The sequence below is a fragment of the Allobosea sp. MMO-172 genome, assembly GCF_037147855.1.
Lineage (GTDB): Bacteria > Pseudomonadota > Alphaproteobacteria > Rhizobiales > Beijerinckiaceae > Allobosea.
In genome coordinates, this window is the sequence record NZ_JBBCUM010000025.1 from 1 (window position 1) to 42,538 (window position 42,538).

At 65.8% G+C, this 42,538-nt stretch carries 37 protein-coding genes and 4 pseudogenes; 21 read left to right on the forward strand and 20 right to left on the reverse strand.

The window, feature by feature from the left end:
- Together WFK61_RS24585 and WFK61_RS24590 are read right to left on the reverse strand one after the other, a co-directional pair.
- Window positions 1-114: pseudogene (locus WFK61_RS24585) on the reverse strand (spermidine/putrescine ABC transporter ATP-binding protein); the annotation flags it as partial.
- Window positions 115-733: 619 nt separating this feature from the next.
- The gene (locus WFK61_RS24590; RefSeq protein WP_336814685.1) at window positions 734-2,374 is read right to left on the reverse strand and encodes an IclR family transcriptional regulator domain-containing protein; all 1,641 of its coding nucleotides are present in this window, start codon (window positions 2,372-2,374) and stop codon (window positions 734-736) included.
- Between the two features lie 152 nt (window positions 2,375-2,526).
- Between WFK61_RS24590 and WFK61_RS24595 the strand changes: the two genes are divergently transcribed.
- The 6 genes from WFK61_RS24595 to WFK61_RS24620 all read left to right on the forward strand — a co-directional run bounded on the left by WFK61_RS24595 (window position 2,527) and on the right by WFK61_RS24620 (window position 8,165).
- Window positions 2,527-3,315, forward strand: a complete 789-nt coding sequence (locus WFK61_RS24595; protein ID WP_336814686.1) for a ribonuclease activity regulator RraA — start codon at window positions 2,527-2,529, stop codon at window positions 3,313-3,315.
- Entirely contained in the window at window positions 3,308-3,760 is a 453-nt protein-coding gene (locus WFK61_RS24600) for a nuclear transport factor 2 family protein (RefSeq protein ID WP_336814687.1), read from the forward strand. The genes WFK61_RS24595 and WFK61_RS24600 overlap by 8 nt, the downstream gene beginning before the upstream one ends.
- Window positions 3,761-3,961: 201 nt before the next feature.
- Complete coding sequence (locus WFK61_RS24605) at window positions 3,962-4,846, forward strand: aldose epimerase family protein (protein ID WP_336814688.1); 885 nt, start codon at window positions 3,962-3,964, stop codon at window positions 4,844-4,846.
- A complete protein-coding gene (locus tag WFK61_RS24610) occupies window positions 4,843-5,658 on the forward strand; it encodes an NAD-dependent epimerase/dehydratase family protein (RefSeq protein WP_336814689.1) in 816 nt (271 codons plus the stop codon). The genes WFK61_RS24605 and WFK61_RS24610 overlap by 4 nt, the downstream gene beginning before the upstream one ends.
- Before the next feature lie 98 nt (window positions 5,659-5,756).
- Window positions 5,757-6,935 (forward strand): ABC transporter substrate-binding protein, encoded by a 1,179-nt coding sequence (locus tag WFK61_RS24615; RefSeq protein WP_336814719.1) that lies wholly within the window; start codon window positions 5,757-5,759, stop codon window positions 6,933-6,935.
- 138 nt (window positions 6,936-7,073) lie between these two features.
- Entirely contained in the window at window positions 7,074-8,165 is a 1,092-nt protein-coding gene (locus WFK61_RS24620) for a mandelate racemase/muconate lactonizing enzyme family protein (RefSeq protein ID WP_336814690.1), read from the forward strand.
- A gap of 195 nt (window positions 8,166-8,360) precedes the next feature.
- Here WFK61_RS24620 and WFK61_RS24625 read toward each other — a convergent pair whose 3' ends face one another.
- Window positions 8,361-8,666, reverse strand: a complete 306-nt coding sequence (locus WFK61_RS24625) for an NUDIX domain-containing protein (protein ID WP_336814691.1) — start codon at window positions 8,664-8,666, stop codon at window positions 8,361-8,363.
- Between the two features lie 47 nt (window positions 8,667-8,713).
- Here WFK61_RS24625 and WFK61_RS24630 point away from each other — a divergent pair.
- Window positions 8,714-8,911, forward strand: a pseudogene (locus WFK61_RS24630) (IS21 family transposase); the annotation flags it as partial.
- Complete coding sequence (istB, locus tag WFK61_RS24635) at window positions 8,911-9,639, forward strand: IS21-like element helper ATPase IstB (RefSeq protein WP_336814692.1); 729 nt, start codon at window positions 8,911-8,913, stop codon at window positions 9,637-9,639. The pseudogene WFK61_RS24630 and the gene istB, both read left to right, overlap by 1 nt.
- Before the next feature lie 332 nt (window positions 9,640-9,971).
- Here istB and WFK61_RS24640 read toward each other — a convergent pair whose 3' ends face one another.
- Together WFK61_RS24640 and WFK61_RS24645 are read right to left on the reverse strand one after the other, a co-directional pair.
- Window positions 9,972-10,670 carry a response regulator transcription factor gene (locus WFK61_RS24640; protein WP_336814693.1) on the reverse strand — a complete coding sequence of 233 codons (699 nt, stop codon included), beginning with the start codon at window positions 10,668-10,670 and terminating at the stop codon, window positions 9,972-9,974.
- The gene (locus WFK61_RS24645; RefSeq protein WP_336814694.1) at window positions 10,667-12,115 is read right to left on the reverse strand and encodes a sensor histidine kinase; all 1,449 of its coding nucleotides are present in this window, start codon (window positions 12,113-12,115) and stop codon (window positions 10,667-10,669) included. Before WFK61_RS24645 ends, WFK61_RS24640 begins: the two co-directional genes overlap by 4 nt.
- Before the next feature lie 279 nt (window positions 12,116-12,394).
- Here WFK61_RS24645 and WFK61_RS24650 point away from each other — a divergent pair, with 279 nt between their 5' ends.
- The 5 genes from WFK61_RS24650 (at window position 12,395) to WFK61_RS24670 (ending at window position 21,151) form a co-directional block, all read left to right on the forward strand.
- Window positions 12,395-12,997, forward strand: a complete 603-nt coding sequence (locus tag WFK61_RS24650; RefSeq protein ID WP_336814695.1) for a hypothetical protein — start codon at window positions 12,395-12,397, stop codon at window positions 12,995-12,997.
- Window positions 12,998-13,242: 245 nt separating this feature from the next.
- Window positions 13,243-17,340, forward strand: a complete 4,098-nt coding sequence (locus WFK61_RS24655) for an autotransporter domain-containing protein (protein ID WP_336814696.1) — start codon at window positions 13,243-13,245, stop codon at window positions 17,338-17,340.
- Between the two features lie 1,137 nt (window positions 17,341-18,477).
- A complete protein-coding gene (locus WFK61_RS24660; protein WP_336814697.1) occupies window positions 18,478-19,512 on the forward strand; it encodes an AAA family ATPase in 1,035 nt (344 codons plus the stop codon).
- Window positions 19,509-20,768: a vWA domain-containing protein gene (locus WFK61_RS24665; protein WP_336814698.1), complete on the forward strand. Its 1,260-nt coding sequence runs from the start codon at window positions 19,509-19,511 to the stop codon at window positions 20,766-20,768. Before WFK61_RS24660 ends, WFK61_RS24665 begins: the two co-directional genes overlap by 4 nt.
- Entirely contained in the window at window positions 20,765-21,151 is a 387-nt protein-coding gene (locus WFK61_RS24670) for an LCCL domain-containing protein (RefSeq protein ID WP_336814699.1), read from the forward strand. The genes WFK61_RS24665 and WFK61_RS24670 overlap by 4 nt, the downstream gene beginning before the upstream one ends.
- Window positions 21,152-21,819: 668 nt before the next feature.
- On the opposite strand, the gene WFK61_RS24675 is transcribed toward WFK61_RS24670, so the two are convergent.
- From WFK61_RS24675 to WFK61_RS24685, 3 genes are read right to left on the reverse strand one after another with little or no spacing between them, the layout of a single operon-like run.
- Window positions 21,820-22,425 carry a histidine phosphatase family protein gene (locus WFK61_RS24675; RefSeq protein WP_336814700.1) on the reverse strand — a complete coding sequence of 202 codons (606 nt, stop codon included), beginning with the start codon at window positions 22,423-22,425 and terminating at the stop codon, window positions 21,820-21,822.
- The gene (locus WFK61_RS24680) at window positions 22,422-23,525 is read right to left on the reverse strand and encodes an ABC transporter ATP-binding protein (RefSeq protein WP_336814701.1); all 1,104 of its coding nucleotides are present in this window, start codon (window positions 23,523-23,525) and stop codon (window positions 22,422-22,424) included. Before WFK61_RS24680 ends, WFK61_RS24675 begins: the two co-directional genes overlap by 4 nt.
- Entirely contained in the window at window positions 23,525-24,694 is a 1,170-nt protein-coding gene (locus WFK61_RS24685; RefSeq protein ID WP_336814702.1) for an ABC transporter permease, read from the reverse strand. The genes WFK61_RS24680 and WFK61_RS24685 overlap by 1 nt, the downstream gene beginning before the upstream one ends.
- On the opposite strand from WFK61_RS24685, the pseudogene WFK61_RS24690 reads away from it, so the two are divergent.
- Window positions 24,693-25,244: pseudogene (locus WFK61_RS24690) on the forward strand (SDR family NAD(P)-dependent oxidoreductase); the annotation flags it as partial. The gene WFK61_RS24685 and the pseudogene WFK61_RS24690 overlap by 2 nt on opposite strands.
- A 132-nt stretch (window positions 25,245-25,376) precedes the next feature.
- Here the strand turns inward: WFK61_RS24690 and WFK61_RS24695 are convergent.
- Window positions 25,377-26,720, reverse strand: coding sequence for an aminotransferase-like domain-containing protein (locus tag WFK61_RS24695; RefSeq protein ID WP_336814703.1), 1,344 nt, complete (start codon window positions 26,718-26,720; stop codon window positions 25,377-25,379).
- Window positions 26,721-26,895: 175 nt separating this feature from the next.
- On the opposite strand from WFK61_RS24695, the gene WFK61_RS24700 reads away from it, so the two are divergent.
- Both WFK61_RS24700 and WFK61_RS24705 read left to right on the forward strand, forming a co-directional pair.
- The gene (locus tag WFK61_RS24700) at window positions 26,896-27,132 is read left to right on the forward strand and encodes a DUF1127 domain-containing protein (RefSeq protein ID WP_336814704.1); all 237 of its coding nucleotides are present in this window, start codon (window positions 26,896-26,898) and stop codon (window positions 27,130-27,132) included.
- Window positions 27,133-27,172: 40 nt separating this feature from the next.
- Window positions 27,173-27,928, forward strand: coding sequence for a sulfite exporter TauE/SafE family protein (locus tag WFK61_RS24705; protein ID WP_336814720.1), 756 nt, complete (start codon window positions 27,173-27,175; stop codon window positions 27,926-27,928).
- Window positions 27,929-28,083: 155 nt separating this feature from the next.
- On the opposite strand, the gene WFK61_RS24710 is transcribed toward WFK61_RS24705, so the two are convergent.
- From WFK61_RS24710 to WFK61_RS24730, 6 genes and pseudogenes are all read right to left on the reverse strand, one after another.
- Window positions 28,084-28,506 (reverse strand): organic hydroperoxide resistance protein, encoded by a 423-nt coding sequence (locus tag WFK61_RS24710; protein WP_336814705.1) that lies wholly within the window; start codon window positions 28,504-28,506, stop codon window positions 28,084-28,086.
- A gap of 121 nt (window positions 28,507-28,627) precedes the next feature.
- Window positions 28,628-29,584: a LysR family transcriptional regulator gene (locus WFK61_RS24715; protein WP_336814706.1), complete on the reverse strand. Its 957-nt coding sequence runs from the start codon at window positions 29,582-29,584 to the stop codon at window positions 28,628-28,630.
- Between the two features lie 130 nt (window positions 29,585-29,714).
- A complete protein-coding gene (locus tag WFK61_RS24720) occupies window positions 29,715-29,960 on the reverse strand; it encodes a hypothetical protein (protein WP_336814707.1) in 246 nt (81 codons plus the stop codon).
- 236 nt (window positions 29,961-30,196) lie between these two features.
- Window positions 30,197-30,370: pseudogene (locus tag WFK61_RS26165) on the reverse strand (allantoinase PuuE); the annotation flags it as partial.
- A 174-nt stretch (window positions 30,371-30,544) separates the two neighbouring features.
- The gene (locus tag WFK61_RS24725) at window positions 30,545-30,769 is read right to left on the reverse strand and encodes a DUF4287 domain-containing protein (RefSeq protein WP_336814708.1); all 225 of its coding nucleotides are present in this window, start codon (window positions 30,767-30,769) and stop codon (window positions 30,545-30,547) included.
- Window positions 30,759-31,166 carry a DoxX family protein gene (locus tag WFK61_RS24730; RefSeq protein WP_336814709.1) on the reverse strand — a complete coding sequence of 136 codons (408 nt, stop codon included), beginning with the start codon at window positions 31,164-31,166 and terminating at the stop codon, window positions 30,759-30,761. The genes WFK61_RS24725 and WFK61_RS24730 overlap by 11 nt, the downstream gene beginning before the upstream one ends.
- Window positions 31,167-31,352: 186 nt before the next feature.
- On the opposite strand from WFK61_RS24730, the gene WFK61_RS24735 reads away from it, so the two are divergent.
- Window positions 31,353-31,868: a MarR family winged helix-turn-helix transcriptional regulator gene (locus WFK61_RS24735; RefSeq protein ID WP_336814710.1), complete on the forward strand. Its 516-nt coding sequence runs from the start codon at window positions 31,353-31,355 to the stop codon at window positions 31,866-31,868.
- Between the two features lie 200 nt (window positions 31,869-32,068).
- Here the strand turns inward: WFK61_RS24735 and WFK61_RS24740 are convergent, their stop codons facing one another.
- Genes WFK61_RS24740 through WFK61_RS24750 form a run of 3 tightly spaced genes read right to left on the reverse strand, consistent with a single transcriptional unit; the run spans window position 32,069 to window position 35,027 of the window.
- Window positions 32,069-33,580 carry a tripartite tricarboxylate transporter permease gene (locus WFK61_RS24740; protein WP_336814711.1) on the reverse strand — a complete coding sequence of 504 codons (1,512 nt, stop codon included), beginning with the start codon at window positions 33,578-33,580 and terminating at the stop codon, window positions 32,069-32,071.
- Window positions 33,580-34,083 (reverse strand): tripartite tricarboxylate transporter TctB family protein, encoded by a 504-nt coding sequence (locus WFK61_RS24745; protein WP_336814712.1) that lies wholly within the window; start codon window positions 34,081-34,083, stop codon window positions 33,580-33,582. Before WFK61_RS24745 ends, WFK61_RS24740 begins: the two co-directional genes overlap by 1 nt.
- Window positions 34,080-35,027 carry a Bug family tripartite tricarboxylate transporter substrate binding protein gene (locus tag WFK61_RS24750; RefSeq protein WP_336814713.1) on the reverse strand — a complete coding sequence of 316 codons (948 nt, stop codon included), beginning with the start codon at window positions 35,025-35,027 and terminating at the stop codon, window positions 34,080-34,082. Before WFK61_RS24750 ends, WFK61_RS24745 begins: the two co-directional genes overlap by 4 nt.
- Window positions 35,028-35,136: 109 nt before the next feature.
- On the opposite strand from WFK61_RS24750, the gene acnA reads away from it, so the two are divergent.
- From acnA to WFK61_RS24770, 4 genes are all read left to right on the forward strand, one after another.
- Window positions 35,137-37,824, forward strand: coding sequence for an aconitate hydratase AcnA (gene acnA / locus WFK61_RS24755; RefSeq protein WP_336814714.1), 2,688 nt, complete (start codon window positions 35,137-35,139; stop codon window positions 37,822-37,824).
- Window positions 37,825-37,930: 106 nt separating this feature from the next.
- Window positions 37,931-39,079, forward strand: a complete 1,149-nt coding sequence (locus WFK61_RS24760; RefSeq protein WP_336814715.1) for a 2-methylaconitate cis-trans isomerase PrpF family protein — start codon at window positions 37,931-37,933, stop codon at window positions 39,077-39,079.
- Between the two features lie 22 nt (window positions 39,080-39,101).
- Window positions 39,102-39,986: a GntR family transcriptional regulator gene (locus tag WFK61_RS24765; RefSeq protein WP_336814716.1), complete on the forward strand. Its 885-nt coding sequence runs from the start codon at window positions 39,102-39,104 to the stop codon at window positions 39,984-39,986.
- Between the two features lie 22 nt (window positions 39,987-40,008).
- Complete coding sequence (locus WFK61_RS24770) at window positions 40,009-40,689, forward strand: transporter substrate-binding domain-containing protein (protein ID WP_336814717.1); 681 nt, start codon at window positions 40,009-40,011, stop codon at window positions 40,687-40,689.
- Between the two features lie 88 nt (window positions 40,690-40,777).
- On the opposite strand, the gene WFK61_RS24775 is transcribed toward WFK61_RS24770, so the two are convergent.
- Both WFK61_RS24775 and WFK61_RS24780 read right to left on the reverse strand, forming a co-directional pair.
- Window positions 40,778-41,509: an amino acid ABC transporter ATP-binding protein gene (locus WFK61_RS24775; protein WP_336814721.1), complete on the reverse strand. Its 732-nt coding sequence runs from the start codon at window positions 41,507-41,509 to the stop codon at window positions 40,778-40,780.
- A gap of 60 nt (window positions 41,510-41,569) precedes the next feature.
- Window positions 41,570-42,403: a transporter substrate-binding domain-containing protein gene (locus WFK61_RS24780; protein ID WP_336814718.1), complete on the reverse strand. Its 834-nt coding sequence runs from the start codon at window positions 42,401-42,403 to the stop codon at window positions 41,570-41,572.
- Between the last annotated feature and the right edge of the window lie 135 nt (window positions 42,404-42,538).

Consider the following 42,538-nt stretch of genomic DNA (forward strand, 5'->3'; position numbering starts at 1 on the left):
CGCGATGAACTCGCCCTTGCCGATCGTCAGCGAGACGTCCTTGAGCGCGTTATGGGTGCCGAAGTCACGGCTCAGACGGTCGAGCCGAAGCTCGCGGAACGAGGCTGCGTTGATGGTCATGGCTTCCAGAGAAATCTGAGAAAACGGGGCGTAGGGACGCCATCAGGCGTTGAAACGAGACAAGCCTGCGATCGCACGGCAATCGGCGGCAAAGGCATATGATGTGTCAGATGGGCTTGCGGGCCTCGACGAGGCAGCACATATCGCAGCTGACCGGGAGGTTGATCGGCTCTCGACAGAATCCAGTATGCGCATAGCCTATCCTCCCGGGGGCATCGTTCATGTGCCCCGATTGACGGCCGGAAGGTGTTGCAGGGGCGCCCGGCCGTCAACGTCACGCCTCTCATCGAAAATCATATTATGAGACTTGATGAAGGTCGCAGCTGGCCGGTTTTCGTAGAAGGTCGAGGCACTTTCCTTTTTTGAAATCGATGTCGGGTAGACTCGGTTCGCCAGTTCTCCGCGCTCCGGCAAAAGAGAATAGCCTCAGAGTGTGAGACGCGATCCTCGTGTGTCGCATCGCAACCTTTGATTGTCAGGCGCGGGCACGGCTGTCTTTGGCAGGTGTCCGATCTTAAAGCGGTGCGATGGCTATCCAGGGGTGCTTGAAGAGCGGAAGATGTCAAAGGAGCGGGCGAGAGCGCCCGAGAGGGGGCGCCTCACATTCGACAGCTCAGCCTTTGCTCGTCTGCGCCACCAGCAGATGGCCGGATAGCGGTGCTTTTTCCAGGACCTCGCGGGCAAGGTCGATCCGGGCGGTGGTGACGTAGATCCTGCCCTCACCGCCGAAGGCAAGGCCGGTGGGGCGCGGAACCGGAAGCGGCAGCAACCGCTCGATCTCGCCCTCGGGCGTCAATCGCGCGATGCTCCAGCCATCATAGAGCCCGACCCAAACCCGGTCATCGGCATCGACCGCGAGGCTGCGCGGCTCGCCCGAGACAGGTGGGATGCGGGTGAAGAGCCTGGGCGCCGCCGCCTCGCGTTCAAAGCGATAGATCGCGCCGTTCTGCGGATCTGAAGCGAAGAGCGTTCCGCTCACCTGCGACCAGGCCAGCGCGTCGATCCGCTTGCGCAGGGTCCAGGCGATTTCGAACGTTCCGTCAGCGCCGATCCTGCCGATCCGGGTCTCGTCGCCCTGGCACACGGCGACCCATGGCTGCCCAGCCGCATCGGTTGCCATCGCGGTGGCGCCGGCGAGCGTGGGTACGGTGCGATCCAGGACGCATTCCTGCTTGCTGATCTTCAGAACGCGTCCGCCGAGCAGCAGGATGACGTCGCCTTCGGCCGTCACCGCGAGGCCGTCGATCGGGGCGCCGGGCTCCGGTCGGATCGTCGCGGTCCGCCCCCCTGACGTGATGTAGAGGGTGGGGCCCAGCCGATCCGCCCAGACAAGGGACGAGCGTTCCGGGTCCCAGACCGGGTGAGCGCCGTAGAAGACGGGCTTGCCGTGCGAGCCATGCGGCTGCCAGGGCATGCCAGCCTGCGATTGCCGCGCCGGCGCACCTTTGAGCCCCAGGCCGATATTGCGAGCCACATTCGCGATCTCGGGGCCGAGCTGCGCCACCCTTTCGCTGGTCAATCGATAGACAGGCCCGGCAACGCTGATGGCGGCGATGGGCTGGCCGCTGGAATCCAGCACAGGCGCGCCGACGCAGCGGTTGCCCGGCAGAATTTCCTGATCTTCGACCGCATAGCCGCGAGCCCGCACGATGCGCAGCTGTGCCATCAGCGTATTGGGATCGGTGATCGTCTGCGGGGTAAAGCGCTCCAGAGGCTCCTGGCCGAGCAGGGCCTCAGCCTCCGCTTCCGGCAGGAAGGCCAGGATCGCTTTTCCTTGGCTGGTGCAGTGCAGCGGCTTGCGCACGCCCAGGCGCGCGGCCGAACGGATATCGTGCGGGCTTTCGAACTTGCCGAGCGCCAGGACCGTGCCGTCATGAGGTACGGCGAGATAGGCGGTCTCTCCGGTCATGTCGCGGAGGCGCTGCAGCTCGACGCTGGCGACGGTGGCGAGATCGGGCGCGACCCAGACATTCTGCGCCAGCTCGAGCAGACGATAGCCGAGCGTATAGCCCTGGGATTGCGGATCGAGGCGAACGAAGCCATGCGCCGTGACGGAGGCGAGAATCCGGTAGAGCGTCGCCTTCGGCCACCCCGTCGCGACGGCGAGCTCGGCCGCCGAGATTTGTCCCGGGGCGGCAGCGATCAGATCGATCAGCCGAAAGGCCTTGCCGATCAGGGCCGTGCCGGCGACGGCCGGCTGTTCGCTGCGATCGTCCGGCATCCACCGGATCGCGTCCGCTTGTGGTTCTGCCATCGAGCGATTCCATATTGTGGGACTGGCGGCGCAAGAATTCGGCGCCGAGGCTTCCCGAGGATCAATATGTAGGCCAGAAAGGTCAAGGCCGGGGCCGCGAATGACTGCGCCATCGGTTTGAGAACGAAATTCCTTCGGCCGGACAGCGATTCATGACCTCATCCACCCAACACCCCGTCGCAGTCCCGCAGGAGGTGATCGACCGGCTGAAGGCGATCAGCAGCGGGTCGCTCACCACCGAGCTGTTCCGCCGCGGCCTGCGTCAGTGCTTCCTGGTCGGACTGAAGGCGCTGAACCCGAACGCCGCGAAATTTGCCGGCGAGGCCTTCACGATGCGCTTCATTCCGGCCCGCGAGGATATCGACACCTACGCGACCCTGACCCCCTATCCGAACCCTGACAACCTTCAATGGGAGGCGGTAGAGCAGATCGGTCCGGGGCAGGTTCTCGTCATCGACAGCCGCGGCGACATTTCGTCGGCATCGGCCGGCAACGTCCTGCTGACGCGCATGATGGTGAAGGGCGTGGCCGGCATCGTCACCGACGGCGCCTTCCGCGACGGCCAGGAAATCGCAGCGATGCCGTTCCCGGCCTATGCCCGCGAAGTGGTCGCCTCGACCCGTCTCTCGACCCATCACGCCGCCGATCTCAACGTGCCGATCTCCTGCGCCGGGGTTGCCGTCTATCCCGGCGACATCCTCGTTGGCGACGGCGACGGCGTCACGGTGGTGCCACGCCGTTTGGCTGCCGAGATCGCCGATGCAGGCGAGAAGCGCGATATTCTCGAAGGCTATCTGGTCAAGCGCATCGCCTCCGGGGAAGGGCTCTACGGCGTCTATCCGCCGACGCCGCAAACCCGTGCTGATTTCGAGGCCTGGCAGAAGGCCGGTGCCCGTGAAGAGGACATCACGCGCATCCGTGCGGAGACCGCCAATGGCTGAGATCACTCCCGCCTTCATGGAAAAGGCGATCCGGCGCTATTTCGAAGCCTGCAACGCTGGCGACCACGCCATGCTTGTCTCCTGCTTCACGCCCGATGCCGTCCATTACTTCCCGCCCGGCCTGCCCGAAATCCCCTGGCGGACCGCTGACGTGATCGCACGCAAATGGGTCTGGTGCGTCGAAAACCTCGGCTCGCGCTGGACCATCGAAAAGATTCTGTGCTCCTCGACCGCACCCGAAGCCGTGATCGAATGGACGCATTGGAAGCCCAATGCCAAGACCGCGCTACGTGGCGACGAATGGTACGTCTTCGACGAGGAGAGCGGGCTGATCCGCGAAATCCGGGCCTATTACGCCTCGGCCGCCGACGGCAGCCTGCCGATCAGCGAACTGGTCGAGTTCGACTATGCCGGCCGCGGCTACCATCTCGGTCCGCGAGCCTAGAGCATTTTCGAGCGAAGTGGACACCGGTTCGCGTGAAGAAAATGCGACAAAACAACGACCTTGGGCAATTCCGCGATTCGGAGAATTGCGGAATTGCTCTCGCCAGCGAGATCGGCGGGAATGGCTGAAACCATGGAGCTTCCTCCGGTATCGCCTGAGGGCACGAAGCCGGCGGCCCGGAGTAGTGCGGCCGAAAGGTTGGTGCTGCGAGCCGGTGCCCTGGAGGCAACCCTCTCGCCCACCGAAGGCGGGCGCCTTGCCACGCTTCGCGACCTGTCCGGCACAGCCCCGCGCGATCTCGTCGTGCCCCTGCGGGCCTGGCCGGCCGAGCCTCGGCGCTGGTCGAAAGGCGGTGCCTATCCGCTCATTCCCTATTCCAATCGCATCGCCGATGGCTGCTTGCGCCATGCCGGCCGCCTGTGGTCCGTCCGATCTCACCCTGACGCTACTCCGCACAGTCTTCATGGCACGGCGCATCTTCGCGAGTGGGAGGTCGAAGCCCACACCTCGACGAGAGCCGTTCTGACGCTCGCCGCAGAGCCAGATGGCGACTGGCCCTGGCCCTATACCGCCCGGCAATCCTTCGAGCTCACGCCGGAGGCCTTGCGCATCGAACTGAGCATCGAGAATCGCGGCCTTGAGGCTTTCCCGGTCGGGCTCGGCTGGCACCCCTACCTGGCCTGGTCGCCCAACGCGGAGATCCATCACGACGCCCGGTGGCGCTGGCTCTATGACAAGGACTATGTCGCAACCGGCGAGACGGCGCCGGCCGACACCGCCGGAAGCCGGACCAGCTACTTCGCAGACTGGACCGGGCTGGACGTGAGGCATGCCGACGGCCACAGCGTCCATGTCACGGCAAGCCCCGCGCTCTCCCACCTCGTCCTGCACCGCCCGGACGACGATGCCTATCTCTGCGTCGAGCCGGTCTCCCATGTCGCGAACGGCTTCAACCTCGCGGCGGAGGGCGTCGTGGGCACCGGAACGCGCCTGCTCGGCGCCGGCGCAAGCTTCAGCGCCTGGGTCGAGCTCGGCCCGGGTCGGCGAGACCCGGGGCCGACTGCCGGTCGGGAGAGCGAACCGTGACCAAGATTATCCTGATCACCGGTGCCGGCGGTGTCGTCGGCCGGGCCATCCGGCCCTTGCTGCGGGGAAGCTATCGCCTCCGCCTGTTCGATCGCAATGCGATTGCAGACCTTGCTGCAAACGAGGAGGCCGTCCTCGGCGACATTGCGGACCAGGCCGCGCTGGCTGAGGCCCTGCAGGGGGTTTCGGCAGTGGTGCATCTCGCCGGCTGCACGACCGAGGCCGGGATCGAGGAGCAGATCGCGGGCAACGTCCAGGGTGCCTGGAACGTCTTCGACGCCGCACGGGCCGCCGGGATCGAGCGCGTGGTCTTCACCAGCTCGCACCATGTCGTCGGTCACTATCCGCGCCACAGGCGGATCGGCTCCGATGTCCTGCTGCGGCCGGACAGCCGCTATGGCCTGACCAAGGCCTTCGGCGAGCAGGCGGGCGCCTTCTTCGCCGACCAGTTCGGGCTGCGGGTCCTGGCCATCCGGGTCGGTTTCCTGGGCGACCGCCCGGTCGATCGCCGCCGCCTCGCCATCTGGACGAGCGCGCGCGATCTCGTGCAATTGGTCCGGATCGGCCTGGAGCACGAGGCCCTGCGCTTCGCCGTCGTCTACGGCGTCTCCGACAACTCCCGCAGCTTCTTCGACAATGCCGCGGCATGGCGCCTGGGCTACCGGCCGCAAGACAGCGCCGACGACCATGCGGAGGCTGTGATGGCGGCCGTGCCACCGGAAGATCCCGGCCGGCTCGCCAGCCGCGTCATCGGCGGCGCGATGGCCGAAGGAAGCTTCGTCGGGGACATCGCACGCATCGAGGATTGGTGAGGCGGCGCCAGGCCGCAAATGCCGAGCAGGAAACGATGGCGCGCCAAGACGCCAAGCAGCAGGGCCGCCCCGGCGGCCACCATTGGGAGGACGACAACATGAAGATGACGGACCCATCTCGACGCCAGTTCATCGGCGGGGCGGCAGGCCTTGCCACCATGGTCCCCGGCCTCGCGCAGGCGCAGCTCGCCCTGCCGAAGGCTCCGGTCAATCTCAATATCGTCGATGTCGCCGGCAATCTCGCGCTGACCCAGAAGGCTTTCGAGGCCTACCGGCGGGCGAAGCCGGAGCTGGTGTCGCGGATGACCTTCACCAAGGCGCCGGCCCCCGAGCTGCCCGGCAAGATCAAGGCGCAGCGGGATGCCGGGCGCATCGATATCGACCTCGTCCTGACGGGGACCGATGCCCTCGCGGCCGGCATGGAGCAAAATCTCTGGGTAGACCTTCTCTCCGCCCACAAGGCGGCCCTGCCGAATCTCGACGAGATCTATGAGAAGGGCGCAGCCATGATGCAGGGCCTGGCGCGTGGCCAGGGCGTGGTCGTCGCCTATTACCCTTCCGGGCCTCTGCTCGAATATTTGCCGAACCACGTTCCGACGCCGCCCGGCTCGCTCGAGGAGCTGCTCGCCTGGGCCAAGGCTCACCCGAACAAGTTCATGTATGCCCGGCCGGCCAATTCCGGCCCCGGCCGCACCTTCATCATGGGGCTGCCCTACATCCTCGGCGACCGCGATCCGAAGGACCCCATCAAGGGCTGGGACAAGACCTGGGCCTATCTGAAGGAGCTCGGCCGCTATATCGAATATTACCCGACCGGTACCTCCGCGGTGATGAAGGAGTTCGGCGACGGCACCCGCCATATCATCGCCACCACGACGGGCTGGGACATCAATCCGCGCGTGCTCGGCGTCGTCCCGAAAGAGGCGCGCATCGCCACCTTGAAGGATTTCCGCTGGGTCATCGACGGCCAATACATGGCGATCCCGAAGGGACTGCCAAACGACAAGCTCGCCGTCCTTCTCGACCTGATCGCCTTCATGCTGACCAAGCCGGCGCAGGCCTTCACCTATGACGAGGGCTATCTCTATCCGGGGCCGGCGGTGAAGGACGTGCCGCTTTCGATGGCGCCGCCTGAGAGTCAGGCTGCGATCGCGGAATTCGGCCGCCCCGAATATGCGAAGCTGATCGCGGAAACGCCCTTCGAGCTGCCGCTCGAACCCAACCAGATGGTCATGGCCTTCCGCCGCTGGGACGAGGAAATCGGCCGGAAAGCCTGACCGCCCATCAAGCTGGGCCGCGCTCGCCGCGACCAGCCCATCCGATCGCGGCCGCCCTCGCTCGCGCAGGGCGGCCGCGCCTTGCCCACTTCGCCGGGCCGGCCGCATAGGCCGGCCTTCGACCCTGATGAGAAGGCCATGTCCGATCCGATCACCAAGGTGGAGCCGATTGTCCTGCGCATTCCGTTCGACGACGGCGGCAAGGGACAGGGCATTACGCCGACCCGCTGGAGCAATCTCGACATCGTCCTGGTGCGGGTCGAAACGAGATCGGGCCTTGTCGGCTGGGGCGAAGCCTTCGGTTACATGTGCCAGAACGCCACCGCTATCGCGATTCGCGATCTGGTCGCCCCGGCGGTGATCGGGCGGGATTCGCAGGACCCGCAAGCCGTCAATCTGGCAGCCCAGCAAGCTCTAGCCCTCTTCGGCCGCTATGGCATCACCATGTTCGCAATCTCGGGGCTGGATATCGCGCTCTGGGATATCGCGGGCAAGCGCGCCGGCCTGCCGCTCTCCCGCCTGATCGGGCCGCCCCGCCGCCGCGACCGAACCCGTGCCTATGCGAGCCTCGTCCGCTATGGCGAGGCCGAGCGCGTCGAGCACTTCGCCTCCGAGGCTGCGATGCTCGGCTATGACGAGGTGAAGCTGCACGAAGTCCTGCCGGAGACGATCAGGGCCGGCCGCCGGGGCGCGGGGCCGAAGGCGCGCCTGACCGTCGACGTCAACTGCCAATGGTCGCTGCAGCAGGTCCGGACCATGCTGCCAGTGCTCGCCGAGACCGAGGTGAACTGGCTTGAGGAACCGACCTTTCCGCCCGAAGACCCCACGCCCTGGCGAGCGATCGCGGCCGAAGGGGTCGCCATCGCAGCCGGTGAGAATGCCTGTACGGCGGTCGAGTTCGGCCGCATCGTGCCTGCTCTCGACATTGTCCAGCCGAGCGTGACCAAAGTCGGCGGCGTCACCGAGTTCCTCAAGGTCGCGCAGGTCGTGCGCGCCGCGGGCAAACGCCTTGCGCCGCACTCGCCCTATTTCGGACCGGGCTATTGGGCGAGCCTGCAGCTTGCCGCCGCCATCGACATCTTCGAGGTCTTCGAATTCCTTTATGTCCGGCCGGAAGCCTGGTGCGGCCTCGATCCGGCCTTGCCGCTCGCTGGAACTATCCGCATCCCCGATGCTCCAGGCATCGGCTTCGAGCCCGACATGTCCGTCATCGAACGGTATCGAATCTAGACGGTCTCTGATTTTATCCTGCAGCTCTGAAGAGGTTTGCCCATTCGGTTAGCGAGAAGAGATCGAAGCCGAGCCGGCCTACGCCGACGATGGGGGGCAAGGACTGAACCCGTCCAATCTCTCGAAAAGAGAAGCGTATTGCTCAAGTGCGAGACCATCCTGCCGACGTGCCTTCGCAACGGAAAACCAGCGCAGTTAGGTATGTTCCGCGTCGATGCCCCTCGGAGCGCCCTGCCAGGCGCCGACCAGATACATCTGATAGATGATCAGATCCGTGACAGCGTGCGGGTCCGGTATCCGCGTGAAGGGCTCGAAGACTAGAGGCACGACACTCAGCTCCTCGCCGGTTTCACGCACCAGAGCATCGTCCAGGCTTTCACCCTCCTCGACATGGCCGCCAGGGAAACTCCAGCAATCCGGATAGTTTTTCCGGGGAGGGCTGCGTCGCGCCAGGAGAACGCCCTCCGACCCGACGAAGACGGCATTGACGACCTGTCTCATGATTTGCTGCATTCAGCCGGGACAAGCGAGGCGGCCATCGTGGCGCGGATGGCCGCCCCGTCAAAGCCGCCTGCGCGGACGCTCTGCGGCAAGGCGTCCACTCCGCCGACGTGATCATCAACATCCTGGCCCGGCGCCGCTAGCCGGCGGCAGCGATCACGATCATGACGACCGATGCCTTGTGCCTGCGCCATGAGCCCGCCGCCGATTGTGCCCGCTACGACAGCCTCAGGAGAGCCGTCTGATGGAACGCTCGGAGATTCTTGCCACCATGGGCGAGCTCAAGCTCTATGGCATGAAGGCCGCCTTCGACGAGATCATCGCCTCGGCGGTGAAGCACCAGCGCGAGCCGCAGCGCGTCGTCGGCGATCTGTTCGCCGCCGAGATCACCGAGAAGCAGGCCCGTTCGATCAAGTATCAGATCACCATCGCCAAGCTGCCGCTCGCCAAGGATGTCGCCGACTTCGCCTTCGACGGAACCCTGATCAACGAGCCCCTCGTTCATGATCTCGCCGGCGGCAACTTCCTGGCGCACCAGTGCAACGTTGTCCTCGTCGGCGGGACTGGGACCGGCAAGACCTATCTCGCCATCGCGATCGCCCGGGCATGCATCCGCGCCGGTGCTCGTGGCCGCTTCTTCAACGTCGTCGATCTCGTCAACAAGCTCGAGGCCGAAGCCCGTGCCGGTCGCGAGGGCCGCATGGCCGATTATCTCGCACGCATGGACTTCATCATCCTGGACGAACTTGGCTATCTGCCCTTCACACAGTCCGGGGGACAACTGCTCTTCCACCTAGTCAGCAGGCTCTACGAGCAGAGCTCCGTCATCGTCACCACGAACCTCGCCTTCGGCGAATGGCCGTCCGTCTTCAGCGACGCCAAGATGACCACCGCGCTCCTCGACCGGCTCACCCAACACTGCGACATCGTCGAGACCGGCAACGAGAGCTGGCGCTTCAAGAACAGGCTCTGAGATCCCCGCACATTACCGATCCGGAGCCGGCGCGGCTGCGCAATCCAGACCGGCTCCGCCGCGCCGCCTCCTCGCCGCGAAGCATGTTCAAGGGGTCAACATTGGACGCCCATCGGGGGGCAACTTTGCGGGCCGTTTGACAGCGAAGCTTCTGCCGAACGGGCCGCAGATCTGGGCCGTGTGAAGGGCGAAAGCCTGCGCCGCCAAATCGCAGCCCGTACCTGCCTCGCTCGCAGGCCGGCTTTTTCAACGGTATCCGCCCTTTCCGGACACTCACAATGTCCGGCTTCGGACCGTTCAATACGGCGCGAGGCGATGAGGTCGACGGATGCTCATGCCATGACGGTCGTTGCCGTGAACGTGTAGCCGACGCCGTAGACGACCTTGATCGGTGCCGAAAGACTGGTGCTGTCCTCGATCTTCCGACGCAGCCGGCTGACGATGGCATCCAGATGACGGTTGCCGAAACTCGATCTGGGGCGAGCGAGCGTCTCCATCAGATCTTCGCGCTGGCAGGTGCCCCCACGGCTGAAGAGCGCGTTCATGAAGGCGAATTCGGTCGCGGTCAGCTTGAGCGAACGGTGATTGGGGGCGGTCAGCAGCCAGCCCGTGCCGTCCAGCACCCATTGGTCGCCATGGCCGTTTGCGGAGCTTGAGTTCGACAGGGATCCGTTGCGCCGCAACAGGCTGCGGGTCGCCGCTTCGATCTCGCGCAGCGTGCTGTGCTTGACGAGATAGATGTCGGCGCCGCTCTCGAAACCACGGATACGGTCGTCGCTGCCACCGAGCGCCGTCAGCATGATGATGCCGCAACGATGGGTCTCGCGGACCTGGCTCGCGAGCTCGAAACCGTCTCCGTCCGGCAGGCCGACATCGAGGATGATGACGTCCGGCGACTTGCCGGCCGCGAGTGTCTGACGCAGCTCATGCGCGCTGGCGACCCCGCTGGCCGCGAAGCCGCACAGCCCCAGGAAATCGACCAGATCCTTGCGCAGCCTGGTTTCGTCCTCGACGATCAGAATATGCGTCACGCCGTCATCTCCCCTGGCAGATCGGTACCGGACACCTCACCCGACAAGGGCAGACGCACGACAGCAGTGGTCCCCTGCCCGTCGGTGGAGGCGAGTTGCAGCGTTCCGCCGTGATAGGCCAGAAACCTGTGCGCCGCGTAGAGCCCGAGACCGGTTCCCGCACTCGCCATCGCATTCGAAGCCCGGAAGAAGCGGCGGCCGATCCTGTTCGCCTCGTCGGCGGGAATACCGATGCCCCGATCATGAACCTGGATCACCACGGCCCCCTCCTCTTCCCGGGCCTCGATGCGGATCGCGGGGTCTTCCGGCGCATATTTCAAGGCGTTGTCGATCAGGTTGATCATTACCGTTCCGAGCATCTCCGGATCGGCATGAAGAGAGGCGGTCTCGTTCGCCACGACGAAGCGCAGGCGATCGCCGCGTGCCGTCATGTCGAAATGCAGCCGGACATCGCCGATGAGGGCGCCGAGCTGCAGCGTTTCCGGCTGGAAGCCATTCTCCCGATCATCCGCCATGAACCTGTCGATCACGGAGAACAGCCGGTTGAGCGCCTCGCCGATGCCGGAGAGGCGTTCCCGGGTCGCTTCGGGAGACCTGTCGCCGACCAGGCCGATCATCTCGACAGCGTTGCGGATGATGGCGAGCGGCGTGCGGAATTCGTGGCTGGCGACGCGCATGAAATCAGCCTGCTCGTCCCGCGCCGCACGCTCGGCCTCGAGGCTCGCATTCAGCCGGCCTTCGAGCTTTCGGCGTTCCTCCACCTCTCGCAGCAGGGCATCGTGGTTCCTGCGCAGGTCTGCGGAGAGCCGCGCGCTGACCATGAACAGCAGACAGGTGAAGAACGCGATCAGGAAAAGGGTGCCCTGCAGCAGATACCAGGCGTTGCGGTCGGCGAGGATCGGGCCGCTGTCGAAATCGGCAGGCAGGCGATATTCCATGACGCTCTGCAGGATGCTCGCGGCCATGTACTCGACGAGAAGGCCGATGGTGATCCAGCGCAGCAGCGAGGGCTGTGTCCTGTCCCGCACGAGCCCCAGACACATCACCGACATCATGATGACCGTGAAGACGGTCGAGCTGTGGATGCGGATCGCGATGTTGTCGGGATCAAATGCCACAGCCGCGCTCCAGAGCACGATCTGGAAGGCGAGGAGCGAGACGCCGATCCAGGTGTAGCGCGGCTGCCCCAGGAAGCGGGCAAGTCCCTCGGCGAGCAGCACGAGCCCCAGTTTGATGACGGTGTTGTGCAGGACGATGGACAGGGCCACCGGCTCCGGACCGCGGAGGATCATCAGGAGAAGGCCGAGGGCGATGGCCCCGAAGCCTGCGGCGAGAAACTTGAGTTCGTAGAGGTGACGCCAGGCCCGCCATACGAAGACCCAGGCCGCCGCCTGCAGGCTTGCAGTCGCCAATGCCACGATCAGGACCGTCTTGAGGTCAAGCATCTCGCCACATTTTTACAGCCCCCCAAATCAATACACAAATAGATAAAATTATATCTTTAATGCCCTCAATCAGGATTTAAACTAGAGACTTAACGTCATTTTCTGTCAGATTTCAGAGCAATTCATAGGTAGAACAGCCCGCATAAGTTGATCTATGCAGCACGAAAGACTTTCGACGCCTCTGGCGCAGGCGAGATTCGTCGATCATGGCGGGCCGCGGCTCAAACGCCGCGCGAAGAGACATCCTGCTGAAGCCGGTCTCGCAAGGGGGGATTGCGGATGCCTGCGCGCGTGCTGTTCGCGGCTGTTGAAGCCGCCAAGTCCAGATTGCTTCATGCATGGACGGCTGGCTGGTCGGTGCCAGCCGACGAGGTCTTCGTGTCGGCCCGATTGCCGCTGCGCGATGTCGACGCGGGAGGCCGCGTGGCCGACCGCTGGCTGCTGAGAGCGGCGCGATCCGCCGCTGTGAAATGGCGAAACGAAGTATGCGGCACCCACCGTGGCCAAGTTCGGAGTGTCGTGGTCACCGGAGCCGGGCTGCTCCAGCCGGTGCCCATCAGGGTGCACGGAGCCGTGCATGTGACGGCCCGTTACTGTGGCCGGATTCCGGATGGAGGCTTCTGCTTTCGGCACAGCCTCTGCGATACGAACGGCTCCAAAATCCTGCATTTCGTCTCTCAAATTTATTTCAACCCGCCGCCGGATCTCCCTGCGTATCCGGCCCTGAAATTCGATTTTGACGATGATTCCGGAGCTTTGTATCAAGCTGTCATGCAGTCATCCACGGGCAACCTGAATTTACCCTGCGAAGATATTGCCGAAAATTCGGTTTCCACTCCAATTGATACGAAATCATATGCCGTAACGTCAGGTATTTCGTAAGAATCTGTCAGAATTCAACTGAATTCAACAGTGGCCGGGCCAGGTCCGGGATTCTAGTCTGAAGCTGGCTTGTTTCATTCCTCGCAGATGGAGCAGCCGACGCGGCGTAACGCGCGCCGTCGCGGACGATGTCGTGAGACGGCGGGCGAACCGGACCTTGTTCCGGGCGTTCGGCTGGAGGGGATTCGATGACGGTTCACTGCCGCGGTTCGCTGATGCGCCCGCCCGCATCCAGCAGCGACAGAGTGATCATCCTCCTGGAAGCGATCCGAACGCTCCAAGGCGGTGCTGGCGGAGACACCGGCAGCCGCTCCAACCTCGTCTCGCAGCGGCAAAGCCGCTTGCGCACGACGGCGTCTCGTACTTGCCTCGCTCTCGCCTTGTCGCTCGGTGCGGGATTGCCGCTATGGTCTCAGGCTGCGTCCGCACAGCAGATCACCCAGGGAGGCGGCAACGGCACGGGCTATTCTTTCGGGAGCGGCGGCATCGCGGGCGGTGGCGGCGGCGGCGGCGACCGCACCATCGGCTTTTCTGGAGGCGATGGCGGTTCGGCAGCGCAGACACCCGGCGGTTCGGCGACGGCTGGGAGCGCCGGCACCAATGACGTCGGGGGGATCGGCGGAGCAGGCGGGGCGCCGGGCGCTCCCAATGACCTCTCCGCCGCCGGCGGCGGCGGCGGCGGCCGCGGCAGTTATGATTCCGGCTTCCCCCGCGACGGCGGAGCGGGCGGAGCCGGCGGCGGCGGCAGCCTCCTCACGACAACCTCTCCGCTCTCCCTCAGCTCGGCTTATGCCGGTGGCACAGGAGCGGACGGGTCCTTTGGCGGCTCCCCAGCGGGCAGTGGCGGCGGTGGCGGTGGCGGTGGCGGCCTCATCCTGACGGGTGCCGGCGTCACCATGAATACGAACGGGTTCTCTGTCTCCGGCGGCACGGGCGGCGGCGGTGCGAGCGCCGGCGGCGGCGGCGCCGGGCTGGTGTTGCTGAACGGCGGCACGATCACTGTCGCGGCCGGAGCGGGCGGCACCAGCGTCATCGCCGGCGGCCAGGGCGGTGACAATTATGAGGGCGGGCACGGCGGCGCCGGACTGTTCCTGTACAATGGCGGCAGCTTGTCCCACCAGGCCGGCTCGATCACCGGCGGTGCGGGTGGGGCGTGGGCTTTTACCGGCTCCGGCGGTGCCGGCGTGCTGAGCAATCTGGGCACCATCGACAACCGGGCCTCGATCACCGGCGGCAAGGGGGGCGATTCGAACGCAGGCGGGACCGGCTACGGCCGAGGCGGCGCCGGTCTGGAAGCCTGGGGCGGTTCGATCGCCAACATGGCGGGCGGCACCATCACAGGCGGAGCCGGCGGAAACCAGTCCAACGCCAACCCTGTCTATGTCGCAGGGGTAGGCGGCACCGGCATCGTCTTCCGGGACGGACAGACGGCAAGCCTGGACAATGCCGGGACGGTTTCCGGCGGCAATGGTGGAATTGCCAATAGCAGCAGCCATGGCGCGGGCGGTGTCGGCATCGTCGGCGCGGCGAGTGGCGGCATCTCGATCATCAATTCAGGAACGATCGCTGGCGGGCTGGCCGGGGACGGTGTGACGCGCGCCAATGCGGTCGCGCTCTTCGGCAACAACAACCGCTTCGAGATCCGGGCGGGCTCGACGACCGACGGCAATGTCGTGGTTCAGGGCGGCGGCATCAACAATATGCTGGCGCTGGGCGGAACGGTGAACGGCGCAGCCAATATCGGCAATCTCGTGGCCTCGCATACCGGCTTCACGGCCTACGAGAAGACCGGCTCCTCGACCTGGACGCTGTCGGGCGCCGGCAATCAGAACTGGACGATCCGGGAAGGGACCCTCAGCGGCAACTCCTCCAGCATGGCCGGCGACCTGACCTTCGATACGGGGGCAGGCACGCGCGGTGTCGTCTTCGCCCAGGGAACAGGTGGCACCTATTCCGGGACGATCTCGGGGGATGGCAACTTCACCTTGACGGGAGCGGCGGGCGGCGGCCTCACTTTGACGAGAGCGCAGAGCTATACCGGGACGACCACCATCCAGAACGGGACGCTACGGATGGGGGCGGTGAACGTGCTGGCATCCTCGTCCGAGGTCGCCCTCAATGCGGGCACCTGGGACCTCGACGGCTACGACCAGACCGTGAAGGGATTGTCGGGGGGTCCCGGTACGGACGTCACTCTCGGCAGCGCGACGCTGACCGTCGATAACGCCGGCAATATGAGTTATGGGGGCAGCATTTCCGGCACGGGCGGCTTGACCAAGACAGGGGCCGGCATTTTTTCGCTCCGTGGCGCCAACACTTATTCGGGTGCGACGAATGTCGCTTCCGGATTCATGAGAATCGGGCCCGGCGGCAGCCTGCTCAACTCAACCGCGATCAACATCTCCAACGGCGCCCATTTCAACGTTATCGCCCCCAGCGCCCTGTCTCCCACGGTGGCCGTCAGCCTGACCGGCGTCGGCTCGCTGTTCTCTTTGACAGCCAGCCAATCGATCGGCTCGCTCGCCGGTACGGCGGCCACGCGAGTGTGGCTCGACCCGGGCATGATGCTGACGACGGGTGGAAACCACACGAGCACCGTCTTCAGCGGCAATCTCGGCGCCAATGGCGAGGGTTCTCTCACCAAGATCGGCACGGGCGCGTTCACCCTGACCGGAACCAACGGCTATACCGGCGCGACGGCGGTCAACGCCGGCTCGCTGATCGTGAACGGCTCGATCGCGTCCTCCTCCGGCGTCACGGTGGCGGCCGGCGCGCTGCTCGGCGGCACGGGCGTGGTTCCGACGACGGTGCTCAATGGCGGCACGCTCTCGCCCGGCAACTCGCCGGGCGCGCTGACGGTCAACGGCAACCTGACCTTCAACCCCGGCTCGACCTATCTCGCCGAAATCCAGGGCGCCAACGCCGACCGCGTCAACGTGACCGGAACTGCCGCGCTGGCGGGCACGCTGCGGCTGGCGCCGCTCGGGGGCGCCTATACGTTCAACAGCGCCTATACGCTGCTCTCGGCGGCAGGCGGGCGAACGGGCGTGTTCGGCCCGGTGGATGCGACCGGCAGCTTCGGCGCCGGCGTCACCTTGACGGTGAGCTATACCGCCAATGACGTGCTGCTGACATTGACACCGAATGCGCTGACGCCCGGCACGCCCGGGTTCGGCGTGACGGCGCCGCGCAACGCCTATGCCGTCGCCACAGCGGTCGACATCGCGGTGGCCAATGGCTCCGACCCGTCCTCGCTGTTCGGGATCTACAACCTGCCTGCGGCCGCGATCCCGGCGGCTGTGAACAGCCTCTCGGGCGAGGTCCATACGGCAGCGCCAGCGATGGCGAATGTCGTCTCGGACCAGTTCCTGCGGACGATGCTCGACCCGACGGCAGCAGGCCGCCTCGGCGCCGCTCCCGCCGGGCCCGGGGCGGCTACCTTTTCCGGCCTAGTGCGCAAGGGCGCGGACGAACCTGCTGCACCTTCGCGCCTCGACGTACCGTTCTATTCGGTCTGGGGTTCGGCCTATGGTTCTTATGGCCGCACCGATGGCAATGCCGCCATCGGCTCGACGAAGCGCACGATCGACGATGCGCATCTGGCCACCGGCATCGATGTCAGGCTCCTGCCGGGAACGATCGCCGGCATCGCGGTTTCGGGCGGCAGGGCGCGAGCCTCGCTCCCGGACCTCGTCGGCAAGGTCGATGCGGATGTCTTCCAGGCCGGCCTCTACGGCACGACGCAACTCGGGCCGGTGAAGCTCGGCGGGGCGATGAGCTATGCGCAGCTGGAGAACGAGGTCAGCCGCAGCATTCCAGCCCTGCGATCGAGCCTCTCCTCCTCCTATGCCACGACGGCGTGGAGCGGGCGGCTGCAGGCGAACGCGGCACTGCTCGACTGGAACGGCCTCTCCGTCTCGCCGCTGGCGGCGATCCAGGGAACGCAGGCGCGCAGCCCGGCAGTGATCGAGGCGAACTGGGCCGGCGCTCATGCCGGAGCGCTGGCGCTGGCCAAGCGCAGCGATGTCACGACACGCAGCGAACTCGGCGTGCAGATCGATGCCGACAGCGTTCTCGGCGGCGTTCCCGTCACCGGCTATGTCCGGGCGGCCTGGGCGCATTATTTCCGCCGCGATGCGGATATGACCGCAAGCCTGATCGACCTGCCCGGAGCGACTTTCAGCGCGACCGGAGCCCGCAGCGACCGCGACAGCATGCTCGTCAGCGCCGGCCTCACGGCCCGGCTCCGCGAAAATGTCTCGCTCAGCCTCAACCTCGACGGCGAAGTCTCCGCCAACAGCAGCCGCATCGGCGGAGCGGCGCAAATCAGGGTCAGCTTCTGAAAGGCCGCTGGCCGACCTGAATACAACGGCCCGCTGACTTCGATTGCGAGGAGTTTTTTTGACCGGGATGCCGTGATCCGGACCGGAACCATGTGCTTGGGGCCGGCAGGGAGTGTCTGGCTGCGGGGCGGGAGCCGCAGTCAGCAACCGGCGCATCATGCGCCCTCCTCTCGGCCGACTGGGGCTGGCCATTCGGCTCACAGAGCGGTTGGGTAACGCCATCGAGCTGACAACTTTTATGCTGGCAGCGCCTTATGCCAAAGCATTGCCCTCCTTCTGCAACGCCCCCACGCCTAGATTGGGATGTCGGAGCGCGAAATCTCCGGCCACTTGGGAAATTTCGCGAGAATGCGCTCGATATCGGGATCGGCCCGGCGATCTTGACCAGCACCGTGAGGTTGAGTGCCCGGGCAAGGGGGACAAGTCCGTCGAGATCGGCGAGCGAGAGCGTCCCGTGCTCGACATCAAGCACCAGCGTCTTGAAGCCAATATCCACGGCCATCTCGACGAATACGATGTCGGGGCGGATAGCCAGCAGCCGAATGCAGGAAGATCGTTCATCGCGGTCATGGCTGCGCCGCGAGGGGCAGTCGGCGATGTTGGGCCAAGGGAGTGCACTGGTAGGCGGTTTCGAGAACCGCCAAGTCTAGCCGCACGGCCACGATCCCGTCGCCAAGGGCGCGGCGAGGAGGTGGACTGTGTCGATCTGAACGTGCGGCTTCGGGTAGCTCGACCATCAATCCGGCCCCTAGCCGGGGGCAGCAACTGTCGAGCTTGAAGCGAGCAGTAGCGCCCCTCCTCATGCCCCGAAGACCGAGTTCCGCGATTAGATTGAGAGCACAGGGGCGTGGCCACGGTGGTCGACGCTTGCGTGCTGGCCTTCTTCGACAGGCTGATCGCGCTGATCCGGATATAGACTTTCGTCTGATATCGCCCGTCATCGACGCAATTTTCTGCGAAGGCAAGAGCCTGAGCTCTGCAACATCCTGTCTTCTGGCAGGTCGTTTCTGAACCGCGTCGGAACAGGCGGCACATGACGAAAAAATAATGATTCCCGCCGGGTCTGGCGTGGTTTTCGTCGTCGATCTTACATCAATCCCGCCACGGCATGCGCCGCTACGTCTCGGGGAGAGCTCGATGGAAGGTGTTGGTTCGGCGTTCGACGAGGTCGTCACGCTGCGGCAGGCCAAGCAGCTCATCCAGTGCATGGCGCATGAGCAGAGCTTCCTGCTGCTTTCGCCCCCCGGCCTCGGCAAGTCCGAGCTGGTCTACGAGGCGGCGCGCGAGGCCGGGCTACCCTGCCGCTCGCTGCTCGGCACCCAGATCGCGCCCGAGGATGTCAGCGGCATTCCGCGCATCGTCGGCGAGCGCTCGGTCTTCTGCCCGCCGCGCGTGCTCCTGCCGGAGAAGCCGGAGCCCTTCTGCCTCTTCCTCGACGAGTTGCCGGCCTGCTCGCCCGACGTGCAGAAGGCATTCTATTCGCTGCTGCTGGAGCGCCGTCTCGGCGAGCATGCCCTGCCCAAGGGCACCTGGGTCGTCGCCGCCGGCAACCGCCTGCAGGACCGGGCGCTGGTCCGGGCGATGAGCTCGGCGCTGGTCAACCGCGTCACCATCCTGCAATTGCGGGTCGATGCGGGCGAATGGCTCGGCTGGGCCGAGCGGGCCGGGATCAGGCCCGAGATCCGCAGCTTCGTCTCGACCATTCCCGATGCGCTGATGCGGCCCGTTCCGGCCGATCCGGTTCCGTTCTCGACGCCGCGCGCCTGGGCATTGCTCTCACGCGCGCTCGATCTCGCCCAACGCTCGGGCCTGCTCACCAACGAGAACCGCCGGGCGCTCGCCTTTGGCCGGCTCTCGCCTGAGGATGCGGTCGTGTTCTGCGCGCTGGCCGAGGATGCGATCGGCGCCCTGCGGCCGCTCGACGACTACCTGCGCAAGCCTGAATTGCTGCCCAAGGGCGATTCCGCCCGCTGGTTCGTGCTCGACTGCATCCGCCAGCATGTCCGCGACGGCAAGGCGAAGGGCCTGAAGCCGCAGATCGTCAACCGCTTCCTGCGCGCGCTCTCCCATGAGCACCAGCTCCTCGTTCTCACCGACATGGTCGGGGCCTGGGGCGCGCTCGGGGCCGAGCCGGCGATGCTGGCGCTCCTGCGCAAGGTTTCGGCCGCATGAGTGCAGCGCCCGAAACTCGTCCCGACCACCGGGCCATTCGGGCGCGGCTCCTGAACGGGCTCAGGCTCGTCACGGCCCCGTTCCCGCATCTGAGCGGGCTTGCCGCCGCCGTCCGGCTGGAGATCGACGAGCGCGTGCCGACCATGGGCGTATTCGCCTCGGGCCGGCTCCTGGCGAATCCCGGTTTCTCCGCGCGGCTTTCGACCGAGGATCTCGTCTTCGTCCTCGCCCATGAATTGCTGCATCTGGCGCTGCGCACCCATGACCGGGCGCGCGGCAGCGCGACGCTCGAATTCAACTATGCCCATGACTACATCATCAACGACATGCTGCGGCATGCGCTGGGGCTGACCGCGATCCCGGCGGGCGGGCTCGACATGCCGGGCGCCCGGCTGAAGTCCGCCGAGGAAATCGTCCTCGAAATGCGCCGCAACGGCACCTCCATGCAGACCCGGACCCAGGTCTGGGAGGGCATCGCCGTCACGGTCGAGCAGGTGCTGGGCGCGGCGCGGCAGGCGCCCGCCGGCAGCATGGGCGACGCGCTCGATGCCGCGCGCGAGCGCGAACTCTTTCCCGAAAGTGCGGCCGAGCAGGCCGAGCGTGCCCGGGCCATTAGGGATCTCGCGGCGAAGGGAATGATCCTGGCCAAAGCGATGGGCGCACTGCGCGGGCAGGGCACGGGCAGCGGCTCGGAGCAGCGGACCATTCGGTCCGACCGCGGCCTCTCTCGCACGCCCTGGCATGTCGCGCTCCAGACATGGCTGGAAGGCGTCGCACCCGGCGAGCGCACCTATCTGCGCGCCTCGCGCCGCGGCGCCGATCATGGCGAGGTCGTGATGCCCGGCCGCAAGCGCCATTCCTGGCGGCTCAGCATCATTCTCGACACCAGTGCCTCGATGGGCGACGAGGTCCCGCGCGCATTGGGCGCCATCGCCGATTTCTGCGACATGGCCGGCGTCGACGAGATCCGCGTGATCCAGTGCGACACGACGGTGACCTCCGACGAGACGCTCTCGCCCTCGGCGCTCGCCGAATACGAGATCAGCGGCTATGGCGGCAGCGACCTCAACCCCGCCATGGCGGCGCTCGCCGAGGATGCGCGCGTCACCGCCGCGGTGATCATCACCGATGGCGAGATCTTCTATCCGCAGGAACCGCCGCCCTATGCGGTGCTCTGGGCGCTGCCGAAGCCTTCCGCCTCCTTCCAGCCGCCCTATGGCCGCGTCGTCACGCTCGAAACGGGAGCCTCGTCATGAAGGTCGTGCAGGAACTCGTCGCCTATTTCGACCAGCGCGGAAAACTCTCGCGCCGGCAGCTCAAGAAGCTGCTCGAACAGAACTTCGTCGCCTCCGACGCCCCGACCAATATGCACGGCCTGTGCGAGAGTGTCGGCGCGACCTATTATTTCCGCGTCACCGGCATCACCGAGGGGCAGCTCTGGGGCACCGACATCTATAGCGGCGATTCGGCGATCGGGGCCGCGGCGGTCCATGCCGGGTTGCTCGCGGCCGGAGAGACCAAATTCCTCAGGGTCACCGTGGTGCATCCGCCGGACAGCTTCCCGGCCTCGACCCGCAACGGCGTCACCAGCACGGAATACGGCAAGTACCAGTACGCCTGGATGCTGTCGGCGATCTGAGCGTCCTCCCGCGTCATCATTCTCGGACGAAACGAAGTGCGGGCCCGCTCCATGATCGCACTACGATGATGCTCCCCATGAATCGTCCGGGCTGCTCCGCCGTGGCGATGCCGGCGCGCAATTGCAGATAGTGCGGTGCCCATAGACCTGCGAGCTGCAAGGCGATGGTGCGCGGCGCCAGATCGGTTTGCTTTCCGTTTCCTCAGCGTCCGCGCCCGCCATCGTCGCTGCACCGGCCACCTCCCATGGCGGCCGGCGCACGCGCCGGCCTTCTTGGATTTGGCTCTGTCGTGAAGCCGGCCATGCATGAGATTGAAGTCGGACCACTCAACGGGCCAGGACACTGGCAGTGCTTCATCCCTCGCTACCAAAATTGGGACCCTGTTATCTTGGCGCGAAGGCGCCTCGGGGCCTTTTCACGCCCGGTCAGAGGCAGTCCGCCAGCGTGCCCGTCGCCGAGGAACAGAGCTCGGCCGTGGTGAGCGACAAAGTCTTTCTGTTGCTGCGGGCCAAGGTCCGCAGGGCACAGCCAACCTCGCGCTGAATGCCCTCTTTACCTTTTCAAAGTATCCGGCCAACCACTTCGGCGGCCATTTCATCCGCCAGCCGACGGAAGCCGGCCGGGGTCAAGCAGAATCGGAGCGCTGCGAGGCAGCACCCCGGCAGCTTCAATCCGCAACGGAGACATCCGGCGCAACCGATCCGATATTGTAGCCCTCCAGCTGGGCTGCCGGCGCATCGGCGGAAGCGAAGTTCAGGATCGTCGCGGTGCCCGGCGTCACCGGGATCACCCGGGACGGCGGCAGGCCGATGAATTCGTGGCAGGCGGCACGGATGACGCCGCCATGGACGACCGCCAGCAGGTCGCCCTGCGCCTTGTGCAGCCAGTCCCGGATTCCGGCCGCGACCCGGGCCCGAAAATCGCCCCAGCTTTCGCCCTTATCCGGCGTGAACGTGCCGGCCCGCCAGGCGTGATAGCGCTCCGGCTGCTCGGCAATCAGGTCGCGCTTCCGGCGGCCAGTCCATTCGCCCATGTCGAGTTCGCGCAGGCGGGAATCCGACGGCGCGTCAGGGTAGCCGATCAGGCCGACCGTCTGGCGCGTGCGGCCGAGATCGGAGGAGACGACATGCGCCGGCAGCAGCGCTCTGACATAGGGCACGAATTCGCGCGCCTGCCGGATACCGCGCTCGGAGAGTTCGGAATTGTCGTGCCCCTGCAGTCGCTGCTCGACGTTCCACAGCGTCTCGCCATGGCGCATCAGGATAAGTCTCATGGATCGATCCTTTCGCCTTCCATCGTGAAGGCGGCATCGGGTGTGCTGGAGAACGACAGGCCGACTTCGTCGCCCGGTGTCGCGGTGAAGAAGCCCTCGGCCATGCCGGTGAGGCGCAGGTCGCCGACCATGACCGTGACCATCGACTGGCCGGCGATCGGCGCCGCCTCGGCGAAGCGCCCGACGAGCTGGTGCCCGTCACCGACCCGCCCGACGGCGATGTCCTGCGCCCGGTAGAGCAGCTGCACCCGCTCGTGCCCCGCAGCGAAGGCGGCCGGGGCCAGCGCCACATCCGCGAAGACGAACCGGTCCTGCACGCGGGTCACGGGCAGGAGATTGGCCGGCGGCGTGCCGAGGAACGAGGCGACGAAGGTTGTCGTCGGCCGGCGCAGAAGGTCGATCGGCGCGCCGAACTGCTCGACGCGGCCATGGTTGAGGACGGCGACGTGGCTGGCCATGGTCATGGCCTCGACCTGGTCATGCGTGACATAGACCGATGTCGCGCCGGTCGCCCGGTGGATGCGCATCAATTCGCTGCGCATCTCGATGCGCAGCTTGGCGTCGAGATTAGACAAGGGTTCGTCGAACAGCAGGATGCTCGGCTTCGGCGCGATGGTCCGCGCGATCGCGACGCGCTGCTGCTGGCCACCGGAGATCTCGGCCGGGTAGCGGTCGCGCAGGGCCGAAATGCCGAGCAGGGCGAGAACCTCCTCGACACGGGCGTTCCGGTCGGCCTTGGACCAGCGCGCGACCTTGAGCGGCCAGGCGATGTTGCCGGCGACCGTCATATGCGGCCACAGCGCATAGGACTGGAAGACCAGCCCGGCATCGCGGGCGCCGGCATCGGCGATGACGCCGCCCGTCCCGCTCGACACCGTGCGGCCGACGAAGGCGATCTCTCCCGCGCTCGGCTCCTCCAGCCCGGCCAGCATGCGCAGCAGCGTGGACTTGCCGCAGCCGGACGGGCCCACCAGCACCAGGAAGGCTCCGCGCGGCACCGAGATATTCACGTCCTTGACGGCGGCGACGTCGCCGAAGCGCTTCACCAACTGGCTGATGCGAATGGCGTCCTGCGCCGGGGCGGTCGATGCGGGCGCCATCACTGCTTCCATTTCTGCACACGGGTCTGGATGAGATGCGCCGCCAGCGAAGCCGCCAGGCAGATCACGAGGATCACCAGCGTGATCGCGTTGGCGAACTGCATGAAGCCCTCGGACGCATAGCGATAGGCGACCATGCTGAGCACCGGCGAGGTCGCGGTGAACAGCAGCACGACAAGCGACAGGTCCCGCACCATCTTGACGAAGACCAGGATCGCGCCGGCCAGAAGACCACGGATCGTCAGCGGGAAGATGATGAAGACGAGACGGGTGAGCAGTCCCGCGCCGGTCAGCCGGGCGCTCTCCTCGATATCGTTGGAGATCTGGCCCAGAACCGAGCGGCCCGACTGCACCGCATAGGGCAGATTATGCGCCGTTGCCGCCAGCACCAGCAGCGCGAAGGTGCCGTAGAGCGACGGCAGCGGCCCGATGGGCGCCCCAAACAGCGCGATATACGCCGCAGCGAAGGCGATGCTGGGGACGAGCAGCGGCAGGAAGGCGAGCTGGCTGAGCACGGTCGCGAGCCAGGTCCCCTTGTTGCGGACGATCGTATAGGCCAGCGCCAGCCCGAGCAGCATGGTCGTGAGCGCGACCGTCAGGCCGAGCTTCATCGTGTTCCACAAGGCCTCGACGATCATCGGATTACGGAACAGGCCGGCCTGGCCCTGGGCAAGCGCGCCGCCGCCCTCCCCGATCCAGAAATGCAGCGTCCAGTTCGAGAACAGAGCTCCGCCCTGCGGCGCGAGGCTCGACGCTGCCAGCACCAGCACCGGCAGGACCGAAGTCGCGAGCCCGATCACGAGCGCGGCCGCGAAGAGCGGCCAGCGCCAGACCCCGAGCGGAAAGCGCTTGATGCGCCCGCCCTTGCCGGTAACCGTGGTGAAGGCCTTGCGGCCGGCGACGAGGCGATCGCTGCAGAACAGCAGCGCGGCCGAGACCGCGATCAGGAGCAGCGCCAGCACGAAGCCGCGCTCGGTCTCGCCGGTCTCGATCATGCCGAACAGCCTGGTCGAGAGCGTCTGCATCCTGACCGGCAGGCCGAGCAGCGCCGGCGCGGCGAAATTCGCCACCGCCCCGGCGAAGGTCAACGAAGCCGCCGCGACGAGCGCAGGCGTCGCCACCGGCAGGACGATGCCGAAGAATATGCGCCCCCGCCGCGCCCCGGACATCACCCTGCTCGTCAACAATGCCGGCCTCGGCGGCGCGCTGAAGCTGGTTGATTCCGATATCGATCAGATGACCTCGCTGATCGCGCTCAACGTCACGGCGCTGACCCGCCTGACCTATGCGATCGTGCCGCAGTTCATCGCGCGTGGCGCCGGAACCATCGTCAACATCGCCTCGATCGTCGCAATCAATCCGGAAACGCTGAACGGCGTCTACGGCGGCAGCAAGGCCTTCGTCCTCGCCTTCAGCCAGAACCTGCGGCACGAACTCGCCGGCACCGGCGTCACCGTGCAGGTCGTGTTGCCCGGCGCCACCGCCACCGAATTCTGGGCCATTGCCGGCGTCCCGGTCGAGCACCTCCCGACCGAGATCGTGATGCGCAGCGAGGACCTCGTCGATGCCGCGCTGATCGGGCTCGACCGCGGCGAGTTCGCTTCGATCCCCTCCCTGCAGGACGGCGCGCTCTTCTACGCCTACGAAACCGCCCGGCAGGCGATGATCGGCAAGCTGTCGACCGCCCACCCTGCCCCTCGCTACCGCAAGGCGGCCTGACCGTCACGGTCGGGCCAGGACACAGGAGCACGCGGCGACCTGTTCCCGCTCGGGGGTCTGCTGATGGTCGCGATCGATCTCGACGAGGTGGCGTCCTCCTGAGGCAAGTCCGTATCGATGGCGGCAGCCACCTCATTCGGTCGAATCGAAATCGTCCTCCCTGGCATGCAGCAGGGCGGCGAGGGTGTGCAGGCCGAGGTCGAGCTGCTCCATGCTCGGCGTCGCCAGCGCCAGCCTGACGGCGTTCGGCGCATGGCCCGGCGTCACCGCGAAGGTGCTCGAAGGGGTCAGCGCGATGTCGCGCCGCGCCGCGGCCGCGACGAAACTCTGCGAGCGCCAGTGCGCCGGCAGCGTCAGCCAGAGGTGATAGCAGTTCGGGTTGGCCTGGATCTCGAAACCGGCCAGGCGCTCGGCGGCAAGCGCCTGGCGCGCACGGGCATCGAGGCGCTTGAGCTTGGCGAGCTCGGCGATAGTGCCGTCGCTCATCATCCGTTGCGCCGCCGCGAAGGCGAAACCCGTCGCCGTCCAGCCGCCCGACCTCACCGAAGCCTTGACGTTTTCGCGCAGGCGCAACGGTGTGACGACGAAGCCCAGCGTCAGGCCCGGCGCGACCTTCTTTGAGAGACTGTCGATCACCAGACAGCTCTCCGGCGCGAGCGCCGCCAGAGGCGGTTCGTCTTCGAGGAAGCCGTAGACATTGTCCTCAATGATCGGCAGGCCGAGCACCTCGACGACTCGGAGCAAATCGGCCCGACGTGTTCGAGGCATCGTCATGCCCAGCGGGTTCTGCACTGCCGGCTGGACATAGAGCGCCGAGAGATGGGCCTCGCGATGCGCCCTCTCGACCGCGTCGGGCCGCATGCCGAGCTCGTCCATCGCCAGTGGCACCAGCGTAACGCCCAGCCGCGCTGCGATCCCTTTGATGAACGGATAAGTCAAAGTCTCGACGCCACAGCGACCACCGGCCGGCACGAGGGCGGCAAGCGCCGCGGCGACGGACTGGCGGCCATTGCCTGTGAAGACCAGTTGCTCGGGCATGGGCGACCAGCCCCCCTGTGACAGGAACGCGGCGCCGATGCTCCGGATCGCCGATGTGCCGACGCTGGTCGCCTGCCGCAAGGCGGCGTCGAGAGCCGCGCTCTCGTCCAGGCCGGTCAGGCTCCTGGCGATCAATGCGGCCTGCTTGGGCAGGATTGGATAGTTGAACTCGAGGTCGATCCTTGTGCCGGTCGGCTCGCCGGGCGCCGCGACGCCGCGCCGGCCCTCTCCCGAAACGAAGGTACCCCGGCCGACCTCGCCGACGACGAGGCCGCGACGCAGCAGCTCGGCATAGACCCGGCTCGCGGTCGATACCGCGATCTTGCGCTCATAGGCGAAGTTGCGCTGCGGCGGCAGGCGCTCGCCCGGCCTCAGCCTGCCTTCGGCGATATCGGCGGCGATCACATCGGCCAGCTTGAGATAATCGGATTTCGACATTTATTGCACCGAGTACAATGTTTTTATTGCTCCGAACAATGTACCGGATCATTTTGTCGACATCAACCCAGCCGCACCGGAAATCGCGAGGGTTACGACGGCGGGCGACGACCTCGCCGATGTGACGGGAGCGTGTTGCCGACGTCCACCCCGGTGCAACCCAACGGAGGCCGACATGTCCGCAGTCCTGCCGATCATCACCCGCCCCGTCAGCGCGAAGCGCTCCGAGGCATTGCTTCACCTGCCGGGCGCGCTGTACCGGGCGATCTCACGCTATTTCGTCAACCGCGCCGCCATCGCGGACCTGCGCGAGTTCGACGAGCACGCTTTGCACGACATCGGCATCGCCAGGAGCCAGATCGAGGCGGCCGTGCACGGCCTCGTCCCGCGGCCCGGCCGCAAGCCAATGTGATGCGAGGGCGCGAGAAGCCATCGCCTTGGGACGCATCGTCATGGACCTGACGCTCGCAACCGCCCTGGTCGCCTTTGCCGGCGTCTTCCTGATCAGCTTCATGAGGGGCGCCTTCGGCGGCGGCTTCGCCATCGTCGGCATCCCGCTGCTCTCGACCGTGATGGATCCCGTCACGACCGGCGGGCTGCTGGCCCCGCTGTTCATCGCGATGGACCTCTACGCGCTGCGCTACTGGCAGGCCTCGACCTGGTCGAAGCCCGATCTCGTCCTGCTGGTTCCGGCGCTGGTTATCGGCATCGGCTGCGGTTATCTGCTCTTCCGCATCCTCGACCATCGCGCCATCGCCATCGTCATGGCCGCGATCACGCTGGCCTTCGTCGGCCTCTGGTTCCTGCGGGGTGGAGAGGTGACGGTGCAGCCGCGTTCGAAGCCGAAGGCGCTCGCGGCGGGCTTCACCTCGGGCATCACCACCATGGTCGCGCATTCGGGCGGCCCGCCGCTGGCCATGTACCTGCTGCCGCTCGGCCTCAGCAAGGAGCTCTATGCCGGCACGACCAGCCTGTTCTTCACCGTGGGCAATGCCACCAAGCTGGTGCCCTGGCTGCTGCTGGTCCAGCCCGAGGCCCAAGTCTGGGCGCTGATGGCGATCTGCCTCCTCGCCATTCCGGCCGGCGTCTGGCTGGGCTGGCGGCTGCACGGCGCGCTGGACCAGCGCCAGGTCTATCGCGCTTGCTACGGCCTGCTGATCGTCACTGCGCTGAAGCTGTTCTGGGATGGCGTTTCGGGGTATCTGTGAGTGCGGACCGGTCTATCCTCCGAGCGCAGCGCTTCACCGTGATCCCGCCCCGCGAGCTGAACAGCCGGCCGTCATCCGGGCAGCACGGTGAAACCTTCCGCCCCCGAGCGTTCGAGAGCGGAAGGTTCAGGAAGCGCTGGAGGAGCTGCCCTGCCCTACGCTGCGACGGCGAGCGCCACGCGAGCCTCGATGCCGTTGCGGGTCATCTTCGAATAAGGGCAGGTCGCGTGGGCGCGATCGACCAGCCGCTGCGCGACATCCTCGGCGAGGCCGGGAATGCTGACGTTCAGGCGGGCGCTCAGGAAGTAGCCGTCCACCTCGTCGAGCCCGAGATCGACCTCGGCATCGACGGCGGTCTCGGGCGGGAGCCTGACACCCTGCTCGCGCGCGGCATGGGCCAGGGCGCCTTCGAAACAGGCGGACCAGCCGGCGGCGAAGAGCTGCTCGGGACTGGTGCCCGGGCGGTTCGAGCCGGGGACCGACAGCTTGACGTCGAGCTGATCGTCGGAGCTCTTGGCCCAGCCCTCGCGGCCGCCGACTGTGTGGACATGGGCAGTGAAGAGAGTCTTGGCAGGCATGTTCCGTCTCCTGTTGGAGTTTTCGGGATGCCCGATAGCTAGGGGAGGTGCCGGCCCGCCAGCAGCCGGCAAAAGCGGTAGCCAGCCTCTCATGCCACGATATGAAGAGGCGCGGCCGATCTCACGCCGAGCCCGCCGATGGCGGCTTCGCGCCCTGCGGATCTTCCCCCGGCAAGGGAGCGACGAGTTCCTTCAGCGCGCGCCGCAATCGCGGCACCATCCAGTCGATGAACACCCGCACCTTGAGCGGCAGAAGGCCTTGACGCGCATAGATCAGGTGCACCGGGAACGACTGACTCTCATAGGCCTCGAACAGGGGGATCAGTGCGCCCGATCGCAGGTCCCTGGCCACCTGATAGCGCGGAGCCCGGATGATGCCGGCTCCGCGCAAGGCGGCGGCTAAGGCGGCGGTGGCGGTGTTCGCGCGGATTCGGACATCCGGCTGCGCCTCCAGCCTGCCGCCGTCCTCATGGTAGACCCAGCCCGGCTGGGTGATCTGCCCGAAAACCACGCCGTCATGGCCGGAGAGTTCCTCCGGCCGCGTCGGGACGCCCTTGCGCGCCAGATAGTCCGGACTGGCGCAGGTCACGAAGCCGAACTCGCCGATCTTGACCGCGTGAAGCGAACTGTCCGCGAGCGCGCCCAGCCGAATGCCGATATCGACATGCTCGTCGACAAGGTTCACGGCCCGGTCAAGGCAGAGCACGTTCAGCCTGATCTCGGGATGCTCGCACAGGAAATCATAAACGAGCGGCAGGATGTGGTCGTGACCGAACGAGATCGGTACCGTGACCGTCAGGACGCCCCGCGGCGTTTCGTATTCGCCCGAGGCCCGCAGCTCGGCATCCACGAGCTGCGCCATGATCTGGCGGGCAGCGTCGACATAGTCGCGCCCCGCATCGGTCAACTGGATATTGCGGCTCGTGCGCACCAGAAGCTGGGTGCCGAGATGGCGCTCAAGTTCCGCGACCTTGCGGCTGACGCTCGGCAGCGGCGCGTTCAGCTTGCGGCTGCCGGCCGACAAACTGCCGGCATCGACCACCGCCAGCAAAACCTGCATCGCATCGAAACGGTCCATGTGAGCCTGACACCTGTTGCACCGTGGTGATCGTCAGGATGCCAAGCGGCACCGGCCACGCAAAGCGTCTCGATATGACGGCCCTATTGCATTGGTCCGATTCCGCTTCAATGCAAGGCTCGCCGAGGGCTCAAGCGCCAGGAGCAACCACGTCGCCCCGGATGATCCCGATCACGGTTGCGGCGGTGCGATCGAAATGGCTGCGCCCGTCGGCGAGCCGCGCCGTCGGGCTGATATAGCTCTGCGAGCCGACATAGGTTGCCGGGTCGAGCGGATATGCCGTGATCTTCCCAGCTTCCAGAGCGCGATTCCAGGGGCTGCGCCGCCACAGCCGCCTGCATTGGACGAAGAGCGCGATACCGTCGAGTTTCAACACGGCTCGGATTATCCGGACTTGATCTTCCCTGATGCGAGGCTAACCCGCATAGGGCTCGAATGTCACATGCGTCACGCCAACCGGACTGACAGTGGCGGTCTCAGGGACCGCCGCCTTCATGGCCGGCTCGCAGGTGTCCTGGAGTGTCGCAGCGCCCATCGAAAAAGCCGCAAACCAGCAGCGAGACCTGCCGATCCCTCACGGCCGAGGAGCGGGCAGAAGCCTCACGCCCGGGATAGCGGCGGGTGGCATGCTCGCCAGTGCCGCGCGATCTCCTCCCGCTTCGCAAGCCAAACCGATGGCTTGCTCATGACATAGTCGAGGAAGCGCACTAGGCCCGTACAACGGCCGGGCCGCCCCGACAGCCTGCCATGCAGGCCGATGCTCATCATCTTTGGCTGGCCCGCCTGCGCAAGGCCACTGACCAGGCCACTTTAGGCTGTGTGGATTTTGACTTGGTCGACATGACGGTCGCCGCGATGCTTGCGATGGCGAGGCAGTCCCTGGCCATCTTCTTGAAACGGGTTCCGCCTTATCGAATTCTGCACCGCCACAGCCTGGTGTATCATTCAGAATCTCGCAACCTAGGCCCTTGCCGCTGTTGGCGGAACAGCGAGCACATACGCCACGATGGCATTGGCGTGTCCGTGACCCATGCCGTGATCGTTCTTCAGCATCGCGACCAGTTCCATATGCTTCGCCGGAAGCCGCTGGCGCACCAACTCCTGCCACTCCCCGATGGGACGCCCGTACTTTTTCTCGATCGAGAGGAAGTAGGAGGCCGGCCCCTTGACGACGTCATCGACCATGATTGCCGCCCTCGCTGTTTCCAGAGGCATTTGACGATACGCGTGCGCCGCCTCCAACGGGGAACAGCGCTCTGAGATCGGCGCTCCGGAGCCAGAGTCCGCCCCACAGGAGCAGGCCCAGATAGAGCCCGAACAGGCTGTGACTGAAGAGCGGGCTGTCCACCCTGACCTGCGTCGCGATCGCGCCGCCAAGAAGCCCGGTGGTGACGACCGCACCAAGCACGCTGGTCCGGGGGATTGCATACAAAACGACGCAAGCCAATTCGATCAGGCCGATCAACAGCGTATGGCGCGGATCCCAGCCGAGCGATCGGAGGGTTTCCGTCGCCACCGCCGCACCGGCGAGCTTTGGGGCCACGGAAGCGGCCAGGAGAAACAGGATGACGAGTGCGGACATCGCCCACCCCGTCATGACGAGTTTGGGGCTGATGCCCGCCCCTCCAGGCCCTTGTGTTCCGGATACGGCATGTCCCCGCGACGCGAGCATTTGCATAACCATCTCTTTTTCTGGCTTTTGTCCGCAGCCCGATATATCTTGATGTCGAGATAATAACTGCATTTATCTTGCCGTCAAGAGAATTTCATGGATCACGTATCGTCCCGCATCGCGCAATGGCAACGGGAGCTGCCCGACGTGGATACGGCAGGAATGGCCATCCTCGGGCGCATGCGATGGATCACCCTGCAGGCCCGGCCGGATATTGAAGCCGTGTTCGCCCGGCACGGCCTCGATACCGGCGAGTTCGATGTCCTTTCGACGCTGCTGAGAGCGGGACCGCCCTATCGGCTGCGACCGACGGAGCTGTTTCGCGCGCTGATGATCTCCTCCGGCGGGCTGACCGCCAGATTGGATCGGCTCACTAGCCGCGGCCTGATCGCACGGGCGGAAGCGAGCAGCGACAAGCGCAGCTTGCCGGTCGAACTGACCGCGCAGGGGCGTGCGCTGGTCGAGGCGGCCTTTCGGGAGGACATGCTCGTCGAGCGGAAACTGATCTCCGGATTATCGGATACCGACAGAGGCCAGCTCGCCGGGCTGCTTGAGCAGCTTGCCTTGCTCGTTGGGCAAGCCACGGACGAGCAATCCAGAATCGAACCCTGACGGATAAGCCTGTTGATCGATATCCCTCCGGCGGGACCACGATCATGCGCAACCAAGCGAATACTCGTCAGACGGCGGGGTTGGCTCCCATGGTTCGATCAGGCCTTCGCCGAAGCTCTGAATTTCGTCTCCTGTTCGCTTTCCCCTGCGACGGGCGCGGTGCATTTCGCTCCTGCCTGATCTTGAGGTCGGCTGTTTCGTTAGGCCGCGGTCACGGTCGGCGTTTCGCTGCGCCGGGTCTGAACGAAACGGATCAGCGGGATCAGCAGCAGCAGCGCCGCTACGATCAGGAGCCCGGCGGCTATCGGTGAAGACACCAGCGTCAGCGGATCCCCCTGGCCGATGGCGAGCGCGCGCCGAAGCTGCAGTTCGGCCATCGGACCCAGAATGAGACCGATCAGTGCCGGCGCAATCGGCACCGAGCAGCAGCGGAACCCGTAGCCGATCACACCGAGGACGCCGAGGGCGAGCAACTCGACCCAGGATTGGGAAATGCCCCAGACGCCGACCAGCGAGAAGATCAGGATGCCCGCGTAGAGATGCGGCTTCGGGATCGCCAGCAGCTTCACCCAGATCCGGGCCATCGGCAGGTTGAGGACGAGCAGCATCAGATTGCCGATATAGAGCGACGCGATCACGCCCCAGACCAGCTCCGGGTTGCTGGTGAACAATGTGGGCCCGGGCTGGAGGCCATAGTTCTGGAAGGCAGCCAGCATCACCGCGGCCGTCGCCGATGTCGGCAGGCCGAGCGTGAGCAGGGGAACCATGACGCCGGCGACGGCCGCATTGTTGGCGGCCTCCGGGCCGGCAACACCCTCGATCGCGCCGTGGCCGAATTCTTCGGGATTCTTCGAGAGGCGTCGTTCGAGCGTGTAGGACAGCAGCGTGGGAATCTCCGATCCGCCGGCCGGCATGACCCCGATCGGGAAGCCGAGCGCAGCTCCCCGGAGCCAGGGCTTCCACGATCTCCGCCAATCCTCGCGCGACATCGCGATCGGCCCGTTGACCTCGATGACCTTCTGCGGCTCGCGGCTGAGCCTGCTGGCGACGAACAGGATCTCGCCCACCGCGAACATCGCGACCAGGACGATGGTGATGCCGATGCCATCGGACAGCTCCGGCACGCCGAAGGTGAGGCGCGGCAGGCCTGCCTGATAGTCGGTTCCCATGACCGCGAGGGCGAGGCCGAAGAAGAGAGAAACCAGTCCGCGCAGGATCGAAGTGCCGAGCACGACCGAGACGGAGGTGAAGGCCAGGACCGCGAGCGCGAAATATTCGGCGGGGCCGAAGACGAAGGCGATTTCCGAAATCGTCGGAGCGGCGACCGTGAGAAGCGCGGTGCCGATCGTTCCCGCGACGAAGGAGCCGATGGCCGCAGTCGCGAGCGCCGCCGCGCCGCGGCCGTTCTTGGCCATCTTGTTTCCTTCGAGCGCCGTGATCATCGAGCCGGATTCGCCGGGCGTGTTGATCAGGATCGAGGTGGTCGAACCGCCATACATGGCGCCGTAGAAGACGCCGGCGAAGATGATGAAGGCCGCCGTCGGCGACATCGTCACGGTGACGGGCAGGAGCAAGGTGATGGTGAGCGCCGGCCCGATCCCGGGCAGGACGCCGATCGCGGTTCCGAGCGCGCAGCCGGTCAGCGCCCAGAGCAGGTTCATCGGCTGCAGCGCGACCGCGAAGCCGTGCATCAAGGCGTCGAGAACGGACATCAGAAGCCTCCGGGCGGGAAGAAGCCGCCAAGCTGGACACCGAGCTTCGTGAAGGCGAACCAGGTGATCGAGGCGATGGCGAAGCCGATCAGGACGTCGGCGAGCGGCTTCCCCGAGCCGTAGGCGCGGGTGATGAAGGCGTAGGCCACCGCGCCGCCGAGCGGAAAACCGACCTGGCCGATCAGGCCGATCGGCAGGAAGACGCCGGCCGCGGCCGTCAGGAAGCCGATCCACGACATCGGCCGGCCGATATCGGCGCCCTCGGTCTCCTCGGGCTCGAAGATGGCCCCGCGCAGGACCTGATAGCCCAGCGCGAGACCCAGGGCGGTGAGGACAAGGCCGATCGCGAGGACGAAGAAGCCGGGGCCGATCCCGGCATAGGCCTGTGTCAGCGGCAGGTCCGTGGCCTCGTGAAGCAGGACGGCTCCGAGGATCAGGACGCCGACCGGCAGACCCCAGCGCGACAATCGTCGCGCCGGGAAGGACTTGACCGCCGCGGTCATTTGGCGACCCCGAGTTCCTCCAGGATCGGCCTGATCCGCGCGTTCTCGCTGGCGATGAAGGCCGAGAAGTCCTCGCCGCCGAGATAGGCGCTCTGGAGGCCGGACTTGTCGAGCTCGGCCTTCCATTCGGCATTCTCGGTCGCTTTTGCGAAGCGCTCGACCCAGGCCTTGCGAGCCGCCGCCGACATGCCGGGGGCGCCGACGATCCCGCGCCAGTTGCCCATGACGATGTCGACCCCGCTTTCCTTCAAGGTCGGGGCGTCGATCCCGGGAAGGCGCTTGTCCGAGGTGACGGCGATGATCCGAACGCGCCCGGCATCGGCCAGGCCCTTGAGCTCCGACGCACCGGAGACGAGGACGGCGATCTTGCCGCCGGCGAGCTGCGTGACCGCTTCGGCGCCGCCGCCATAGGCGATGTAGTTCAGTCGTTGCAGCGGGAGGCCGGCATTCTTCGCGATCATGCCGGCGATGATGTGGTCGACGCCGCCGGCCGAACCGCCGCCGAACGCCACGGCGCCGGGATTGGCCTTCAAAGCCTCGGTCAGGTCCTTGACGGTCTTGATCGGGGAATTCGCGGGCACCGCGAGCCCGTTATACTCGAAGGTCAGGCGCGCGACCGGCGTGGTCTCGGCGATCTGCGGCGAGCCCTTCGTCGCCATGATCGAACCGAGCAGGATCACGCCCATCCCCATCAGGGCGTTGTCCTGTCCTTTGCCGGTGCGAATGAACTCGCCGAGACCGAGCGTTCCGCCTGCGCCGGGCTTGTTGGTGAAAACCGCCCCGTCTTTGAACTGCCCGCTCTTGTCGAGCATGGTCATCGCGAGGCGCGTGGTCGTGTCGTACCCGCCGCCGGCCCCCGCCGGCACCATCACCTTGGCTGGCTCGGCCAGTGCCATTCCCGAGAAACCGACCGCCATTGCGATCGAAAGCATCGTCCTGCGCATTTTCGCATCCTCCCTGTCGGATGGTGAGTGATTGTATTTTGGATATCCGTAGCTATTGCTTTTTGGATATGCAAGATATAATCATTAAGCCAGTTCACGGAGGAACACCATGTTGGAAAGAGCCAGGCTGGCCGCGTTGGGACCTGAGGTCGGCCGGGCGCGCTACGTGCCGATCGCTCGCTATCCCGGCATCGAACGGTTGCCGTTTTCCTTGCGGATCGTGCTCGAGAACCTGCTGAGGCAGCAGTTCTTCGAGGGCGTGGAAAACGACGCACAGATCGAGGCTGTCCTGCAGCGCGACGTCGGAGCCGCGCTGACTTTCAAGCCGACCCGCATCTACGGCCAGGACATCCTGGCGAAAGTGATGCTGGTCGATATGGCGGGGCTACGCGATGCTCTCGCGGCCGCTGGGAAGGATCCGAGGGTCGTCAACCCCGCGGTGCCCGTGGACATCGTCATCGACCATTCGCTGCAGGTCGATTTCTTCGGCACGCGTGACGCGCCCCGCCTCAACCTGGAGATGGAATATCGCCGCAATGCCGAGCGGTTCGCCTTCCTGCGCTGGTGCTCGGAAAGCTTCGATGGCGTGCGCGTGGTGCCGCCGGGCAAGGGCATCATGCACCAGATCCATATCGAGAAGATCGGGCAGGTCGTCTGGCGCGAGGAACTGAAGGGCATGCAAGTGGCATCGCCCGATACCTGCGTCGGGACGGATAGCCATACGCCGATGATCAACGGCCTCGGCATCCTGGGATGGGGCGTCGGCGGGATCGAGGCGGAGGCCGTGATGCTCGGCAAGGGCGTCGCGATGGCGCTACCACGCGTCATCGGCGTCGAGGTCAAGGGCCGGCTGCGCGAAGGCGTGATGCCGACCGATCTGGTGCTGACCATCACCGAGCGTCTGCGCAAGGTCGGCGTCGTCGGCGAGTTCGTCGAGTTCTTCGGGCCCGGGTTGCAGCAGCTCTCGGTGGCCGACCGCGGAACCATCGCCAACATGGCGCCGGAATACGGAGCCACCGCCGTCTATTTTCCGATCGATCAGCGCTCGATCGACTTTCTGGACATGACCGCCAGGCCGGCTGAGCAGATCGCGCTCATCGAGGCCTATGCCCGCGCCCAGAAGCTGTGGCGGGACGAGAATACCCCTGCGCCGGCTTTCGATCTCGTGGTCGAGATCGATCTGGCCGATATCCGCCCGTCCATGGCGGGCCCGAAGAACCCCGAGGATCGCTTCGACCTCGCTGATGCGGCGAAGGCTTTCGTGGGGCATAGCCGGGCGATCGCCGGGCGCGAGCCTGCAGCCGAGAGCCATCCGGTCGCAGGGACCGATTTCGCGCTCAGGGACGGCGACGTCGCGATCGCGGCGATCACGAGCTGCACCAACACCTCCAACCCCGTGGGAATGATCGCGGCCGGCCTGGTCGCCCGCAACGCCGCGCGCCTCGGCTTGAAGTCGAAGCCCTGGGTGAAGACCTCGCTGGCGCCCGGCAGCCATGTGGTGGCCGAAGTGCTGGAGCGTTGCGGCCTGCAGCGAGATCTCGACGCGCTGGGCTTTCAGGTCGTCGGCTTCGGCTGCACGACCTGCAACGGCGGTTCAGGGCCACTTCCTCAACCCATCGCCGATGCGATCGAGACCAACGGCGTCGTCGCGACCGCCGTGCTCTCGGGCAACCGCAACTTCCAGGGGCGCATCCATCCCAATGTCCGCGCGGCCTATCTCGCCTCGCCGGCGCTGGTCGTCGCCTATGCCATCGCCGGCTCGATGACGGTCGACATCGCCCGCGAGCCGGTCGGTATCTCGGCAGAGGGCAAGCCGGTCTTCCTCGCCGACATCTGGCCTTCATTCGCCGAGATCGATGCCCTGGTCGCAACCGCCTACACGCCCGAGGTCTTCGCCGAGAAATACGCCGACCTCTTCGATGGCGGCGAACCCTGGGCGCAGCTTTCGACCAAGCCCTCCGCGCTGTTCAGCTGGCAGCCCGGCAGTACCTATGTCCGCCAGCCGCCCTATTTCGAGGCCCTTTCGCCGGAGCCTTCACGGTCGTTCGACATCCGCGCTGCCCGGCCGCTGGTCATCCTCGGCGACTCGATCACCACCGACGACATCTCGCCGTCCGGCGCGATCAGCCTCGGCACGCCCTCGGCCGACCTGCTCCTGTCCTATGGGGTCAAGAAAGCCGACTTCAACAACTACACCACTCGCCGCGCCAATCACGAGGTCGCCGTCCGCGCCACCTTCGCGAATATCCGCCTGCGCAACCGCATCGTCCCCGGCGTCGAGGGCGGCTTCACCAGGGTGATGCCCGAAGGCGAGCAGATGCGCATCTTCGAGGCCGCGCAGACCTATATGGAGCGCGATACGCCGCTCGTCGTCATCGCCGGCAAGAACTATGGCTGCGGCTCGTCGCGTGACTGGGCGGCGAAGGGCGTCGCGTTGCTCGGCGTCAAAGCCGTGATCGCGGAGGGTTTCGAGCGCATCCACCGGACCAATCTGGTCGGCATGGGCGTGCTGCCGCTGCAATTCGCGGAGGGGACGGTTGTGGAAGCTCTCGACCTAGACGGCAGCGAAACCTACGACATCGCCGGCCTCGACCGCGATTTCGCCGTCCGCGACCGCGTGACCTGCCGGGTGACCCGCAGCAGCGGCGAAACGCTCGACATTCCCCTGATCATTCGTCTCGATACGCCCGAGGACATCGCCTATTGGCGCCATGGCGGCATCCTGCCCTTCGTCTGGCGAGATTATATGGGCGCTAGAGCAGGATGCGAAAAAGTGGGAATCGGTTTTTCGCATTGATCCTGCTCTAACTCTTTGATGAGAGACGGATTCAGATCTCAGATGGAGCCGCTTTGCGGTTCCATCTGAGATCATCCGGCTCTAACGCACCGATCGCGAGGACAGCATGAGCCAGAACTTCATCCCCGCCGTCTTCTACCGCGGCGGCACGAGCAAGGGCGTGTTCTTCAACGCGAGGGCTCTGCCTAACGATCGCGACACCCTCAGCAGGATGTTCGTCGCCGCGCTGGGGAGTCCCGACCCCTATGGACGCCAGCTCGACGGCATGGGCGGCGGCGTCTCCTCGCTGTCCAAGGCCGTCATCATCGGGCCGCCGACCCATCCCGACGCCGATGTCGACTACACCTTCATCCAGATCGCGGTCGACCAGCCGGTCGCCGACTGGAGCAACAATTGCGGCAATCTCTCCTCCGCCGTCGGCCATTTCGCCGTGGACGAGGGGCTCGTCCCGGCGAAGGACGGCGAGGTGCTGGTCCGCATCCACCAGACGAATACGCGCAAGCTGATCCATTCGCGTTTCCAGGTGAAGGACGGCAAGGCCGAGACACAAGGTGACTATGTCATCGCGGGTGTCGCGACGCCCGGTTCGCGCATCCGGCTCGACTTCCTCGACCCGGACGGCGCCGTCACCGGCAAGCTGCTGCCGAGCGGGAACGTCGTCGATACGATCGACCTTGGCGGGGACGGCCGCTTCGAGGTCTCGATCGTCGATGCCACCTCGCTCATCGTCTATGTCGCGGCCACGGCCTTCGGCCTGACGGGAGCGGAAACACCGGACGAGATCGAGGCCAGCCCCGGCGTCATGGACAAGCTGGAAGCCCTTCGTCGCAGCGCCGGAGTACTGCTCGGACTCGGGACAACCCCGGAAGCGGTCGGCCTCCAGACACCTCGCATCGCGATGGTCGCGGCACCTGTCACGTTCAAGGCGCTGGACGGGGAAACCTTCGCGCCCGACCAATATGACATCGCGACGCGCATGATTTCGATGCAACGCGCGCACAAGGCCATTCCCGGCACGGGCGGCCTCAATCTCGGCGTGGCGACGCAGATCGCCGGCACAATCCCGAACCGCCTTTCGAAGCCCGCCAACGCCGCCGGTGAAGTGCGCGTCGCGAATCCGTCCGGGCTGGTTTCCGTCGGCGCCGTCGTGCATCAGAATGAGGGCAGGTGGACGGCTGACAGTGCCGTCCTGTTCCGGACGGCGAGGCGCTTGATGCAGGGCGAGGTAGCCATTCCGGCATCGAACGGAAGCTAGGATGTCACAACAGCCGACCGCGTTGCAGCTCAAGCTGGCCAATCAGATCTTGTCGCATGCGCGGTCATCAGGCTGGCAGGACGGCCATCACCTCACCGAGGACTCGTTGCAGCCCATGCTGGGGGCTTCCCGGACGCCCATCCGCGCCGCAATGGCTTATCTGGCTTCGGCCGGCGTTCTTGAGCGCCGGCCGAACAAGGGCTTTTTCCTGAAGGACCTCTCCGTCCGGAAGGAGCCGTCCGAGGGCGAGGCGCCAGCCGGCGAGGACGAGTCGGCCACCTATCTCGCGATCGCGATGGATCGCCTAAATCACAGGCTTCCGGACGTGGTGAGCGAGAATGAGCTCATCCGCCGATATGATCTTTCCCGCGCACGGCTGCGCCACATCCTGGCGAGGATGGCGTCGGAAGGCTGGGTCGAGCGCCGGCAAGGGCGTGGGTGGGAATTCCAGCCGCTGATCGACACCCTCGACGCCTATCGCGAGAACTATCGTTTTCGCCAGATGATGGAGCCGACGGCGATGCGATCTCCCGAATTCGCGCCCGACATGGTCCGGCTGCGCTCGCTGCGCGACCAGCAGACCTTCGTCTTCGAAGAGGGCTATGAGCGGCTTGGTCAGATCGAGCTTTTCGAGATCAACTCGTCCTTCCACGAGGGCATCGCGGCGATGTCCGGAAACCGCTTCTTCGTGCAGACGTTGGCGCGCCTCAATCAGTTGCGGCGGCTCATGGAATATGGCCGCCCGCTCGATCGCGAGCGCGCCCGCCGCGTCTGCCTCGAACACCTTGGTATCATCGAGTTGCTGATGGCCGGGGACAAGGTGGGAGCGGCCGATCGGATGCAGCTGCATCTGACCGATGCTGCGCTCGAGAAAGCTCCGATGATGAGCGGCTTGCAATCTTCGTAACGTTCGACGAGCGGATATGGGCATGTTGACGGAAAACGGCAGGCTGCGGGCCGCCATCAATCTGGGCAATCCGGTTCTTGCGCAGCGAAACCCAGACGGAACGCTGACCGGAGTCACCGTGGCGCTCGCGCGGGCTTTGGCTGAACAACAAGGCCTGACGCTCGACCTCGTTGCCTTCGAGGGCGCGGGCAAGGTCGTCGACGCGGCGGCGGACGACATCTGGGACGTGGCATTCCTCGCCATCGATCCAAAGCGCGCCGCCGAGATTGCCTTCACCGTGCCGTACCTCACGATCGAAGGCGTGTTCGTGGTTGCCGCATCGTCGCCGTTTCGCAGCGTTCAGGACATCGACCAGCACGGTGTACGGGTTTCCGTCGGGCGCGGAGCTGCCTACGATCTGCACCTTACGCGGACCCTTGAGCATGCCGAACTCGTGCGTGTCCCGACCTCGGCCGAAGCCCTGCCTCACTTTCTCTCGCAAGGGCTGGAGGCAGGGGCCGGAATCCGCCAGCCGGCTGAAGAATTCGTCGCTCGGAATCCCGGCGCGCGCCTGATCGAGGAGCCATTCATGGAGATCAGGCAAGCGATGGCGGTTCCCATCGCCAAGGCCGGCACTCTTCCGACCGTACAGAGCTTTATCGAGAGCGCGATATCGTCTGGATTTGTGACTGACGAAATGTCGAAAGCCGGCGGCATCGCCTAACCGTCGCCGGTGCGTGTTGCAAAGCGCGAAGGGGCTCAGCGTCAGGCAGCAAGAACACGCATCGTTCGTGGGCCATCTCAGCAGCGCTTCAGTGCTTGCTGAGGATTTCGCCGAGGAATTTTCGGGTGCGATCGTGGCGCGGGTTGTGGAAGAACTCCTCGGGCGGAGCCTCCTCGACGATGGTGCCGGAGGCCATGAAGATGACGCGGTTCGCCACCTGCCGGGCGAAGCCCATCTCATGGGTGACGCAGATCATCGTCATGCCCTCCTCGGCGAGGCCGATCATGGTGTCGAGGACCTCCTTGACCATCTCGGGGTCGAGCGCCGAGGTCGGCTCGTCGAAGAGCATGACCTTGGGCTTCATGCAGAGCGCCCGCGCGATCGCGACGCGCTGCTGCTGGCCGCCCGAGAGCTGCGACGGGTATTTCCCGGCCTGTTCGAGGATCTTCACGCGGCCGAGCAATTGGCGGGCGGTGGCCTCGGCCTCCACCTTGCTGGCCCCGAGCGAGCGCATCGGCGCCAGCATGCAGTTCTCCAGCACGGTCATATGCGGGAACAGGTTGAAATGCTGGAAGACCATGCCGACCTCGCGGCGGACCGCGTCGATCGTCTTCGCATCATCGCCGAGCCTGGTGCCGCCGACCCTGATCTCGCCCTTCTGGTAATTCTCCAGATGGTTGATGCAGCGGATCAATGTCGATTTGCCCGAGCCTGAAGGCCCGCAAAGCACGATGCGCTCGCCTTTGCGGACCGACAGATTGATGTCGGTCAGGGCCTGGAACTCGCCATACCATTTCTCGACATGCGTCATGGCGATCATGGCCTCTGTCGGGGTGAATGAAACATCGGCCATGATCGGAACCTTCCGTGAAACCTGCGCTCAGCTCGCGACGAAGGAGATCTCGGGCACGCTGTCCGGGAAGCTCGGCATCGGGTTGCTCATCCATTTCGGATAGATGCGGGCGAGCTCGCCGTTGGCCCTGATCTTGTCGATGAAGCCGTTCACGAAGGCATTGATCTCCTTCTCGCCGAGGCGGGTGCAGGCGCCGTTATAGAGCTTGGTGAATTCGAGCTTGTTCTCGAACACATCGGGGCGGGTCTCGCTGAGGCGGGGGATGTAGAAGATGTTGCCGCCGACCGCCTGGACCTGCCCGGACAGCAGCGCCTGGATCGTCGGAGCATCGCCGTCATAGCGGCGGATCGTCGTGCCGGGCGGTGCGGTGCGCGTCACATCCGTGTCCTGAACGCTGCCGCGGGCAACGCCGATCGTGTACTTGCCCATGTCGGCATGGGTCTTGATCTCCAGCGTCTTGGGCGCGACGAGCGTGATGATGTTGGCGGCGTAGGGCTTCGAGAACTGCACGACCTTGGCACGCTCGGGCAGCATCGCCATCGTCGCGAAGAGCAGGTCGACACGCCCGGAGGTCAGGGCCGGAATGCGGTTGGCAACGGTGAGTTGAACATATTCGATCGGCACGCCAAGCTCCCTGGCGAAGAGCTCGGACATGTCGGCATCCAGCCCCTCCTGCTTGCCGGCCGAGTTGACGAAGCCCCATGGCGGATTGTCGCCCTGAATGCCGATGATGACCTTGCCGCGGGCCTTGATCTCGGACGGCGTCACGGCAGCGGCCGGCCGGGTCATCAGCATCGGCGAGGCGAGCATGGCGGCTCCCCCTGCAAGAAGGCCCCGGCGGGTGGTCCTGGACTTCATCATATTTCTCTCCCTCTTCGTGTTTGGTGGTTGGTTCAGGCGGTGAACGGGGTGGTCAGCGCGCGGCGATGGCCATGCGGCGTTCCAGATGCGAGCCGTAGAGCGAGAGCGGCCAGCACAGCAGGAAGTAGAGGATGC

What these genes read in the sequence shown, in the direction of transcription:
- WFK61_RS24590 (WP_336814685.1), bottom strand. Translation starts at nt 2,374, where the DNA reads ATGGCAGAACCACAAGCGGACGCGATCCGGTGGATGCCGGACGATCGC.
- WFK61_RS24595 (WP_336814686.1), top strand. Translation starts at nt 2,527, where the DNA reads ATGACCTCATCCACCCAACACCCCGTCGCAGTCCCGCAGGAGGTGATC.
- WFK61_RS24600 (WP_336814687.1), top strand. Translation starts at nt 3,308, where the DNA reads ATGGCTGAGATCACTCCCGCCTTCATGGAAAAGGCGATCCGGCGCTAT.
- WFK61_RS24615 (WP_336814719.1), top strand. Translation starts at nt 5,757, where the DNA reads ATGAAGATGACGGACCCATCTCGACGCCAGTTCATCGGCGGGGCGGCA.
- WFK61_RS24620 (WP_336814690.1), top strand. Translation starts at nt 7,074, where the DNA reads ATGTCCGATCCGATCACCAAGGTGGAGCCGATTGTCCTGCGCATTCCG.
- WFK61_RS24625 (WP_336814691.1), bottom strand. Translation starts at nt 8,666, where the DNA reads ATGAGACAGGTCGTCAATGCCGTCTTCGTCGGGTCGGAGGGCGTTCTC.
- istB (WP_336814692.1), top strand. Translation starts at nt 8,911, where the DNA reads ATGGAACGCTCGGAGATTCTTGCCACCATGGGCGAGCTCAAGCTCTAT.
- WFK61_RS24645 (WP_336814694.1), bottom strand. Translation starts at nt 12,115, where the DNA reads ATGCTTGACCTCAAGACGGTCCTGATCGTGGCATTGGCGACTGCAAGC.
- WFK61_RS24650 (WP_336814695.1), top strand. Translation starts at nt 12,395, where the DNA reads ATGCCTGCGCGCGTGCTGTTCGCGGCTGTTGAAGCCGCCAAGTCCAGA.
- WFK61_RS24660 (WP_336814697.1), top strand. Translation starts at nt 18,478, where the DNA reads ATGGAAGGTGTTGGTTCGGCGTTCGACGAGGTCGTCACGCTGCGGCAG.
- WFK61_RS24665 (WP_336814698.1), top strand. Translation starts at nt 19,509, where the DNA reads ATGAGTGCAGCGCCCGAAACTCGTCCCGACCACCGGGCCATTCGGGCG.
- WFK61_RS24670 (WP_336814699.1), top strand. Translation starts at nt 20,765, where the DNA reads ATGAAGGTCGTGCAGGAACTCGTCGCCTATTTCGACCAGCGCGGAAAA.
- WFK61_RS24675 (WP_336814700.1), bottom strand. Translation starts at nt 22,425, where the DNA reads ATGAGACTTATCCTGATGCGCCATGGCGAGACGCTGTGGAACGTCGAG.
- WFK61_RS24680 (WP_336814701.1), bottom strand. Translation starts at nt 23,525, where the DNA reads ATGGCGCCCGCATCGACCGCCCCGGCGCAGGACGCCATTCGCATCAGC.
- WFK61_RS24685 (WP_336814702.1), bottom strand. Translation starts at nt 24,694, where the DNA reads ATGTCCGGGGCGCGGCGGGGGCGCATATTCTTCGGCATCGTCCTGCCG.
- WFK61_RS24695 (WP_336814703.1), bottom strand. Translation starts at nt 26,720, where the DNA reads ATGTCGAAATCCGATTATCTCAAGCTGGCCGATGTGATCGCCGCCGAT.
- WFK61_RS24700 (WP_336814704.1), top strand. Translation starts at nt 26,896, where the DNA reads ATGTCCGCAGTCCTGCCGATCATCACCCGCCCCGTCAGCGCGAAGCGC.
- WFK61_RS24705 (WP_336814720.1), top strand. Translation starts at nt 27,173, where the DNA reads ATGGACCTGACGCTCGCAACCGCCCTGGTCGCCTTTGCCGGCGTCTTC.
- WFK61_RS24710 (WP_336814705.1), bottom strand. Translation starts at nt 28,506, where the DNA reads ATGCCTGCCAAGACTCTCTTCACTGCCCATGTCCACACAGTCGGCGGC.
- WFK61_RS24715 (WP_336814706.1), bottom strand. Translation starts at nt 29,584, where the DNA reads ATGGACCGTTTCGATGCGATGCAGGTTTTGCTGGCGGTGGTCGATGCC.
- WFK61_RS24725 (WP_336814708.1), bottom strand. Translation starts at nt 30,769, where the DNA reads ATGGTCGATGACGTCGTCAAGGGGCCGGCCTCCTACTTCCTCTCGATC.
- WFK61_RS24730 (WP_336814709.1), bottom strand. Translation starts at nt 31,166, where the DNA reads ATGTCCGCACTCGTCATCCTGTTTCTCCTGGCCGCTTCCGTGGCCCCA.
- WFK61_RS24735 (WP_336814710.1), top strand. Translation starts at nt 31,353, where the DNA reads ATGGATCACGTATCGTCCCGCATCGCGCAATGGCAACGGGAGCTGCCC.
- WFK61_RS24740 (WP_336814711.1), bottom strand. Translation starts at nt 33,580, where the DNA reads ATGTCCGTTCTCGACGCCTTGATGCACGGCTTCGCGGTCGCGCTGCAG.
- WFK61_RS24745 (WP_336814712.1), bottom strand. Translation starts at nt 34,083, where the DNA reads ATGACCGCGGCGGTCAAGTCCTTCCCGGCGCGACGATTGTCGCGCTGG.
- WFK61_RS24750 (WP_336814713.1), bottom strand. Translation starts at nt 35,027, where the DNA reads ATGCGCAGGACGATGCTTTCGATCGCAATGGCGGTCGGTTTCTCGGGA.
- acnA (WP_336814714.1), top strand. Translation starts at nt 35,137, where the DNA reads ATGTTGGAAAGAGCCAGGCTGGCCGCGTTGGGACCTGAGGTCGGCCGG.
- WFK61_RS24760 (WP_336814715.1), top strand. Translation starts at nt 37,931, where the DNA reads ATGAGCCAGAACTTCATCCCCGCCGTCTTCTACCGCGGCGGCACGAGC.
- WFK61_RS24770 (WP_336814717.1), top strand. Translation starts at nt 40,009, where the DNA reads ATGTTGACGGAAAACGGCAGGCTGCGGGCCGCCATCAATCTGGGCAAT.
- WFK61_RS24775 (WP_336814721.1), bottom strand. Translation starts at nt 41,509, where the DNA reads ATGATCGCCATGACGCATGTCGAGAAATGGTATGGCGAGTTCCAGGCC.
- WFK61_RS24780 (WP_336814718.1), bottom strand. Translation starts at nt 42,403, where the DNA reads ATGATGAAGTCCAGGACCACCCGCCGGGGCCTTCTTGCAGGGGGAGCC.